Source organism: Microbacterium pullorum (assembly GCF_014836535.1).
Taxonomy (GTDB): domain Bacteria; phylum Actinomycetota; class Actinomycetes; order Actinomycetales; family Microbacteriaceae; genus Microbacterium; species Microbacterium pullorum.
In genome coordinates, this window is sequence record NZ_JACSQP010000004.1 from 247,715 (window position 1) to 304,882 (window position 57,168).

Sequence of the window (57,168 nt, forward strand, 5' to 3'; positions counted from 1 at the left end):
GGGGGGGGGGGGGGGCCCCGGGGGCCCCCCCCCCCACCTCCTTCCACCGTCATGGCATATGCCGAGCCTCCAGGGATTGGGTGCGCAGTCCGCGCAGTGAATAGACTTCAGATCACGCGTGAGGAGAGTCGATGAAGATTGTCGTGCTGGTCAAGGAGGTCCCCGACACCTACGGCGACCGCAAGCTGAACCTCGAGACGGGGCTCGCCGACCGGGATGCCGGTGAACGCGTGCTCGACGAGATCGGGGAGCGGTCGTTGGAGGTGGCGCTGAGCTACGCCGACGCGAATGCGGGAACCGAGGTCGTCGTGCTGTCGATGGCGCCGGAGGCGTCGGCGGCGACGATCCGCAAGGGCCTCGCGATGGGTGCAGCCTCCGCCGTGCAGGTCGTCGACGATGCTCTCGTCGGTGCCGACTTGGGCCTCACGGCCGAAGTGCTGGCCGCCGCGGTCAAGCGCACCGGGTTCGACCTGGTGATCACCGGCAACCAGTCCACCGACGGGTCCGGCGGTGTCATCGGCGCGATGATCGCCGAGCACGTCGGCGTGCCGCACGCGACCGCGCTGTCGGCCGTGGAGATCGGCGAGACGCAGGTCTCGGGAACCCGCGCGACCGATGCCGGCAACGCCCGCGTGACCGCGCCCCTGCCGGCGGTGATCTCGATCACCGAGGCACTGCCCGACGCACGGTTCCCGAACTTCAAGGGCATCATGGCGGCGAAGAAGAAGCCGTTCGAGACGCTGTCGCTCAGCGACCTCGGGGTGGATGCCGGTGTGGAGACCACCGCTCGGTCGATCATGACCGCCGTGAGCGAGAAACCGCCGCGTTCGGCGGGAGTGAAGATCGTCGACGAGGGAGACGCGGGCGAGAAGCTCGCGGCCTACCTCATCGAGAACCGGCTGGCGTGAGGGAATCGGCGACATGACTGACTTTGCAGCAGATTCGATCCTCGTCCACCTGGACGTGCTCCCCAGCGGTGAGCTCGCCAAGTCGGCCGCGGGCCTCGTCGGCGCAGCCGCGTCGATCGGCACGCCGGTCGCGCTCATCGTCGCGCCGGCCGAGAAGCACGAAGCGCTGGCATCCGCCGCCGCGGCGCTGGGGGCACCCACGGTGCTGGTAGCAGATCTCGGCGCAGGTGACACGGCGCTGACGGTGCCGTTCGTCGACGCGCTCGTCGCGGCATGCGACCTGGTGCAGCCCGACGCGGTGCTGGTGTCCAACTCCATCGAGGGTCGCGACATCGCCGGGCGCTTCGCGGCCCGCACCAAGCGGGCGCTCTCGGTGGATGCCGTGGGCGTCGCCCGCGACGACGAAGGCGTGATCGCGCAGCACTCCGTGTATGGCGGCGCGTACAACGTCAGCTCGGCCCCGACCTTCGGCGCGTACGTCGTCACGGTGCGTCAGGGCGCGATCGACGCGCGCGCCGAGGCCGTCGCAAGCCCTGTCGTGACGCGGCTGGACGTGACGCCGTCGGGTGCCCCCGCGGCGACCATCGACTCGTTCGAAGAGGCGGTCGTGGCATCGTCGCGCCCCGAACTGCGCGGCGCAGGCAAGGTCGTCGCGGGTGGTCGGGGACTGGCCTCGGCGGAAAAGTTCGCGCTCGTCGAGCAGCTCGCCGACACGCTCGGCGCGGCGATCGGCGCCTCGCGCGCCGCCGTCGATGCCGGTTACGTGCCGTACTCGTACCAGGTCGGGCAGACCGGCGTCTCGGTGTCGCCGCAGTTGTATGTCGCTCTGGGTATCTCGGGCGCGATCCAGCACAAGGCGGGCATGCAGACGGCCAAGACCATCGTCGCGATCAACAAGGACGGCGATGCGCCGATCTTCGAGATCGCCGACTTCGGCGTGGTCGGCGACCTGTTCACCGTCGTGCCGCAGCTGATCGCGGCCCTCGAAGCGAAGAAGGCGTAGCGACCGATGGCGACTTACGGGCGTACGGTGCGTCGCGGTCTGCCGCGGGTGACCGGCGGCGATCCGTGGCCTCCCGCGGGCGCCGCGCCCGCGGACGCCGTGCCCGCGGCCGCCGCTGAGCCCGCCGTGCCCGCGGAGGGAGCTGCTCCGGTGTCGCAAATGGCGGGTGCCGAGGCGCCAGGCCGTGCGGACGTGACACTCGAGCAGCCCGGGGAAGCGCGCGCGCTGCGCCGGGGCCTCCCGCGGGTGCCCGGCGGCGAGCCGTGGCCGCCCGCCGGTACCGCGGCCGCGGCCGCACCCGCGCCCGCGCCCGCGGCCAGCGCTGCTCCGGTGTCAGATGTGGCGGGTGGCGCCGACGCAGACCGTGCGGAAGCGACACTCGAGCAGCCCGCGGCGCGGGCGGCGTCGGCGGGTGACGGGGAGGGGGTCGCGCTCAGGCGCGGACTGCCCCGCACCGTGGGTGGCGATCCGTGGCCGCCGGAAGGCGTGGCCCATCCGGCCGCCGCGGCGACAGCGGATGCCGCGACGACCACGCCCGCGACGACCACGGATTCCGCCGCAAGCGCGCCCCCGGCCTCCGGCACGGCTGCCGCGCCCGATCCGGCCGCGACGTCCTCCGCGTCGCCCGCGACGACAGCCCCCGCGACGACGACGGATGCCGCGACGACAGCCCCCGCGACGACAACCACCACGGCGACAGCCACCACCGCGGCCGCAACGACCACCACGACGGAAGCCACCCCCGCCCGCACCCCGCGCCCGCCGCTCACGGTGCCGCGTACGGTGTGGCCGGGAGCCGCGGCATCCCGTCGCCCGGCGCCGAAACCGGAGCCCACCCGCATCGGACCCTTCACACGCGGCCAGTGGGCCGGCGTCGTGGTCGTCGGCGGCGGTGGCCTGCTCGTGGCGGCCGCGCTCGCAGTGTTCTTCGTGCGGTGGTTCCTCAGCCTGGACTTCATGCAGGACTTCCTCGTCACCTATCCGGGCGAGTACCACCTGCCCGAGGGCGCGCCGGTCGGCTTCCCCGCCTGGCTCGGGTGGCAGCACTTCTTCAACGCGTTCTTCATGGTACTGATCATCCGCACCGGTCTGCAGGTGCGCACCGAGAAGCGTCCCGCCGTGTTCTGGACGCCACGCGGCGACAAGAAGGGCAAGACGAGCCTCACGATCTGGCTGCACCAGTCCCTCGACATCCTGTGGATGGTCAACGGCCTGCTGTTCCTGGTGCTGCTGTTCGTGAGCGGTCAGTGGATGCGCATCGTGCCCACCAGCTGGGAGGTCTTCCCCAACGCACTGTCGGCCGCCCTGCAGTACGTGTCGCTGGACTGGCCGACCGAGAACGGCTGGGTCAACTACAACGCCCTGCAGCAGCTGGCGTACTTCTCGACCGTGTTCATCGCCGCCCCGCTGGCGATCATCACCGGATACCGCATGAGCGGCCTGTGGCCCAAGAAGAACGCCCGCCTGAACGCGGCGTACCCCCTCGAGTGGGCGCGCAAGGTGCACTTCCCGGTGATGCTCTTCTTCGTGGCGTTCATCATCGTGCACGTCGCGCTCGTGTTCGCCACCGGGGCGCTGCGCAACCTGAACCACATGTACGCCGCGCAAGGCTCGGTCGACGGCGTCGCGTACGCCGACAACTGGACCGGCTTCTGGATCTTCATCGCGTCGATCGTCGTCATCGCCGGCGGGTGGATCGCCGCCCGTCCGCTCGTGGTCGCTCCGATCGCACGCCTGTTCGGCACGGTCAGCGGCCGGTTGTCGTGACGGATGCCGCGGCGCGCTGGACCCGCCTGGTCACGCGCGTCCTGGCACCCAACGCCGGGCCGATGACGCTCGACGGCACCAACTCCCTCGTGATCGGCGCGCCGGGCGCGGGCGGGGTCGTCGTCGTGGACCCGGGCCCTGCGGATGCCGCGCACCTGCGGGCGCTGCAGCAGTTCGGCCCCGTGGAGCTGATCCTGCTCACCCACCACCACCACGACCACACCGAGGCTGCCCCGCGTTTCGCTGCACTCACCGGCGCGCCCGTGCGTGCGTACGACGCGGCACTGTGCCTCGACGCGCCACCGTTGGTCGATGGGGAACGCATCGAGGCGGCGGGCACCGTCGTCGAGGTCGTCGCGACCCCCGGGCACACCGCCGACTCGGTGTCGCTGCACCTGGTGACGGATGCCGCGGCCGATCCCGCGGCATCCGCCACCGGCAGCATGCTCACCGGCGACACGATCCTCGGGCGTGGCACGACCATCATCGCGGCCCCCGACGGTTCGCTCGCCGATTACCTCGCCTCCCTCGACCGACTGCGAGGCTACGGGGCGATCCCGGTGCTACCTGCGCACGGCCCGATGCTGCCCGACCTCGCCGCGGTCAGCTGCAGTTACGCCGCGCACCGTCGCACGCGCCTCGATGAGGTGCGCGCGGCGCTCACGACGCTCGGCGCATCGGCCTCGACCGATGCCGATCTCGTCGCCGCCGTCACCGACGCGGTCTACGGCAGTGTCGATCCCGCGGTGCGCTTCGCCGCCGAGGCATCCGTGCGCGCGCAGCTGGTGTACCTGCGCGACGACACCGCCGCCTGACCCGCGCCGTCCCGGCTGACCCGCGCCGTCCCGCCGCGTCCGAAATGCGGGGATCTGCCGAAACGCGGACCGATGCCGCCCAGGCGTCCGCATCCGGGCAGATCTCCGCATCTCGGCACGGGGGCGAGCGGATGCCGCTGCGCGCTCCCCGCTGCGCCACCGGCACCGGCGCCCGCGCCAGCCGCCCCCCCATCCGCTCCCGAAGCGCCCGGACTACACTGTTCGCACCGCTCACACCACCTCGGCCACAAGCCTGAACAGGATGGAACGACGATGACGTCGATGCTGACCGATCCGCCCGCACTCGAAGACGATGAAAGGGCAGCGATCCTCGCCGCTGTGCGGGAATTCACCGCCGCCGAGCTCGCGCCCCATGCCCTCGAACGCGACGCCCACGAGATCTTCCCCCGCGAAACTCTGCAGCGGGCGGGGGAGCTGGGGCTCGGGGGCATCTGCGTGCGCGACGACGTCGGCGGTGCGGGGCTCGCGCGCACCGACGCGGCCGCCATCTACGAGGCGCTCGCCGAAGGCGACACCGCGGTCGCCGCCTACATCTCGATCCACAACATGGTCGCCGGCATCATCGACGTCTACGGCACCGAGGCCCAGCGCGCCGCATGGCTGCCCCGCCTCCTGTCGCTCGAGGAGGTCGGCGCGTACTGCCTCACCGAGCCCGGCGTGGGGTCGGATGCCGCAGCCCTCGCCACCACGGCCGTCGCCGATGCCGACGGGTACGTCCTGTCGGGCGTGAAGCAGTTCATCTCGGGCGCGGGCGAAGCCGCGGTGTACGTGGTCATGGCCCGCACCGGCGACCCGGCCGACCCCGCCACCGCCGGCCCCCGCGGCATCTCGGCCTTCCTCGTGCCCGCCGACGCCCCCGGGCTCTCGTTCGGCGCCCTGGAACACAAGATGGGCTGGCGCGCACAGCCCACCCGGCAGGTGGTGCTCGACGGCGTGCGGGTGCCGGCATCCGCCCTCATCGGGGAGCTCGGCGAAGGCTTCCGCATCGCGATGGCCGCGCTCGACGGCGGTCGCCTCGGCATCGCCGCGTGCTCGCTCGGCGGTGCGCAGTGGGCGCTGGATCGGGCCGTGCGCTATGTGCAGGAGCGTCACGCCTTCGGCGAGGCGCTCGCCGAGAAGCAGTCCATCGTGTTCACCCTCGCCGACATGGCCACCGAGCTGCAGGCCGCCCGCGGTCTTGTCGAGCGGGCGGCCCACGCCCTCGACGCCCGGGCCGACGACGCCGCCGTGCAGTGCGCGATGGCCAAGCGCTACGCCACCGATGCGGGGTTCCGCGTGGCCAACGACGCCCTGCAGCTGCACGGCGGCTACGGCTACCTGAGCGAGTACGGGCTCGAGAAGGTGGTGCGCGACCTGCGCGTGCACCAGATCCTCGAGGGGACGAACGAGATCATGCGCGTCATCGTGGGCCGCGACGTGCTGCGTCGTGGGCGCGTGGCACGATGAACGCATGACCGCATACGAGACACTCATCGTCGAGACCCGTGGCCGTGTCGGCTGGATCACCCTGCACCGACCCGACGCGCTCAACGCATTGAACTCCCGGCTCACAGACGAACTCGGCGCGGCGGTGGCCGCGTTCGACACCGACGAGAACATCGGATGCATCGTGCTCACCGGATCGGAGCGTGCCTTCGCCGCCGGCGCCGACATCAAGGAGATGGCCGACAAGTCGTCGCACGAGATGACGATGCACAACCCCTTCGCTGGCCTCGAGACCGTCTCGCGGGCGCGCACGCCGATCATCGCCGCGGTGGCCGGCTTCGCCCTCGGCGGCGGGTGCGAGCTGGCGATGATGTGCGACGTCATCCTCGCCGCCGACACCGCCCGCTTCGGTCAGCCCGAGATCAACCTGGGCGTCATCCCCGGCCTCGGCGGCACACAGCGGCTGACGCGCGCGATCGGCGCGTACAAGGCCGCTGAGCTGGTGCTGACCGGGCGCATGATGGATGCCGCCGAGGCGGAGAAGGCAGGGCTCGTGTCGCGGGTGGTTGCGGTATCCGACCTGCTCGACGAGGCGGCGAAGACCGCCGAGACGATCGCGTCGAAGTCGCTGCCGGTGGTCTACGCCGCCAAGGATGCGCTGCGTGCGGCGCAGGAGACGAGCCTCGCCGAGGGGCTGCGGCTGGAGAACCGCATCTTCACGTCGCTGTTCGCGCTCGAGGATCAGAAGGAGGGCATGGCCGCGTTCCGCGAGAAGCGCTCGCCGCGGTTCGGCCACCACTGAGTCCGCGCGCGCCACCGTCGACGGCCGTCGCCCACCGCGAGCTGTTCGCGAGCGTCACCCTGCTGTCGGCACCGCGGCGGTCCCGTCCGGTGCCGTGCGGCATCCGGTCGTCAGGAGATCTTGCGCCGGTAGATGCTCATCGCCACCGTGAAGGCCACGACGAGCATGCCGAGGCACCACGCCAGCGCGGTCCAGATGTCGGTGCCGACCGGCTGCCCGGCGAAGAGGGCGCGGATGCTGTTCACGATCGACGTGACCGGCTGGTTCTCGGCGAACCAGCGCACGGGGCCCGGCATGGTCTCGGTCGGCACGAAGGCCGAGCTGATGAACGGCAGGAAGATCAGCGGGTACGAGAACGCACTTGCGCCGTCGACGGTCTTGGCCGCCAGCCCGGCGATCACCGCGATCCAGGTGAGCGCCAGGGTGAACAGCAGCAGCATGCCGGTCACCGCGAGCCACTCCAGCACGCCGGCGCCGGTGCGGAATCCCAGGATCAGAGCGACCCCGATGACGATCGCCAGCGACACCGCGTTGGCCACCATCGACGTCAGCACGTGCGCCCAGAGCACGCCGGAGCGGGCGATGGGCATGGACTGGAATCGTTCGAAGATGCCGCTCTGCATGTCGAGGAACAGTCGGTACGCCGTGTAGGCGATGCCAGAGGCGATCGTGATCAGCAGGATGCCGGGGAGCATGTAGTCGATGTAGGACTCATCGCCGATGTCGATCGCGCCGCCGAAGACGTACACGAACATCAGCATGAGGGCGATCGGGGTGACCGCGGTGGTCAGGATCGTGTCGGGGCTGCGCAGGATGTGCCGCAGCGACCGACCGGTCAGCGTGGTCGTGTCGCTGAGGACGTGGGCGGTCATGACGGTTCCTCACGGGTCGGCGCTGCGGCGGTGTCGTCGGCGCTGCGGCTGTCACCGGTGCCGCCGACGATCGCGAGGAAGACCTCTTCGAGGGTCGGCTGCTTCTCGACGTACTCGACCTGTGCCGGCGGCAGCAGCCGCTTCAGTTCGGCCAGTGTGCCGCCGGCGATGATGCGTCCCTGGTGCAGGATGGCGATGCGGTCGGCGAGGTGTTCGGCCTCCTCGAGGTGCTGCGTGGTCAACAGCACCGTGGTGCCGCCGTGCGCGAGTTCGCGCACCGCCTGCCACACCTCGAGCCGGGCTTCAGGGTCCAGACCCGTGGTCGGTTCGTCGAGGAAGATCACCGGTGGGTCGCCGATGAGACTCATCGAGATGTCGAGACGGCGACGCATGCCCCCGGAGTAGGTGCCGGCACGTCGCCCCCCGGCATCGGCGAGCGCGAACCGAGCCAGCAGCGCGTCCGCGATGGTGTCGGGGTGCTCCAGATGCCGCAGTTTCGCGACCAGCACGAGGTTCTCCCGACCAGTGAGCACCTCGTCGACGGCGGCGAACTGCCCGGTGACGCTGATCGCCTCCCGCACCCGTGCGGCTTGCCGGGCGACGTCGGCGCCGTTGACCGTCGCCGTCCCGGCATCCGCTCTGAGAAGTGTCGAGAGGATGCGCACGACGGTGGTCTTTCCGGCGCCGTTGGAGCCGAGGAGGGCGAAGATGCTCCCCCGCGCCACATCGAAGTCGACGCCGCGCAGCACCTGCAGATCGCCGAACGACTTCGCCAGTCCCGCCACGCGGATGGCCGGAGCCGTCGCGGTGGTCATGCGCCCGTTCCCGACGCGGGGTCCGGGCCGGTCGCGGCATCCGTCACGGTCGCGGCGTCGTCGATCGCCTTGATCAGGCGTGCGCGCTCCTTGTTGATCCACTGCCCCGCGGTGTAGTTGCGCAGGAAGTCCTCGGCGAACTCCACCGGGTCATCGCCGACGATCTCGCGAATCGGCGTGCCGTCGGACGCGCTCTGCTCGAACATATCGGCGAGGTCGCCGAGCATCGCGAGCATGATGTCGCCCTGCGAGAGCGTGCCGTAGTAGATCAGGTAGCGCTCCAGCGCGGTGGCGGCTTCGCGGTATCCGTCGGGGAGACTGTCGCGGCGCGCCCTGTACTGCTTGTACTGCTTCTTCTCTTCGAACGGTCCGGTGACCTTTTCAATCCATCCTGCGACCATGCTCACTTACCCCCTCGGTGGAGCTGTTCCAGCCGTTCTGCCAGGAAGCTCCACGTCCTCCAGAACTCCTCGAGCTGTTCGTGTCCCTGCGCGTTGAGCGAGTACACCTTGCGGGGCGGCCCCTTCTCGGACGCAACCTTCTCCACGTCGACGAGGCCGCGCTGTTCGATGCGCACCAGCAGGGCGTACACCGTGCCTTCGGCGATGTCGGCGAACCCCTGCTCGCGCAGCCGGGTGGTGATCTCGTACCCGTATGCCGGACGCAGCGCGAGGATCGCCAGAACAACTCCCTCGAGCGTGCCCTTGAGCATCTCGGTCAGCTGCTTGCCCATCGTCACCTCTACTACCCAGTGTCACTGACTACCGGTACTCAGTATCACTCGGTAGCGGAGGATGCGCAAGGGCGGCGTTGATGCCGCCGTCGCCCGCCCCGGGTTCGGGGCGCGTATCGGGTGGGTGAACTGCCTCCAAGCCCGGGTTCGGGGCGCGTATCGGGCACCGAACGGCATCCAGCCCGGGTTCGGGGCGCGTATCGGGTGGTGAACTGCCTCCAGCCCTGGTTCGGGGCGCGTATCGGGTGTGCGGTGGGGGATGCCGCGCGTCAGCGCGCGTCGAGTCCGGCGGCGTAGCCGCGGGCGTAGGCCTCATCGGCGCCCAGGTGGAAGAAATCCCGCTCCGCGGGGCGCACGATCGAGCGGGCTCCCGGAAGATCGAGCGAGCCGACGAGGTCGGCGCGGCCGCGCACGACGGCGACGGGACGCCGTGAGGCCTTGCCCTTGACGAGGTCGCCGGTGGCGGCCAACTCATCCGCGACGCACGGCATGGTCACCACGAGGGGGCGACCCTCGGCATCGGTCTGGCCGCGCAGGTCCGCCATCACGACGACGCCGCCGGCGCCGATCGCGTGGTCGGTCTGACCTTCGCGCCAGGCGCGACCCAGGGTGTCCGAGACGATGACGCCCACCTGCACGCCGAGTAGCCCACGCAGACCTGCGGCGATCGCGCGGGCGGAGGCATCGGGATCGACCGGCAGCAGCAGCACCGTGCCGTGCGGGGTGTTGGAGGCATCCACCCCCGCCGCCGCCGAGACGATGCCCAGGCGGTTCTCGACGATGCGGGTCACATGACCGGATGCCGCGGTGCGCGTGGCGACCACGCGCACGGTCTCGGCGGTGATCGCGTCTTCGCGGTCGTCGGCGCGGATCATGCGGCCTTCGGCCTTGGACACGATCTTCGACGTGACCACGAGGATGTCGCCGTCGGCGAGTGTGTCGCCCGCGGCACGCGCGATCAGTGCGACGAGGTCATCGCCGGCCGCGATCTCGGGGATGCCGTCGAGCGCCCAGGCCTGCAGCACGACGTTCAGCGGACGAAGCGGACTTCGGTCAGCGTTTCGCCGAGGAAGGGCTCGGTGTGCGCAGCGCCGTCGAGCGTGAACCCGTTGCGCTGGTAGAACCGGTGCGCGCGGGGGTTGGCTTCGGCGACCCAGAGGTACGCCTCTTCGTCGGGGTGGATGGCGGCATCGAAGAGCCGCTGACCGACGCCGGTGCCCTGGTAGCGGGCGAGCAGGTAGATGAAGTACAGCTCGCGGGCGCGCGGGGCGTCGCGGTCGCGGGCCGGGCCCGAACCGACGAAGCCGACGATCTCCCCGTCGTCGAGGGCGGCGTGCATGCGGAAATCTGGGCCCTGCTGGGCCCAGTGCGTCCACAGTTCCGCCAGGCGCCGGGGCGAGACCTTCTCGAGGGCAGCCTTGCTGATGAGGTGGTCGTAGGTTTCGTGCCAGCATGCGGCGTGCACGCGGCCGAGGGCCTCGGCGTCCACATCCCGCACCGGACGGACGACGATGTCGGTCTGGGTCTCGCGTTCCATGCCGTGACTCTACGCGCGGCGCGCGTGGCGGCGAAATCGGTACCGACGGGGTTGCGCGGCGCCGGCGGGTGGTGCCCGCGGTGCGGGGGCCGGTTGTGCGGATCCTCAACGCGATTGCCCGAACGGTGGTCGATCCCGCTAGCATCACGCCTCGTGAACGTGTGGTGGCGGACTCTTCTGACGATCCTGCGGGCAAAGGTGCTGCTGCGGCGCAGCGGGCCGCTCGCACCGACCGCGGTCGGGCGCGTGCGGCTGCGCACCCTGCCCACCGACATCGACCTGCTCGGCCACATGAACAACGGACGCTACGCGTCGCTGTTCGACCTCGGGCGGTTCGACCTGCTCATCCGCACCGGCATGTGGGACCTCGTCAACGAGCAGGGCTGGTACGCGGTCGTCGCCAGCGAGACGATCTCGTTCCGCAAATCGCTCGAGCTGTGGCAGCGCTTCACCGTGGAATCACGTCTGCACGGACACGACGACAAAGCCGTCTACATGGTGCACCGCGCAGTCGTCGACGGCGAGATCTACGCCGAGATGCTGGTGCGAGCACGATTCCTCAAGCGCGGCGGGGGCCTCGTGCCGATGGAGGAGTTGTTCTCAGCCCTGCACCGCCCGGATGATCTCCCGTCGCTCGAGCCCTGGATCACCGAGTGGGCGGCGGCGTCTGCGCTGCCGTCGACACGCGCGGCCGCGCCGAGCATCTGGAGAGGGTGACCGACGCCGCGGCATCCGGTCCTGCGCCGTCCAATGCATCGGCGGCGGCCCCTTCGGTCGCGTCGTCAGGATCGGCGCTCTCCGGCTCCGCCGGGTCGGAGGGCTCGGTGCTGCTGCCGGCTGCCTCGGACGCCGGCGCGTCGTCCGACGTCTCGTCGCCCGCGGGCAGCGTGTCTCCCGCCGGCGGCACGGACTCGTCGGCCGACGGTCCCGTCTCGTCCTCCGGCGTCGAGGAATACTGCGTATGCCCGATGAGACGCGCGGTGATCGACACGCTGTGGGTGCCGTGCAGGAGCGTCGTCTGTCCGGAGGTGAGGGTATAGAGGTCCGGATTGGTCACATCCTGAACCACGGTGAACCCGTATCCGCCGGCGGGGTTGGGCTCCCACTGCAGTGAGTTCGGTATGCCGCCGGCCGCGATCATCGCCGCCCGAGCCTCCGAGAGGTCCAGGGTCACCTGCCAGCCGTACGCGAACGGATACTCCGCCCGATCCACGAGGCCGGTCACCGTCAGCGTCAGGGCTGCCTCAGTCGCAGTCCACTCGCCCGCCGCGGTGACGGTCGTCGTGTACCAGGACGGGTCGGCCGGCGGCGGTACTTGGTTGGTCCAGGTGCACACCGTGATCGTGACGATCTCGCCCGGGGCAAGTGCTGTGTCGCCGCGCGCGATCACGACGGTGTCGTCGTCCGGTGAGGCGCTGAAACTCACGCCGCCGGTCGTCGTCCAGAAGTTGGTGGGGCCGAGGCCCCAGAACGGCGCGGTGGTGGTTGAGATCTGGATGCTCCAGGGGGCGGGCTCGGATGATGTCGTGGTGACCGTGAGGTCGACGCAGATCTGCCCCGAGCCGCACTCTGGCAGGTCCCATTCCGGGTCGGACACGATGAGGGTGTTCTCACCCGGCGTGAACGGGCCCTCGGCTGCGGGCGGGGGAGTCGCCGCCCAATCGCCGGCGGTCACTTCGGCCGTGGCGTGCACCTCGTCGCGCCAGGTGGCCGAGGTGTGGTGAACGAGGTTCGCGCTCAGCAGGCCCAGCGAGAGCAGCGGGGCGATGACCAGCACCCATACGGAACGCAGACGCCGCATCATCGGAGGGTGGGGTTGCTCGCGACCGGTTCGGGAGGGAGCGGGGAGTGGGTCGGATCGGCCGCGTCTTGCGACGTGGCACGCGCGTGGGTCGCGCTGCGCACCGGGAACAGCGCGAGCGCGGCGAAAAGCAACAGCCCTCCGAGTATCGGGAGCGTGGCCTGGGGCTGTCGCAGCGCCGTGACGTAGCGGCCGGCGCCGGGGATCACGAGCGCCGGCTGCAAGACCGAGGCGTCGGCGTCGACAGCATAGGTCTCGGGGTCCACAGTGTCATTGGCGTCGCCCTTCATCTCGAACGTGTAGCCGTCGTCGGTGGCGGTCACCGCGGTGACACGGTGGGTGACGAGGGTCTCTTCCAGCGCACTTGGCAGGGTCGCCACCTCGCCGACGGCGACCTCGGACGCGGGCGTGGGCACGGCGAGGATGAGGTCCCCGGTCTTGATCGCAGGCGTCATCGAGCCCGACGCCACCACGAGCGGCTGCACGGCACCGAACTCATGGGCGACCCAGAGCCCGGCGCAGGCGACGCCGACGATCGCGAGCGCGCCGACCGCGATGCGGCCCAGCAGATTCGTCGCACGCGCTGCGAGTGAGCGCGATCTCACGAAGACCTCCCTCCGAATCCGAATGTGACTCTCAAAGCACGTGCGTGCGCGCGGGCGGACGTGCGTTCGCGCACGCGCACGCACACGCACGATTGGGGACGGCAGTGCGCGGTCGCGCACTGCGGCATCAGCCCTGCGTACCGGTGACCTTCAGCGTGATGGTGCCCTCCGCGCCACGCAGCGTGTCGGGCATCTCGCCCGGGGTGACCGTCACGTCGATCTCGGTGTACGCGCCCGGCTCGAGGGTGGTCTGCCCGGGCTCGGCCGCCACCTCGACGGTGGAGTCCTCGGTGAACAGGTCGCCGGTGGTCGTCGTCGTCACGTCGATGGTGGTCGGAACGCTGGAGTCGTTCTTGACGTAGACCGTCGTCGTCACCGGTTCGCCGCCCGGAAGCAGCTCAGCGAACCCCGACGAGTCGATCGGGATTTCCAGAGCTTCTCCCTCGGTCGCATACTCGTCCCAGGGGCCGCTGCTGCTCAGGCTTCCCTGCAGGTTGAACGTGGCCGCCTGTGCGCCGGCGGAGAACCACACCTGGTCGGTCCACGCGGCCGTGGTGAGACCAGCGCCGATTCCCAGGAAAGCGAGCGTCGCCACGGCGAGACGCCTGCGGTCGCGGCGGCGGTCTTCAGTGTGAGAGTTGTTTGTCAACGGTGCTCCTTTCGGGTCGATCAGCACCTCTCCATGATAAATCCGTGGTCTGACCACGCGGAAACCTCCCAGCGGGGACAAACCTCGATTTCAGCGCCTTCACAGGCATGCCTGCGACACACGACGCGATGCCGCAAGCCGCCGTTCCGACCTGCGGCGCACCTAGGCTGGGCGCATGTCGCAGACCCACGAGGACGGGCAGCTTTCGGACACCCACCCCCTGGCCGAGCCGGCGATCGATCTCGCCCAGCGCTGGGTGCGCGAAGCCGCCGCTGCCACCGACGTCGACCCCGCCGCCGCGCGCCTTGCCGGAGTACTCAAGGACCCGCAGGGGCTCCCGTTCACGATCGGTTTCGTCGACGGTGTGATGCGCCCCGAGAGCCTGTCGGCAGCGGCATCCCAGTTGGGCCGAATCGCCCCGCTGGTTCCCCGGTTCCTGCCGTGGTACCTGCGCTCCGCCGTGCGCGTGGGCGGCGCCGTCGCCCCTGCCGTGCCCTCACCCGTCGTGCCGATCGCGCGCCGGGTGCTGCGCGAGATGGTGGGGCACCTGATCGCCGATGCCCGTCCCGACAAGCTCGGCAAGGCGATCGCACGCATCCGCGAGTCGGGTGCCCGGCTCAACCTCAACCTGCTCGGCGAGGCCGTGCTCGGCGATACCGAGGCGCTCCACCGCCGCGACGGCATCCACGACCTCATCCGCCGCGACGACGTCGACTACGTCTCGGTGAAGGTCTCGGCGATCACCCCGCGCATCTCGCTGTGGGCGTTCGATCAGACGGTCGATGCCGTGGTCGAGCGACTCTTGCCGCTGTATCTGTCTGCGGCATCCGACGGCACCTTCATCAACCTCGACATGGAGGAGTACCGCGACCTCGACCTCACCATCGCGGTGTTCACGCGCCTGCTCGAAGACCCGCGCCTGGCGGGCCTCGAGGCCGGCATCGTGCTGCAGGCCTACCTGCCCGACGCCCTGCCTGCGCTGCAGGAGCTGTCGGCGTGGGCGCGCGCCCGCGTCGCCGAGGGCGGCGCCCGCATCAAGATCCGCCTCGTGAAGGGGGCGAACCTCGCGATGGAGCGGGTGGATGCCACGATGCACGACTGGCCGCTCGCGACCTACGACACCAAGGTCGACACCGACGCGAACTACCTGCGGTGCCTCGACTGGGCACTGCGCCCCGAGCGCACCGCGGCGGTGCGCATCGGCGTCGCCGGCCACAACCTGTTCGACATCGCGTACGCGTGGCTGCTGGCGGGTGAGCGCGGCGTGCAGGACGACATCGACGTCGAGATGCTGCTCGGCATGGCGCAGGCGCAGGTGCAGGCCGTCGCGCGCGAGGTCGGCCCCGTGCTGCTGTACGTGCCGGTGGTGCGCCCTGACGAGTTCGACGTGGCCATCAGCTACCTCGTGCGCCGGCTGGAGGAGAACGCCTCGAGCGAGAACTTCCTCTCCGCCGCCTTCGATCTGGATGCCGATCCGGCGCTGTTCGAGCGTGAGAGGGAGCGGTTCGTCGCGTCGCTCGAGCGCGCCGCCGACCCGACGCTCGACGTCGGACCGCACCGGGTGCAGGACCGGGCGGCGCCCGCGCCGGGGCAGGCTCGCAGCATTCTGCGGGAGTCGCCGGCCGATGACGACGCGGGGGAGGCCGGGCTGACCCAGGCCGTGCTCGGCATCGCCCGCTCCGGCGGTTCGGATGACACGGTGCCGATGGGCCCGCCAGGTGGCGATGCCGTGCGCTTCGGCGGCGCGGAATTCGTCGAGACGGCCGTCTTCGCCCCCCGCGAGACCCGCCGCGCGCTCGGCGCCCCCGGCTTTCACAACGCCCCCGACACCGACCCGGCCGTGCCCGCGAATCGCGCGTGGGGCGATAATGTCTTCGCGCGTATCGAGGTGAGTGCAGCGGGCGATGCCACGATCGACGCCGCCCGCGTGAGCGACGCCGGTGATCTCGAACGCATCGTCGCGACCGTCACCGCAGCCGCCGGCGCCTGGGGTGCGCGCCCCGCCGCCGACCGCGCGGTCGTGCTCATGGCCGCCGGTCGGGCGCTCGAGGCCCGCAGGGCGGAATTGATCGAGGTCGCGGCCTCTGAGACGGCCAAGGTGCTCGCCGACGCCGACGTCGAGGTGAGCGAGGCCGTGGACTTCGCCCACTACTACGCCGCCACGGCGCGCGAACTCGACCGCGTGAGCGGTGCCGTGTTCGAGCCGTCGCGGCTGACCGTGGTCGCCCCGCCCTGGAACTTCCCCATCGCGATCCCGGCCGGTGGTGTGCTCGCCGCGCTCGCCGCGGGGTCGGGCGTCGTGCTCAAGCCGGCGCCGCAGGCACGCCGGTGCGCCGCCGTGATCGTCGAGGCGCTGTGGGAGGCCGGGGTGCCCCGCGACGTGCTCGCCCTCGTCGACCTCGACGAAGGCGAGCTGGGGGAGCGGCTCATCGCCCACCCGGCGGTCGACCGCGTGATCCTCACCGGCTCGTGGGACACCGCGGCGCTCTTCCGCTCGTGGCGGCCTTCGCTGCCGCTGCTGGCCGAGACGAGCGGCAAGAACGCGATGATCGTCACCCCCAGCGCCGACCTCGACCTCGCCGTCGCCGACCTCGTGCGCAGCGCCTTCGGGCATGCCGGCCAGAAATGCTCGGCCGCGTCGCTGGCGATCCTGGTCGGCCCGGTCGGACGCTCGCAGCGCTTCGCCCGGCAGCTGGTGGATGCCACGCGCTCGCTGCGGGTGGGCGTGCCCACCGATCCTCGGGCCGAGGTGGGTCCGCTGGTCGAAGCGCCCGCCGGCAAGCTCGACTGGGCACTGCACACGCTCGAAGACGGCGAGAAGTGGCTCGTCGAACCACGCCGCCTCGACGACGTCGATGCGCAGTACGCCGGGCGACTGTGGACCCCCGGCATCCGCGTGGGAGTGCAGGCCGGGTCGCGCACGCACCTGGAGGAGTTCTTCGGGCCGGTGCTCGGCATCATGCACGCGACCTCCCTCGCCGAGGCGATCGAGCTGCAGAACGCCGTCGCGTACGGGTTGACGGCGGGGCTGTGCACCCAGAACCCCGACGACCTCGCGCTGTGGCTCTCGCGTGTCGAGGCGGGCAACCTCTACGTCAACCGCGGCATCACCGGGGCGATCGTGCAGCGTCAGCCCTTCGGCGGCTGGAAGCGGTCGTCGGTGGGCGCGGGCGCGAAAGCGGGCGGTCCCAACTACCTCGTCGGGCTGGGTTCCTGGCGCGCCTCGACGGGCGGGGCGTCGTCGTCGACGCTGCACCTGCGCGGGCTCGACTCGCGCATCACGGCGATCATCGAAGCGGCCCAGCCGACCCTCGACTACGAGGGGTTCGACTGGCTGCGCCGCGGCGCCCTCTCGGACGCCATCGTGTGGGACCGCGAGTTCGGGGCGGTGCGAGACGTGTCGCAGCTGGGCGTGGAGCGCAACCTCTTCCGCTACCGCCCCGCCGAGCCGGTCGCGGTGCGGGCCAGCGCGGATGCCACCTGGCAGACCGTGCTGCGGGTGGTCGTCGCCGGCATCCGCGCGGGCGCGCCGTTCACCCTCAGCGCTCCGGTGGGCCTGCCCGCCGCGGTGCGCCGCGCGCTCGGCGACGCGGACGTGTCGGTGCACGTCGAATCCGACGAGCAGTGGCTGCAGCGCATCGTGGGCGCCGGCGACGACGCGGCATCCGCAGACCTCGGCATGACCGCCGAGCGTCCCTCCCGCGCCCGACTGGTCGGGCCCCGCGAGTCGGTGGCATCACTTCACCGTGCGCTGGCGGAGGCGACCGGCGGCGACCCCGACCTGGCGGTCTACGACAACGAGGTGACCACCGCCGGACGGCTCGAGCTGCTGCCGTTCCTGCGCGAGCAGTCGATCACCATCACCGCGCACCGCTTCGGCAACCCCGACCCGTGGAGCGAAGCGGTCATCTGAGCGCGCATCGGGACGCACGGGCATCCGTCATGTCACAATGGTCCCGGCGTGTCCGGATCGACCTTTCCCCGCGGCTGACGAACCATGGGTCGAAGGTCCACCGGGCCAGAGGACGGCGTCCGCCGCATTTCGCGAAGGAGCATGATGTCCACGCACCCCACCCTTGCCGAGTCCCGGCCGACGCCCGAGCCGGCGACCCCGCAGCGCATCGCTCAGCACCGGCGGTACCTCATGTGCCGGCCGGAGCATTTCACCGTCAGCTACCGCATCAACCCGTGGATGGAGCCCGACCGGCCCACCGACACCGCCAAGGCGGTGCAGCAGTGGCAGGACCTGTACGACACCTACGTGCGCCTCGGCCACGACGTCGAACTGATCGACCCGGTGGAGGGCCTGCCCGACATGGTCTACACCGCCAACGGCGGCTTCCTCATCGACGGCCGCGCGCTGGGCGTGCGCTTCCGCGTGCCCGAGCGGCGCGGTGAGGAGCGGCCGTTCATGCAGTGGTTCGCCGACCACGGGTTCGAGGTCATCGAACCCGTCGAAGTGCAGGAGGGCGAAGGCGACTTCCTGCTCGTGGGAGACACGATCCTCGCCGGCACCGGGTTCCGCTCGGTCGGCGACAGCCACCGCGAGGTGGCGGAGGTGTTCGGTCGCGAGGTCGTGAGCCTGCGCCTGGTCGACCCGCGTTTCTACCACCTCGACACCGCGATCGCCGTGCTCGACCCGGTCGAGGGCCCGGATGGTGTGGAACGCGCCAACATCGCCTACCTCCCCACCGCGTTCGACGAGGCCTCGCGAGCCGTGCTCACCGAGCGCTACCCCGAGGCGATCCTGGTCGATGATGCCGACGGCGCCGTCTTCGGGCTCAACACCGCCAGCGACGGCCGCAACGTCATCGTCTCGCCGCGCGCGGTGGGATTCATCGCGCAGCTGCGCGAGCGCGGCTACGTCCCCGTGACCGTCGATCTGTCCGAGCTGCTGCTCGGCGGCGGCGGCATCAAATGCTGCACCCTCGAACTGAGAGGCTGACATGACCACCGGTCCGCAGAACCTCGACACCGGGGCGCTCCGCGTCATCGCCGCCGAAGAGCAGCACGTCGCGCACAATTACCACCCGCTCCCCGTCGTCGTCGCGACCGGCGAGGGAGTGTGGGTCACCGACGTCGAGGGCAAGCGCTACCTCGACCTGCTGTCGGCCTACTCGGCGATGAACTTCGGCCACCGGCATCCCGACCTCGTCGCCGCCGCCACCGAGCAGCTCGGCCGCATCACCCTCACCAGCCGCGCCTTTCACAACGACCGGCTCGGCCCCTTCGCCGCGGCGCTGGCGGAGCTCTGCGGCAAAGACCTCGTGCTGCCGATGAACACCGGCGCCGAAGCGGTCGAGACCGGCATCAAGGTCGCCCGCGCCTGGGCGTACCGCGTGAAGGGTGTGCCGGCGGATGCCGCGACGATCGTCGTGGCGAACGGCAACTTCCACGGCCGCACCACCACGATCGTGGGCTTCAGCGACGACCCGACCGCGCGCGACGACTTCGGGCCCTACGCGCCGGGGTTCGTCACGGTGCCGTTCGGGGATGCCGCCGCGATCGAGGCCGCCATCGACGACACCACCGCGGCGGTACTCGTCGAGCCGATCCAGGGCGAGGCCGGCGTCATCGTGCCGCCGGAGGGCTACCTCGCCGCGGTGCGGGAGATCTGCACGCGGCGCGGGGTGCTGTTCATCGCCGACGAGATCCAGTCGGGGCTGGGCCGGGTCGGCACGACCTTCGCGTGCGACCGCGAGGGCGTCGTGCCCGACGTGTATCTGCTCGGCAAGGCGCTCGGCGGCGGCATCGTGCCGCTGTCGGCGGTCGTCGCCGACGCCGACGTGCTCGGGGTCATCCGCCCCGGCGAGCACGGCTCGACCTTCGGCGGCAACCCGCTCGCGGCGGCGGTGGGTCTGCGCGTGGTCGAGATGCTCGCCACGGGCCGCCTGCAGACCCGCGCGCAGGCACTGGGGGAGCACCTCGACCAGAAGCTGCGCGAGCTCATCGGCCACGGCGTCACCGCGGTGCGCACCGCCGGGCTCTGGGCCGGCGTCGACATCGATCCCGCCCGCGGCACCGGCCGCGAGATCGCGGAACGGCTGCTCGCCCGCGGCGTGCTCGTGAAGGACACCCACGGGCAGACCATCCGCATCGCGCCGCCGCTCGTGGTGCGCGCGACCGAGCTGGATTGGGCCGTGGAGCAGCTGCGCGTCGTCCTCGGCTGACCCGGCATCCGTCACGGATCCGCCCGGCATCCGTTCCGAATCCGCCCGGCATCCGTTCCGAAAACAGGAGATCTCGCGCACACAGGACGAACGGCGCCGAACCGTCCTGTCGCAGTGATTCCTCCTGTTGTGGGGAGGTGCCGGAGCGAAGCATGCCGCGCCCCGCTGTCAAGTGTCCACCGCCGAAACACCGCGGCAATGCGCCGCGGTTAGGGTGAAGGCATGGGTGACCTGTTCGACGGCTACGGCTCCACACTGGCGCCCCGCAAGACGCCTTCGGGCGTACCCGCTTTCGACGAGATGTTCGGGCATCCCGACCATCCTGGAGCCCCCGCGCCGTCGCGCCGCGCCTACCGTGAGCTCTACCAGGCGCTGGCCCAGATGACGCAGGAAGAGCTGCGCGGTCGCACCGATTCGCTGGCCAGTTCTTACCTCGCCCAGGGCGTCACCTTCGACTTCGCCGGCGAGGAGCGGCCGTTCCCGCTCGACGCGGTGCCGCGCATCATCGACTACGACGAGTGGTCGCGCATCGAGGCGGGGGTCAAGCAGCGCGTTCTCGCGCTGGAGGCCTTCCTCGACGACACCTATGGGCACCAGCACTGCGTGCGCGACGGCGTGCTGCCGGCGGGTCTCATCGCCTCGTCGCAGTACTTCTACCGTCAGGCCGCCGGCATCCACACCGCCAACGGCGTGCGCATCCAGGTGTCGGGCATCGACCTCATCCGCGACGAGCACGGCGAGATGCGCGTGCTCGAGGACAACGTGCGGGTGCCGTCGGGGGTCAGCTACGTCATCTCCAACCGCCGGGTCATGGCGCAGACGCTCCCCGAACTGTTCCTGTCGATGCGGGTGCGGCCCGTCGGCGACTACCCCAACAAGCTGCTCGCGGCGCTGCGCGCCTCGGCTCCTTCGGGGGTGGAGGACCCCAACGTGGTCGTGCTCACCCCGGGCGTCTACAACTCCGCCTACTTCGAGCACACGCTGCTCGCCCGGCTCATGGGCGTCGAGCTCGTCGAGGGTCGCGACCTGCTGTGCGTGGGCGGCAAGGTGTTCATGCGCACCACCCGCGGTCCGCAGCGCGTCGACGTCATCTACCGGCGGGTCGACGACGACTACCTCGACCCGCTGCAGTTCCGCGCCGATTCCATGCTCGGCGCCCCCGGCCTCATGCTCGCCGCGCGCCTGGGCAACGTCACGATCGCCAACGCCGTCGGCAACGGTGTCGCCGACGACAAGCTGCTGTACACCTACGTCCCCGACCTCATCCGCTACTACCTCGCCCAGGAGCCCATCCTCAAGAACGTCGACACGTGGCGGCTCGAGGACCCGGCGGCGCTGGAGGAGGTGCTCGACCGGCTGGATGAACTCGTGGTCAAGCCCGTCGACGGCTCCGGCGGCAAAGGGCTGGTCGTGGGACCGGATGCCTCACCCGCCGAACTCGACAAGCTGCGCACACAGCTGCGCGCCGATCCCCGCGGCTGGATCGCGCAGCCGGTGGTCATGCTCTCCACCATCCCGACCCTCGTCGAAGACGGGATGCGGCCGCGGCACGCGGACCTGCGCCCGTTCGCCGTCAACGACGGCGACGACGTGTGGGTGCTGCCGGGCGGCCTCACCCGCGTCGCGCTGCCCGAAGGGCAGCTCGTGGTCAATTCCAGCCAGGGCGGCGGCTCGAAGGACACCTGGATCGTCGGTGGCGCCGCCCCCGGACGCGTCGAGTACGGGCAGGGCCAGGGGCTGTCAGGGCTCGTGGCCGATCAGGCATCGCCGACCGAGGCCATCCCGATCATCTACGACGGGCAGCCGCAGCCGGCCCACTCGCCGCAGGACCGTCCCCGCTCCAACCGCGAGCAGCAGGAACAGCAGCAGCAGACCCGCGAGGAGGGGACCGATGCTCTCGAGGATCGCTGAGAGTCTCTTCTGGATCGGACGCTACATCGAGCGCGCCGACGGCACCGCCCGCATCCTCGACGTGCACCTGCAGTTGCTGCTGGAGGACCCGTGGATCGACGAGGATACCGCCTGCCGGTCACTGCTGAGCGTCATGGGGTCGGCCACCCCCGACTCCCTCGACAAGGTGGAGCGGCAGGACGTGCTGGCACGCCTCGCGGTGGACCGCAGTGATCCGTCGAGCATCGCGTACTCGCTGCAGGCGGCGAGGGAGAACGCCCGCCGCGCCCGCGAGATCGTCTCCACCGAACTGTGGGAGACCCTCAACACGACCAACTCGCGCATGCCGCGTCGGCTGCAGTCCGAGAAGGTGCACGAGTTCTTCCAGTGGGTCAGGGAGAGATCGGCGCTCGCCGTCGGCATCGTCGACTCCTCGACCAGCCGCGACGAGGCATGGCAGTTCTTCACCCTCGGCCGCAGCATCGAACGCACCGACATGACGGCGCGCCTGCTCGCGACGCGGTCGCTGACCGAGGCATCCGGGCCGTCGTGGACGACCATCCTTCGCTCGTGCGGCGCGTACGAGGCGTACGTGCGCACCTACCGAGGCATGCCCAGCTCCCGCAACGCCGCCGAGTTCCTGCTGCTGGACCGGCTGTTCCCGCGGTCGATCATCTACTCGATCCAGCGCGCCGAAGAGTGCATGGCGTCGATCGATCCACGGGCCGACCGGGTGGGGCACTCCAACGCGGTGGCGCGGGCGCTCGGGCGCATCCGCAACGACCTCGAGTACAGCCCGATCGGCGACATCCTGGGGGAGCTTCCCGAACACATGGAACGCGTGCAGACCGTGACGCGCGAAGCGTCGGAGGCGATCCGCCACCGGTTCTTCCCCACGCAGGCCGAACCCAGCTGGGTGGGGGAGATCTCATGATGCGGCTGCGGATCGAGCACGCCACCGGCTTCACCTACCCCGGCGACGTCTCGGCGTCGTACAACGAGGCGCGGATGCTGCCGGTGTCGACCGAGAACCAGTTCGTGCTCAGCTCGTCGCTCGACATCGAGCCGTCGTCGAGCGTCAACCAGTACGTGGACTACTTCGGCACGCGGGTGGCCTCGTTCGATGTGCTGTCGGGTCACACCGCGCTGAGCATCACGGCGCGCTCGCTCGTGGAGGTGCGGCCCCGGCCGCAGGATCACCCCGCGATCTCGTGGGAGGCTCTCGCCGCCGAGGCGCAGCGGGCCGTGTCGATCGTCGAGATGCTCGCGCAGTCACCGCGCACCGCCCCGCACCCCGAGGTCGTCGACCTCGCCCGCACGATCGCCGCCCGCCACGACAGCCCCGCCGCCGCGGCGCACGCGATCGCGGTCGCGATCGGCGAGGCCATGACGTACATGTACGGTGTCACCGGTGTGCAGTCGACCGCCGCCGAGTCATGGGAGGCGCGCACCGGGGTGTGCCAGGACCTCGCCCACATCACGATCGGGGCCCTGCGGGAGGTGGGGATTGCGGCGCGGTACGTCTCGGGCTACCTGCACCCCGACCCCGAAGCCGAGGTGGGCGTGGCCGTCACCGGTGAATCGCACGCATGGGTGGAGTGGTTCGCGGGCGACTGGCAGGGGTTCGACCCCACGAACAACATCGAGATCGGCGAGCGGCACGTGCTCGTGGGTCGTGGCCGCGATTACAACGACGTCCCGCCGCTGCGCGGCGTCTACGCCGGCACCTTCGCGAGCGACCTGCACGTTCAGGTGACGATCACCCGCGAGGCCTGACACTGCCGCCCCGGTGAGGGGGAGTCAGCGCGGCGTGGTCGACGCGCGCACGATGAGCTCGGGCGGGAACACCGTCTGACGAGGGATGCTGGCGGGGTCGTCCGCCTCCTCCAGCACGATGCGCAGGGCGGTGCGCCCGATCATGCGGCTGGGCTGGCGGATCGACGACAGCGGCACGGCAGCCGCCGCGGCGAACGGGATGTCGTCGAACCCGATGATGGCGATGTCGTCGGGCACGTCTGCGCGTCCGTCGACGACGAGCGACTGCAAGAGCCCGAGGGCGACGAGGTCGTTGGCGGCGAAGAGGGCGTCGGGCCACTCGTGGCGCGGCCGCGCCAGCAGGCGGGCTCCCGCCCGGGCGCCCTCGTCCACCGTCATCGCGTCCGTCGCCACGACCTCGAGACCCACCGGCGCGCCGGCGTTCTCGGCCGCGGCCCGCGCGCCGGCGAGCCGGTCGGTCACCTGGCGGATGTCGAACGGCCCGCCGACGAACGCGATGCGCCGCCGCCCCGTCTCGATGAGGTGCTCGACGGCCAGCCGGCCCCCCGCGATGGAATCCACCGACACCGACGAGAACCGGCCGTCGCCGCTGAAGCGGTCGACCAGAACCGCTGCGATGCCGCTGGCCCGCAGCCGCTGCAGCCGCGCGGTGACATCGCCGTAGGGCGCGATGAGCAGCCCTCGCACCTGCTGCTCGTGGAACAGGTCGATGTAGAGCCGCTCGCGCGAGACGTCCTCGTCGGTGTTTCCGTAGAGGATCGCGATGCCGTGGCGGGTCGCCTCGTCTTCGGCGCCCCGCACGACGTCGGTGTAGAACGGATTCTGGCCGTCGAGAACGACGAACCCGACCGTCGTCGAGACCCCGGCCCGGAGCTTGCGTGCCGCGTCGTTGCGCACGTAGCCCAGTTCATCGATGGCTTGCGTGACCCGTTCCACCGAGTCGGCCGACACCTCGTCGGGGCGGTTCAGCACGTTCGAGACGGTGCCGACCGAGACGCCCGCGCGCTGCGCGACGTCGCGGATACTGACCGGCATGGCACCTCCATTGTGTCGTCGGATCACGATTCGATCACTGTGGCTGTGAGACTTGACCGCTCGTGGGCGGCATCCATAGAGTAGCCGTGAACGGGACCTGAATCGATTCAGGTCATTGAATCACATTCCCGAATGTGCACCCTCGAAGAGGAGGAATCGACGTGGCTTTCGATGCCGATACGCCCGGTCAACCACACGCGCTCGAACTGAGACGCGTCGTGAAGTCGTTCGGACCGGTGGTGGCGCTGCGTTCGGGCAGCCTCACGCTCGACCGAGGATCGATCCACGCGCTCATCGGCGAGAACGGCGCCGGCAAGTCCACGCTCGTGAAGATCATCGCCGGGCTCTACCGCCGGGACGCGGGCGAACTGCTGCTGGCGGGCGAGTCGGTGGACTTCACCAGCACGGCGCAGTCCAAAGCCGCCGGCATCGCGGTGATCTACCAGGAGCCGACCCTCTTCCCCGATCTGTCGGTGACGGAGAACATCTTCATGGGCCGCCAGCCCACCCACCGCTTCGGCCGCATCGACCGCAAGGCGATGCGCACCGAGGCGATGGAGATCTTCGGCCGGCTCGGCGTCGCACTCGACCCCGACCGGGTGACCGAGGGCCTCTCGATCGCCGATCAGCAGATCATCGAGATCGCCAAGGCCATCTCGTTGGATGCCCGTGTGCTGATCATGGACGAGCCGACCGCCGCGCTGTCGGGCGTGGAAGTGGAGCGACTGTTCGCGGTCGCCCGGAGCCTGCGCGACGAGGGCCGCGCCCTGCTGTTCATCTCCCACCGCTTCGACGAGGTGTTCGCGCTGTGCGACACCGTCACCGTGATGCGCGACGGGTCATATGTCGACACCACTCCCATCGCCGAGACCACGGTCGATGACCTCGTGCGCCAGATGGTGGGGCGCGACGTCACCGAGATGTTCCCCAAGCAGCCCGCCGCCATCGGCGATGTGGTGCTGCAGGTGGACGGTCTCACCCGCACCGGCGTCTTCCGCGACATCTCGTTCACGCTGCGGCGCGGCGAGATCGTGGGGCTCGCCGGTCTCGTCGGGGCCGGCCGCAGCGAAGTGGCACGTGCCGTGTTCGGCGTCGACACCTACGAATCGGGCCGCGTCGTGCTCGACGGCGCCGTGCTGCGCAAGGGCGACCCGCGCGCGGCCACCGCCCGCGGCATCGCGCTCGTTCCCGAGGACCGCCGCAAGCAGGGCCTCGTGCTCGACGACGGTGTCGCCCGCAACGTCACGCTCACGATCCGCTCCAAGCTCGCCAGGTTCGGACTCATCTGGAACGGGCTCGAGAACGAGGCGGCGAGGGTCTGGGCCAGCCGTCTCGAGGTGAAGACGGCCGCATTGGATGCCGCGGTCGGCACCCTCTCGGGTGGCAACCAGCAGAAGGTCGTGCTCGGCAAATGGCTCGCCACCGAGCCCATCGTGCTGATCGTCGACGAGCCCACCCGCGGCATCGACGTGGGCACCAAGGCCGAGGTGCACCGCCTCCTGAGCGAACTGGCCCAGCAGGGCATCGCGATCCTCATGATCTCGTCCGAACTCCCGGAGGTACTGGGCATGGCCGACCGCGTGCTGGTGATGCGCGAAGGGCGACTGACCGCGGAGCTCCCGCGCGCGGAAGCCACCCCCGAAGCGGTCATGTTCGCCGCGACCGCCCCCGCAGAGGCCGCAGCATGAGCACCACGCTGGCTCCCGTGCAGCCGGGCACGAGCGGCGCGTCGCGCATCGTGCGGCGCATCGCCACCGCGCGTGAGACCGGCATCGCCGTCGCTCTCGTGCTGGTGATCGTGGCCGCGACCGCGGCGAACCCGACATTCCTGTTCTCCTCCGACGGATTCCGCGACCTGCTGCTGACGCCGTCGCTGCTGCTCCTGGTCGCCGTCGGCCAGGCGTTCGTCATCATCACCCGCAGCGTCGACCTCTCGGTCGGCTCGGTCGTGGGCCTCACCGCCTACCTGACCGGTCGGCTGTTCATCGACGTCCCCGGCATTCCCCTCATCGCCGTCTTCCTCGGCGGGGTCCTCCTCGGGGGTCTGCTCGGCGCCGTCAACGGCGTGCTCGTGGCCTGGGCGAAGGTGCCGGCGCTGGTGATCACGCTCGGCACGATGTACATCTACCGTGGCATCAACGTCGCGTGGACCGGCAGCGACCGCGTCAACGCCTCCGACCTGCCGCGCGACTTCCGTGGGCTCGGCACGGAGCTGCTCCTCGGCATCCCGATCCTCACGATCATCGCGCTGGTGGTGCTGGTGGCGGCGGCCTGGTATCTGCGCAACATCCGCGGCGGCCGGGAGCTCTACGCCATCGGCTCCGATCCGGATGCCGCGCACCTCTACGGCCTGCGCGTCAGCCGCCGCATCATCACGGCGTTCGTCGTGTCGGGCGCCCTCGCGGGCCTGGCCGGGGTGCTGTACGCCGCGCGGTACGGCACCGTGAGCTCGGCGGCCGGTTTCGGCTGGGAGCTGCAGGCGATCGGCGCCGCCGTGATCGGCGGGGTCGCGATCTCCGGTGGCGTCGGCACCGTCTGGGGTGCGGCCATCGGCGCGTTCCTGCTGCTGACGATCAACCGGGCCCTGCCGATCCTCGGCATCGACGACTTCTGGCAGCGGGCCGTCGTCGGCGTGCTGATCCTCGGGTCGATCGTGCTCGACCGCGTGCTCGCGGTGCGCCAGCATCGACGACTCATCGCCCAACGGGAGGTCGACCGATGACCGTCGTGACCGATACCGCCACCGCGCGGGTCTACCAGGCGCACGCGCGCCCCGCGTGGCGTCGGCTGCTGCTGACACGCGAGACGGCGATCATCGCCTTGCTCATCATCGTGATCGTGGTGGCGATGGCATCGGTGCGCAACTTCGACAGCCCGCTCACGGTCACCTATCTGCTGCGCGACATCGCGCCGATCCTGCTGATCGCGCTGCCGATGACGCTCATCATCATCACCGAGGAGATCGACCTGTCGGTCGCCAGCATCGTGGGGCTCTCGAGCGTCATGACCGGCATCCTGGTGCAGGCGGGGCTCCCCTTCCCGCTCGCGGCGGTGCTCGCCGTCGTCGTCGGCGCGGTCGCGGGGGCGTTCAACGGCTTCCTCGTGACGGTCGTGGGTCTCCCGTCGCTCGCGGTGACGATCGGCACGCTGGCGCTGTTCCGCGGCATCGCGGTGGGGCTGCTCGGCACGACCGCGATCACCGGGTTCCCCGAGGAATGGACCGACCTCGCCAAGGCCAACATCCCCGGTACACCGGTGCCGATGATCATGATCGTGTTCGTCGTGCTCGCCATCGTGTTCGCCGTGCTGCTGCACTTCACGCCGTTCGGCCGGTCGCTGTACGCGATCGGACTCAACAAAGAGGCCGCCCACTTCTCGGGCGTCGACGTCGGGCGGGCGAAGTTCACGCTCTTCGTGCTGTCGGGCGCGGTCTCCGGCTTCGCCGGGGTCTACTTCACGCTGCTGTACTCCAACGCCCGCGGCGACAACGCCATGGGATTGGAGCTGCAGGTGATCGCCGCCGTGCTGCTGGGCGGCGTCTCGATCTTCGGCGGCCGCGGCGCGCTGCACGGTGTGATCGCCGGTGTGCTGCTGATCGGCACGCTCGGCAGCGCCCTGCGCCTGGCGGGCATCACGAGCGACATCATCAACGTCATCACGGGAGTGCTGCTGGTGCTCTCGGTGGTGTCGGCAAGCCTTCTGGCCTGGCTGCATCAGCGCAGATCCGCGGCCGTCGGAAGACGAAGGGGAAGACGCAGCGCCGAACGCGGCGCTGCCGGTGACGAAACCCACAACCATGCGAGCACCTCGCACCAAGGAAGGAAGAACACATGATGGGAATGAAGCGGAACCGGCGCGCAGGCGCCGCGGTCGCGCTCGCCCTGGGCGTCGCGCTCGTCGCCACCGGCTGCGCCGGCGCAGGCGACGGGGGCGGGAGCGGTTCGGGCGGTTCGGGCGATGCGGAACTGTCGATCCAGTTCTTGCCGAAGAACCTCGGCAACCCGTACTTCGACACCTCGAACGCCGGTGGCGCCGAGGCCATCGAGGAGTTCGGCGGGACGTACGAGGAAGTCGGTCCCACCGAGGCGAGCCCGACCTCGCAGGTCAGCTACATCCAGACCGCCGCCCAGCAGGGTGTCGGCGGTCTCGTGCTGTCGGCGAACGACCCCGGGGCGATCTGCGACGCGCTCGACGAAGCGCGCAGCGCCGGAGTGAAGGTGGTCACCTTCGACTCCGACACCAACCCCGAGTGCCGTGACCTGTTCATCAACCAGGCCACCGCCGAGGGCATCGCGCAGGTGCAGGTCGACCTCATCGCCGAGCAGATCGGCGACGCCGGTCAGGTCGCGGTGCTGTCGGCAGCGGCCAACGCGACGAACCAGAACGCCTGGATCGAACTGATGCAGGAGGAGTTCGCCGCGAATCACCCCGACATCGAGGTCGTCGAGGTCGTCTACGGCGACGACGACGACCAGACCTCGTTCGACAAGACGGCGGCGCTGCTGCAGACGTACCCGGAGCTGAAGGGCATCATCTCGCCGACCACCGTGGGCATCGCCGCGGCGGCACGTTATCTGTCGACGTCGGAGTACAAGGGCACGGTGGCTCTCACCGGCCTCGGCACGCCGAACCAGATGCGCGAGTACGTCGAAGACGGCACCGTCACGGCGTTCGCGCTGTGGAACCCGGCCGACCTCGGCTACCTCGCGGCGTGGGCCGCGCAGGCGCTCATCACGGGTGAGATCACCGGTGAAGAGGGCGACACGTTCGAAGCCGGCAGGCTCGGCTCGTACGAAGTCGGCGCCGACGGCACCGTGCTGCTGGGCGACCCGTACGTGTTCGACGCCGAGAACATCGGCGACTTCGACTTCTGAGTCGGTGCCGCACAGGGCCCGGCGGGGGAGTTCCCCCGCCGGGTCCTGTCGCGTCGGGCCGGCGGGCACCTGCACGTGCACCGTTGCGGTGCCCGTCAGACCCCGGTGACGACCGCGTTGTCGAGCCCGTCGGCATCCACCCCGCGCCGCTGCACGATGTTCGTCAGCAGCACGTAGGCGACTCCTGCGGTGGGGTGCACCCAGAACTCGGTGCCCGCCCACCCGCCGTGGCCGTAGACGTCGCGATCGATGAGGCCCGGTGCGCGGGTGCGCAGGTTCCAGGTGAAGCCCCAGTCCTGACCGCGTTCGGCGGGATACGGCTCGAGGCGCGGGATCGCCCCCGTCAGCGACCGACGCATCATGGCCAGCGTCGCCGGCTGCACGATCTCCCCGGCATCGCGCAGCAGCGCGGCGCCCACGGCCAGCAGGTCCGCCGCCGTGCCGATCAAGCCCGCACCGGGGTTGCGCTGCGCGGTGAAGGCATCGGCGTCGAAGCCGAGATCCGCCCCGTCGACGATGGCGTGGGGGTTCGCTTCCTCGTCGAGGGTGATCCCGGTGGCCCCGAGCGGGTCGGCCCATTGTGCGACCCCGGCCTCCCACGTGGCGCCGGTCGCCGCATCGAGCAGCGCTGCGACGCCTTCGAACGCGATGGTCGAGTACCGCGACGCCGCCCCGGCGGCGAAGTCACGCCCCGGCTGGGTCAGCGCCTCGCGCAGCGGAGTGCGGCTGTCGAGCGCGGGCTCCGGGATGCCGGAGGTGTGGCTCACCAGGTGCTCGAGCCGCACGACGTCCTCGCGACCGGCGCCGAACTGCGGCACGGCCGTCGACAGCGGCGTCTGGGGCGACAGCAGCCCGCGCTCGACGGCGCGCGCCGCCGTCAGCCCCATGAGCACCTTCGTGATCGAGAACAGCCGATACGGATCGCTCCCGCGTGCCGGGCGGGGGCCGGTCGAGCCGAAGGCGTCGAGCGCGACGATCCCCTCGGCCGTGGCGATGCCGAGGACGGCGGAGGGGAGACGCTCCGCCTCGACGTGCCCGCGCACCCAGTCGAATGCCGCACCGTAACCGGTCATCTGGTCTCCTCGAATACTCAGTCGGCGCGGGGGGTGTAGCGAGTCGGGCGGTGCGTGCGCGCCACCAGGTCCCGCAACGACTCCAGCGAGCCTCCCACGAAACCGGCGGCCCGTGCCTGCACCAAGAGGTTCCCCAGCGCCGTCGCCTCGACGGGGCCGGCGAGCACCGGCAGGCCGGCGCGGTCGGCGGTGCGCTGGCACAGCAGCCGGTTGAGCGATCCGCCGCCGACGATGTGGATCGTCTTCACATCCACGCCGCCGATCCCACCCGCCTGGCGGGCGGTGTCGGCGAACGCCTGCGCGAGCGACTCGACGATCGAGCGGGCGTACTCGGGACGCGTGCGGGGCGCGGCGACGCCGTGCTCGGCGCACCACGCGTCGATGCGCGCGGGCATGTCGCCCGGCGGCATGAAGCGCGGGTCGTCGACGTCGAAGACGGGGACCGAGGCGGCATCCACCTCGGACGCCGAATCCAGCAGCGTCGGCAGATCGATCGGGTGCCCCTGACGCTCCCAGCCGCGCACCGTCTCGCTCAGCACCCACAGACCCATGACGTTGCGCAGCAGGCGGGTGCGGCCATCGACGCCGCCTTCGTTGGTGAAGTTCGCCGCGAGGGCTTCGCCGGTGAGCACCGGGCGCTCGACCTCCACGCCCACCAGTCCCCACGTGCCGCACGAGATGTACGCGGCCGACTCGGCGTGCATCGGCACCGCCACGACCGCCGAGGCGGTGTCGTGCGAGCCGACGGCGGTCACTCCCGCCGACGCGCCGGCGCCGAGCGAGGCCGCGACCTCCGGCAGCAGCGCGCCCAGGCCCTCGCCGGGGGCGATGAGGGCGGGGAAGATGCCGCGGGGCAGCCCGAGCGACGCGATGAGCTCGTCGTCCCATGTCGCATCGCCGCCGCGCACCAGTCCGGTCGTGGAGGCGTTGGTGAGCTCGGCGCGGGCCTGGCCGGTGAGCCAGAAGCCGATGAGGTCGGGCACGAGCAGCGCGGTGTCGGCGAAAGCGAGCAGATCGGCCGACTCCGCACCCAGCTGGTACAGCGTGTTGAACGGCAGGAACTGCAGTCCGTTGCGGGTGTACAGCTCGGCGTGCGGCAGACACTCGTGCACCGCAGTGACCCCCCGCTCGGTGCGGGCGTCGCGGTAGTGGAACGGGGTGCCCACCAGCCGGCCGTCGCGCAGCAGCCCGTAGTCGACCGCCCACGAATCCACGCCGATGCTGGCGATCGCGGGGGCGACGCGGAACGCTTCGCGCAGCCCTGTGAGCGCCGCGCCGTACAGGCCCAGCAGGTTCCAGTGCAGACCGTCGGGGGTGGCGACGGGATCGTTGGCGAACCGGCCGACCGTGGTCGCCTCGAGCGTGTCGGGCCCGACGTGACCGATGATCACGCGCCCGCTCGTGGCGCCGAGGTCGACCGCCGCGACGGCGCCCGACCCCGACTGCACGGCGGCGGTCATCGCAGGAAGGCGGCGGCGACGCCGGAGTCGACCGGGATGTGCAGACCCGTCGTGCGGGACAGCTCGGGGCCGGTGAGCACGTACACCGCGTCGGCGACGTTCTCGGGGACGACCTCGCGCTTGAGGATCGTGCGGTTTGCGTAGAACTGGCCGAGGTCCTGCTCGTCGACGCCGTAGGTCGCGGCGCGGTTGGCGCCCCAGCCCGACGCGAAGATGCCGGAGCCGCGCACGACGCCGTCGGGGTTGATGCCGTTGACGCGGATGCCGTGCTCGCCGAGCTCCACCGCGAGCAGGCGCACCTGGTGGGCCTGATCGGCCTTGGTCGCCGAGTACGCGATGTTGTTGGGGCCGGCGAAGACGGAGTTCTTCGACGAGATGTAGATCACGTCGCCGCCCATCTTCTGCTCGATGAGGGCCTTGGCCGCCGCCTTCGCGACGAGGAACGAGCCCTTCGCCATGACGTCGTGCTGCAGGTCCCAGTCCTTCTCCGTGGTCTCCAGCAGCGGCTTCGACAGCGACAGCCCGGCGTTGTTGACGACGAGGTCGATGCCGCCGAACGCCAGCAGGGTGGCGTCGATCGCGGCCTGCACGCCCGCGGCATCCGCCACGTTCGCGGCGAGACCGATCGCGACGTCGGTGTTGCCGAGCTCGGCGGCGGCCGCCTGCGCCTTCTCGAGGTCGAGGTCGGCGACGACGACGCACGCGCCCTCGGCGGCCAGGCGGGTGGCGATGGCCTTGCCGATGCCCGAGGCCGCGCCCGTCACGAACGCGATGCGTCCCTGGTGGGTCTTGGGCTTGGGCATGCGCTGCAGCTTCGCCTCTTCCAGCGCCCAGTACTCGATGCGGAACTTCTCGGCATCCGAGATGGGGCTGTAGGTCGACAGCGCCTCGGCGCCGCGCATCACGTTGATCGCGTTGACGTAGAACTCACCCGCCACGCGGGCGGTCTGCTTGTTCGCGCCGTAGCTGAACATGCCCACGCCCGGGATGAGGACGATGAGCGGGTCGGCGCCGCGGATCGCCGGCGACGAGGCGTCGGCGTGGGCGTCGTAGTAGGCCTGGTAATCGGCGCGGTACTCGGCGTGCAGCTCCTGCAGGCGCGCGATCTGCTCGTCGACCGAGGCGGATGCCGGCAGGTCGAGGATGAGCGGCTTGACCTTGGTGCGCAGGAAATGATCGGGGCAGCTGGTGCCGAGGGCCGCGAGGCTCGGGGCCTTCTCGGAGGCGAGGAAGTCCAGCACCGCGGTGCTGTCGGTGTAGTGGCCGACCATCGGCTTGTCGGTCGAGGCCATGCCGCGGATCGTCGGGGCCAGCGCCGCGGCGCGGGCGTGACGCTCGGCCTCGGGGAGGGCCTCGAAGCCGGCACGCACGCCGCCGAACGGGTCGGCCTTGCCGTGTTCGGCGATGTACGCCGCGGCGGTGTCGATGATCCACAGCGAATTGCGCTCGGACTCCTCCGAGGTGTCGCCCCACGCGGTGATGCCGTGACCGCCGAGGATGCAGCCGATCGCCTGCGGGTTCTGCGCCTTGATCGCGGCGATGTCCAGGCCCAGCTGGAAGCCGGGGCGGCGCCACGGCACCCACACGACGGTGTCGCCGAAGATCTCGGTGGTGAGCTTCTCGCCGTCGGCGGCGGTCGCGATGGCGATGCCGGAGTCGGGGTGCAGGTGGTCGACGTGTGCGGCATCCACGAGGCCGTGCATCGCGGTGTCGATCGACGGGGCAGCGCCACCCTTGCCGTGCAGGCAGTAGTCGAAGGCCGCGACCATCTCGTCCTCGCGCTCGACGCCCGGGTAGACGTTCACCAGCGCGCGCATGCGGTCCAGGCGCAGCACTGCGAGGCCCTTCTCGGTGAGGGTGCCGAGGTCGCCGCCGGAGCCCTTGACCCAGAGCAGCTCGACGGGCTCGCCGGTGACCGGGTCGGTCTCGGTGCCCTTGGCGGAAGTGTTGCCGCCGGCGTAGTTGGTGTTCTTGGGGTCCGCTCCGAGGCGGTTGCTGCGTGCGATGAGGTCGGCTGCGGCGGGGTTGGTCATGAGGTGGTCACCTGTTCCAGTGGTCGTTCGATTGTGACGAGAGGGGGCGGGGTCCGCCGGTCGGCGACGGACCCCGCCGGGGGGTCAGATGGTGCTGGTCTCGCGGTCGGGGGAGACTTCGCGGGGCAGCGGCGCGCCGTAACGCTCGAGCTCGATCTCCTCGAGCGTCTTGCCCTCGGTCTTCGGGGCCCAGATCGTGCCGATCAGCAGCGCCGCCACGAGCAGGCCGATGATGAGCAGGCCGAGCTGGCCGAGCCCGATGCTGCTGAGAAGCACCGGGAAGACGAGGCTGAGCAGACCCACCATCACGCGAGCGAGCATGAACAGCATGCCCTGGGCGCTGGCACGGTAGCGGGTGGCGAACAGCTCCGCCGTCCACAGGCCGTAGAACGCCTGCGCACCGAGACCAGCCGAGATGCCCCACGCCACGGCGAAGAACAGCAGCGAGAACACTCCGGGAGGGGCGAACACCAGCACGACCCAGGCGATGACGCCCAGCAGCGCACCGCCGAAGTACAGCCAGCGGCGGCTGACGCGGTCGCCGTAGCGCATGAACCCGAAGTAGGTGGCGAGGGCGGTGAGGCTCCACACCAGCACCTGCAGGAGGTTCTGGGCGGCGGGGTCCACGAGACCCGCCGCGGCGTACACGCGCGGCTGGAAGATGCCCGCCTGGCCGGCGACGGTGTTCCACAGGCCGTAGACGCCGATGAGGAACGCCAGCGCCCCGAAGTTGCGACGGTCGGTCAACAGGCCCTTCATGCCCGAGAACAGCGACACCTTCTCGCCTGCGGCCACACCGGCATCACGCTGGTCCTTCCAGCGCTTGGACTCGGGGAGCCCTCGGCGCACCCACCACGTGACCGCCGCGATGACGAAGAGGTGGAAGAAGATCAGGCGCGAGCCGACGATGCCCAGCGGCAGCACGAGGACGGCCAGCAGGAAGCCGACGGCGGGGCCGATCGACCAGGCCAGCTGCGCCGTTCCCACGTGCGCCGCGCGGTGCTCGCTGGGAGCCTCTTCTGCGATGTAGGTCCAGGATGCCGGGACGCCCGCACCCACGGCGATGCCCATGAGCACGACGCCGACCAGCAGCACGGCGAAGTTCGGGGAGAACGTCACCATGAGCGTTCCGACCATGAAGACGATCAGGTCGTAGGTGTAGATGAACTTGCGGCCGAGGCGGTCGCAGAGCGGCCCGCCGATGGCGGCACCGATCGCGGCGCCGAAAGCGTTGGCGCTGAGGGCGGCGACCAGGCCCACGGCCGCGTCGTCGAAGCCGAACTCCTGCTGCCAGAGGGTCAGGCTCGTGGCCAGCGCGATGATGGCGCCCGCCTCGATGTAGTTCGACATGGCGACCGCGATCGTGGCCTTCCAGGCCGTCAGCGGGCGACGGGTGGTGCGGGGGGAACTCATCGCCTATGCCCCCCATCCGGCCTGGGTGCCGCCGACACGCTCGGACTCGATCTTCTCCTGGTAGCCGGAGGCGGCGAAAGCGGCCATCGGGTCGGCGGGAAGGCCCCGCGACTCGCGCCACTCGGCCAGCGCCGGGCGCACGTCGGTGTAGAAGGCGTCCATGAACACGGCCTGGGCACCGAGCACGTCGTTGGCCGACTGCGCCGCCGCGAGGGCGTCGTGGTCGAGCAGCAGGGCGCGCGCGGTCATCTCCTGCACGTTCAGCACGGAGCGGATCTGGCCGGGGATCTTCGCTTCGATGTTGTGGCACTGGTCGAGCATGAAGGCCACGTCGGGGTTGTTGAGGCCGCCGCCGCGGATGACTTCGTACAGGATGCGGAACAGCTGGAACGGGTCGGCCGCGCCCACGATGAGGTCGTCGTCGGCGTAGAAGCGCGAGTTGAAGTCGAACGAGCCGAGCTTGCCCAGGCGCAGCAGCTGCATGACGATGAACTCGATGTTGGTGCCGGGGGCGTGGTGGCCGGTGTCCAGGCACACCATCGCCTGCTCGCCGAGGGCGGCGACCTGCACATAGGAGGTGCCCCAGTCGGGAACGTCGGTGTGGTAGAACGACGGCTCGAAGAACTTGTACTCCAGCACGATGCGCTGCTCGCCGGTCAGGCGGGCGTAGATCTGCTGCAGCGAGTCCTGCAGGCGGTCCTGGCGGGCGCGCATGTCGGTCTGGCCGGGGTAGTTCGAGCCCTCGGCGAGCCAGATCTTCAGGTCGCGGGAGCCGGTGGCATCCATGATGTCGATGCACTCGAGGTGGTGGGCGATCGCCTTGCGGCGGATCGCCTCGTTCTCGTGGGTGAGGGCGCCGAACTTGTAGTCCTCGTCCTGGAACGTGTTGGAGTTGATGGTGCCGAGCTTCACGCCGAGGTCTTCGGCGTAGCTGCGCAGCGCGGCGTAGTCGTCGACCTTGTCCCACGGGATGTGCAGCGCCACCGACGGGGCGAGACCGGTGAACTTGTTGACCTGTGCGGCATCGGCGATCTTCTCGCGCGGATCACGGGGGGTGCCCTCGGTGGTCCACACCCGGAAGCGGGTGCCGGAGTTTCCGAACGCCCAGCTGGGCAGTTCGATGCCCTGCTGTGCCAGCGTGCTCTGGATGTCGGGGGAGAGGGTGCTCATCAGTGGGTGCTCTCTGTCGTAGCGGCGGCCGCGCCGGACGCGACCAGTTGGGTGTGGAGGTTGAAGACTTCGGTGAGGGGGGTCGCGGCCTGGTCGGGGCGGCCATCGAGGCCGTCGAAGAACGGGGCCATCTGGGCCTCCCAACGAGTGGCGACCTCGGACGCGGCGAGGTACGCCTGGGCGGCCTCGTCGTCGTCGGTCTCGTAGTAACCGGTGAGGAGTCCGCCTTCGCCGAGAAACAGCGAGTAGTTGCGGCGGCCCGAGGCGGCGATCTCGGCGAGCATCTCCGGCCAGACGGGACTGTGTCGACGGATGTATTCGTCGAGAAGTTCGGGTTTGACGCGTAGCTGGAAGCAGACGCGTTGCGTCGGGCTCGTCATTGAGGTCTCCTGATTCGGTCGGAGTGAATCGTTTCAACAGCGTAACCCACGCCCGCGGCGTCCCGCAACGGGTACGTGGCTGTTTCGAGACGGCGCCGCGTCAGCCGCGCAGCGCGAGGGCGAAGGGGAGCACCGCCGTCGCGCCGGCCCGGCGCAGCTCGCGTGCGGCGATCGTCAGCGTCCATCTGCTGTCGACGAGGTCGTCGACCAGCAGGACCGGCGCGGCGGGAACATCGAGACCGGCGGCGCTGAAGCGACCCCAGACGCCGGCGAGCCGGAAGGCGCTGTTGCCTCCCGGTGCGCCGGTCGGACCGCCCTCGACGAGATCGAGGGTGCCCAGAAACGGCATGCGGCCGATCTCGGCGATGCCGCGGGCCAGCGTACCGACGAGCTGCGGCCTGGATCGTGACGGCATCGCGACCACGGCGACCGGACGCTCGGCCCAGCCCCAATCGGCCAGCACACGCACGCAGGCGGCCGCCACGTTCGGCGGCACCGGCGCATCGGCGGCGCCGGCCGCGAACATCTCGCGCAGCGTCCCACCCCACCCGAGGTCGGTGAGCCGCGCGAGCGCCCGTCCCTCGTCCGACTGCTCGTCGGCGGGGATGCGACCACGCACCGGCACGCCGAGCGAGTCGCCACCGGTGGGCCACTGCCGACGGGGTTCGATCGGCACACCGACCCGGTCGAGTGCGGCGGAGGCCGCCTGGGTCGCGTCGTCTCCGATCGAGAGCGGAAACCATGCCCCGGCGCAGTTGTCGCAGCGACCGCAGGGTGTCGCGGTGTCGTCGTCGAGGGCGCGCTGCAGGAACTCCATGCGGCATGCGCCGGTCTGCTCGTAGTCGATCATGTGCTGCTGCTCGGCGAGGCGCTCGGCGGCGATACGGCGGTAGCGGTCTTCGTCGTACGTCCACGGCCGGCCGGTCGCGATCCAGCCGCCCTTCGTGCGGGCCACCGCGCCGTCGACATCGAGCACCTTCAGCAGCAGCTCCAGCGGAGTGCGCCGGATGTCGACCAGGGCTTCGAGCGCCGGCGTCGACAGTGGCCCACCCGAGGCGGAGAGGGCCGAGAGCACGCGCTCGGCCCGCTCTCTGTCGGGCATGGATGCCGTGGCGAAATAGTGCCAGATCTCGCGGTCTTCGGCGCCGGGGAGCAGGAGCACGTCGGCAGACGCCGTGGCACGCCCCGCGCGCCCGACCTGCTGGTAGTACGACACCGGCGACGACGGTGCCCCCAGGTGCACGACGAAGCCGAGGTCGGGCTTGTCGAGTCCCATGCCGAGGGCGCTCGTGGCGACGAGCGCCTTGACCCGGTTCTGCTTCAGGAGTGTCTCGGCTTCCTCGCGCTCGTCGGGATCGGTCTGTCCGGTGTAGGCGCGCACGTCGTAACCGCGGTCGCGCAGCAGCCGGGCGGTGTCGTTCGCGGCCGCGACGGTGAGCGTGTAGATGATGCCCGATCCCGGGAGATCGGCGAGGTGGCTGATCAGCCACGCGAGGCGGCTCGGGGCGTCTGGAAGCCGCAGCACGCCGAGTCGCAGTGACGTGCGGGCGAGGGGGCCGCGGATGACGAGGACCTCGGGCGAGCCCGTGGCCTGGTCGAGGGTGCCCAGCTGCTCCGCGACATCGGCCACCACACGGCTGTTGGCCGTCGCCGTCGTCGCCAGCACGGGCACGCCGGCGGGGATGCGGGCGATGAGGTCGCGCAGGCGTCGGTAGTCCGGGCGGAAGTCGTGCCCCCAGTCGCTGATGCAGTGCGCCTCATCGACCACGAGCAGGCCGATCCTCGGGACCAGTTGCGGCAGCTGCTCCTCACGGAACGACGGGTTGTTCAGGCGTTCGGGCGACACCAGCAGCACGTCGACCTCGCCGCGGTCGAGCTGTGCGAGCACGTCGTGCCACTCGTGCGCATTCGTGGAGTTGATCGCGACGGCCCGCACGCCCGCACGCCGTGCTGCGGCGATCTGGTCGCGCATGAGGGCGAGCAGCGGCGAGACCAGCACCGTCGGCCCCGCGCCGCGCCGGCGCAGGAGCAGCGTCGCCACGAAGTACACCGCGGACTTGCCCCACCCGGTGCGCTGCACCACGAGGGCGCGGCGGCCCCCGTCGACGAGTGCCTCGATCGCCTCGAACTGGCCGTCGTGGAACTCGGCGTCGTCACGGCCGACGAGGGCGTGGAGCACGTCGAGCGCCTGAGCCCGAACCGTCGAAGTCATGGGCTCCACCCTGCCTCATGCCACCGACGCCGTGGGCCCCCGCCCCCGCGCCGGCCGCGCCGCAGCCCCCGCCCGGCCGCGGAGTCGGTAGCCTGGGGCGACGAACGAGGGGGCGCCGATGGTCGTCAGCATCAGGGATGTCGCGGCGGCGGCATCCGTCTCTGTCGGCACCGTGTCCAACGTGCTGAACCGGCCGTCGAAGGTGGCCCCGGCCACCGTCGAGCGCGTGCAGCGGGCGATCGACGAGCTCGGGTTCGTGCGCAACGACGCCGCCCGGCAGCTGCGCGTGGGGCGCAGCCGCAGCATCGGCCTGGTCGTGCTGGATGCCGGCAACCCCTTCTTCGCCGACGTCGCCCGCGGCGCCGAGGCGCGCGCCGACGAAGCGGACATGGCCGTTCTGCTCGGCAACGCCGACGAAGACGCGCAGCGGGAGACGCGCTACCTCGACCTGTTCCTGGAGCAGCGGGTCAACGGCGTGCTCATCACCCCGGCCGACGACGACACCCGTCGCCTGGCGCGACTGCGCGACGCGGGCACGCCGGTGATCCTCGTCGACCGCGAGGTGCCCGGCTCCGGGTTCTCCTCGGTTTCGGTCGATGACGTCGAGGGCGGGTTCCTCGCGGCATCCCACCTGCTGGCCGCCGGCAGACGCCGCGTGATGTTCCTCGGGGGGCCGCGGTCGATCCGACAGGTCGCGGATCGACTCGAGGGGGCGCGGCGGGCGGTCGACGCCGTCGACGGCGCCACCCTGCAGGTCGTCGAGATGCCCGCCTTGACGGTGCTGCACGGCCGCGCCGCGGGGCTGGAGGTGCTCGAGCGGGCGACCGGCGAGCGACCCGATGCGATCTTCGCCGCGAACGACCTGCTCGCCGTCGGCGCGATCCAGGCGCTGTCGATCCTGTCGGGCGTGCGCATCCCCGACGACATCGCGCTGATCGGCTATGACGACATCGACTTCGCCGCCTCGACGATCGTGCCACTGAGCTCCATCCGCCAGCCGGCCACCCTCATCGGGTACACGGCGGTCGATCTGCTGCTGTCCGAGCTCGACGATCCGCACGGCGACCACGAGCGCAACGTGCGATTCCAGCCCGAGCTCGTCGTGCGCGAATCCACGAGCGGCTGACACCCCGAGCGGCTGACACCCTCACCACGACCCCTGCGAAAGGCACGCCATGCGACAGACCAGTCTCGGCTCCACCGGCCTCACGGTCGGCCCGCTCACCCTGGGCACCTCGGCACTCGGCCGGGGGACGACGCCCGGTTCGCCCGAAGAAGCCGAGGCGGTCGCGGCGGCCGAGGCGCTGCTCACCGGCCCCGTCCCGCTCATCGACACCTCCAACAACTACGGCGACGGTCGCTCCGAGGCGGTGCTCGGCCTCGCGCTGGCGGCGGTCGGGTCGCGTGCGACGGCGGCCATCGCGACCAAGGTCGACCGTGACCCGCAGACCGGTGCCTTCGATCGCGATCGCGTGCTGCGCTCGTACGATGAGAGCCTCGACCGACTCGGGCTCGACCGTGTCGGCATCCTGCACTTCCACGATCCCTACAGCGTCACGTTCGCCGAAGCGACCGCTCCGGGAGGCGCGGTGTCGGCGCTGGTGGAGCTGCGCGATGCCGGTGCGGTGGATGCCATCGGCATCGCCGCCGGACCCATCCCGATGATGACGCAGTACGTCGAGACCGGACTGTTCGATGTCGTGCTCTCGCACAACCGCTACACGCTGGTCGACCGCACCGCCGAGCCGCTGTTCGCCGCCGCGCGCCGCCGGGGGATGGGGGTGTTCAACGCGGCACCTTTCGGTGCCGGCATTCTCGCGAAGGGGTCGGCGTCTCGGGCGTCGTACGGCTACACCGAGGCATCGCCGCAGCTCATCGAGTGGATCGCGCGCGCCGAGCAGGTGTGCGCGGACCACGGGGTGACGCTGGCCGCCGCGGCGCTGCACTTCTCGCTGCGCTCGGAGCTCGTGGATTCGACGATCGTGGGCATCGCCTCGGTGCCGCGGCTCGAGCAGCTGAGGCACCTGCACGCCGCGGCGGTGCCCGAAGAGCTCTGGCCCGACCTGGAAGCCTTGGGCCCGGCACCCAGCCCGCTCACCGACGGGGCCGACGGGTGAGCCCCGCCATCGGGGTCATGCTGCCTCGCGACCTCGAGCCGACGCGCGTGCGGGAGTTCGTCCAGCGCGCCGAGAAGCTGGGCTTCGACGAGCTGTGGATCGTCGAAGACCTCGGGTTCCGCGGCGGCATCGCGCAGGCGGCGGTCGTGCTGGCGTGGACCGAGCGGATCCGCGTGGGGATCGGCATCGTCCCCGCCGGGGCCCGCAACGCCGCATTCGCGGCGATGGAGCTGGCGACGCTCACCCAGCTGTTCCCCGGTCGGGTGCATGCCGGGATCGGACACGGGATGCCGGGCTGGATGCGGCAGATCGGTGCGTGGCCGGACCGTCCCCTGCGGGCGCTCGAGCAGCACGTGACAACCGTGCGCGCGCTGCTCGGCGGCGGGGTGCTCGACAGCGGCGTGCGCCTGGATGCCAGCGCCGTGCCGGCCGACCCCCCGCCGCTGCTGCTGGGGGTGCGGGGACCGAAGTCGCTGGCGCTGTCAGGTCGCATCGCCGACGGCACGGTGCTGGCGGAGCCCGTGACGCCGGAGTACGCGCGGGCGGCGCTCGGGCAGATCGCGGCATCCGATCACCGGCTCGTGGCCTACAACGTCGGCGTGGTCGATGCCGACCCGGCGGTTGCCGTCGCGGCGGCGCGGCCGGCGCTCGCGGCCATCGGCGAACCGGACTGGGCGCCGCACATCGCACCGCTGCCGTTCGCGGCGGAGTTCGCGGCCCTGCGGGCGCGGTGCGTCGATGGGGCGGAGTTCGCCCGGGCGATGCCCGCGGAGTGGGTGCGCCAACTCGCGCTCGCAGGCACGGCCGCGCGGGTGCGGGTCCGCATCGACGAGCTGGCCGCCGCCGGAGTGCACAGCAGCGTGTTCATCCCCGTCGGCGATCCCGTCACCGCTCTGGACTCGCTCGCCACCGTGCTCTAGCGTCGCCGCCGACGGTCGATAGGTTGTCAGCACCCCGCACGGTGCGGGAAGCGGAGGAGTGGTGAGCTTGGCACGCAACTGGGCAGGCACCCACACCTACCGCGCACCACGCCTCGCGGTGGCCGAGAGCATCGACGACGTGCGGCGCCTCGTCGCGGCGGGCGGCCGGGTGCACGCCCTCGGCACGCGCCACTCGTTCACCGACCTGCCCGACACCGACGGCACCCTCATCGACATCACCCGCATCGATCCCGCGTTCGAGCTCGACGAACGGGCGCAGACGGTCACCGTGGGCGCGGGCACGCGCTACGGCGAGCTCGCCCTGTGGCTCGAGGAGCGCGGCTGGGCGCTGCGCAACATGGGTTCGCTCCCGCACATCAACGTCGGCGGGGCCATCGCCACCGGCACCCACGGCTCGGGCGACCGCAACGGCGTGCTGTCGGGAGCGGTGACGGCGCTGCGGTACGTCGGCGCCGACGGCGACCTGCACGATGTGCGCCGCGGCGACGCCGACTTCCCGGCGCTCGTGGTGGGGCTCGGCGCCTACGGCATCACGGTGTCGGTCACCCTCGAGATCCAGCCCACCTTCCGGGTGCGGCAGGACATCTACACCGGCATCACCTGGGACGCGGCGCTCGCCGGCTACGACGCGCTCACGTCTGCCGGCTACAGCGTCTCGATCTTCACCCGCTGGGACGCCGAGTCGATCGGGTACGCCTGGGTGAAGACGCGACTGCATGCCGATGACGACCCGGTCAGCGACACCCTGCTCGACGGCGCGCGTCAGCTCGGCGCGCAATCACCGCTCGCCGGCATGACCAACGTCACCGAACTCGCCGGCGTCCCCGGTCCCTGGCTGCTGCGCCTGCCGCACTTCCGCCTCGACATGCAGCCGTCATTCGGCGACGAGATCCAGAGCGAGTACTTCGTCGACCGGGCGGATGCCGCGGCGGCGCTGGCGGCCGTGAAGCAGCTGGGCGACGGCATCCGTCCGCATCTCATCGTGAGCGAGCTGCGCACTGCGGCTGCCGACGAACTGTGGCTGAGCCCCGCCTACCGCCGCGACGCGGTCGCCATCCACTTCACGTGGCACAACCATCCCGATGACGTCGCGGCCCTGCTGCCGCCGATCGAGGCGGCGCTCGCGCCCTTCGGCGCCCGCCCGCACTGGGGCAAGGCGCACCGGTTCGACCGAGTCGCCCTCGACCGGGTGCACCCGCGGCTGGCCGATGCCCGCGCCGTCTACGAGCGGCTCGACCCGCAGGGCCGCTTCGTCAACGACCACCTGGTGCGCGTCGGGGTGCGCGAGCCGCGTTGAGCGGCGCCGCCGCCGCGCTCAGCCCGGGATGCGCTCCCGCTCTTCGCGGGCCGCGCGCTCTTCGCGTGCCGCGCGTGCTTCCCGGGCTTCACGGGCATCCCGTGCTTCGCGCGCCAGGCGCGCATCGCGTGCGCGGTCGTCGGGCAGACGGATGGGCGTCGTTCCGGCGATCTCGTCGGAGAACGCCTCCGGCGGCACGACCGCGACGGGCCGTGTCTCGCCGACGGTGAGGCGGAACCGGCGCGACTCGGTGCGCGTGACCCGACCGGATGCCAGCAGCCAGATGGCACCCACGGCGAACGCCGCGAAGGCGGCGACGGCGCCGAGCAGGATCGCCGTGCGCGGGCCGTAGGTGTCGGCCACCCAGCCGACGATGGGGGCGCCCAGTGGCGTGCCTCCCATGAGGATCGCCATGTACAGCGCCAGCACCCGCCCGCGCAGCGCCGGGTCGGTCGTCGTCTGCACGTAGCCGTTCGCGGTGGTGAGGGTCGTCACCACGGCGAAGCCGGTGAGCATGAGCGTGAGGGCATACAGCCAGTAGTTCGGCATGAAGGCCGACACGGTCGCTGCGATGGCGAACAGCAGCGTGCCGAGGATGACCATGCGGATGCGTGCGCGGTCACGCCGCGCGGCCATGAGCGCGCCGATGAGGGAGCCGACCGCGAGGATCGAGCTGAGGAGGCCGTAGCCGTCGGCACCCTGACCGAACTCCAGCGCCATCGTCGAGGCGAAGATGGGGAAGTTCATGCCGAAGGCGCCGAGCAGGAAGACCATCGCGAAGGCGACCATGAGGTCGGGACGCTTGCCGACGTAGCGGAATCCGTCGGCCAGTCGAGAAGCGCCCGGCGCGTGCGCGCGGGGGATGAGCTGGTCGGTGCGGATCAGCATGAGCGCGACGATCATCGCCAGGAAGGTGACCGCGTTGACCATGAAGACCCAGCCGGTGCCGACGGCGACGATGACCACACCCGCCACGGCCGGGCCGATCATGCGGGCGCCGTTGAACGACGCGGCGTTGAGGGCGACGGCGTTGGAGGCGTTCTCGCGCGAGACGAGGTCGGAGACGAAGGCCTGCCGTGACGGGTTGTCGAAGGCGGAGATGAGCCCCAGCACGATGGCGAACACGAACATCAGCTGGAGCGTCATGGCGTCGTTCAGAAGCAGCATGCCGATGACGAGACCCACCGCGAGCAGCGAGCTCTGGGTGACCATCAGGAGCTTCCGCCGATCGAAGCGGTCGGCGACCCATCCGGTGACGCCCACCAGCAGCAGCGGCGGGGCGAACTGCAGCGCCATCGTGATACCCATGGCGCCGGCGTCGTTGTCGGTCAACTGGGTGAGCACGACCCAGCTGAGCGCCGTCGCCTGCATCCACGCGCCGATGTTCGACACCAGTGCGCCGATGAACCAGACGCGGTAGTTGAAGACGGAGAAGGAGCGGAACATGGCGCTCATCGTGCGGCCACCTCTCGCATGACCTCGGCAGCCTGGGCGAGTACGGCGCGCTCGGCATCCGTCAGTGATGCCAGCGCCCCCTCGAGCCACGAGTCGCGGCGCCGGGTGGTCTCTTCCACCACGGCGCGACCCTCGTCGGTGAGTGCGATGTTGACCTTGCGGCGGTCGACGGCGTCGGGGGTGCGGGTGATGTAGCCCGATTCCTCCAGGCAGTTCACGGTGCGGTTCATCGACGGTGCCGACACGCGCTCGCGGTCGGCGAGTTCGCCGGGCGTGTGGCCGCCGTGCACGGTGAGGGCGGCGAGCACGGCGAACTGGGCGTCGCTCATGGCATCGACGGCACGCTGGGCGCGCAGACGTCGGGCGAGGCGGAAGGTCGCCATGCGCAGGTCGGATGCCGCGGTGGCGAGATCGGGGGACGAAGCGGGGGAGTCTGCTGCAGTCATACGGCTCATTAGCGTAGCTCATTAGTCTTGCTAAGTAAAGCGGCGCTCCCCCCGGCGACCCTAGACTCGTCGGCATGCCCGAGTTCATCGACGCACACGGCATCGCGATCGTGTACGACGTGCATGCCGCCCGCTCCGAACCGCGCGGCATCGTGCAGGTGCTGCACGGTGTCGGCGAACACGCCGGCCGCTACGGCGCCCTCATCGAGACGCTTACCGGCGCCGGCTACATCGTGTACGCCGACGACCATCGCGGCCACGGGCGCACCGGCATGCGTCAGCACGGTGGCGATGCCTCCCGACTCGGCCGGCTCGGCACGGGCGGCCTGCGGGCGGCGAAGGACGCCGTGTGGCAGCTGACCGAGATCATCCACGACCAGGAGGACTCCGGGCTGCCGTTGGTGCTTTTCGGCCACTCGTGGGGATCGTTCCTGGCACAGATGCTCGTCGACGAGCATCCGTTCGCCTATGACGCGCTGGTGCTGTCGGGCTCGGCGCTGCGGTGGCCGGGGTCGATGAACCCGGGTGACCTCAACGCGCCCTGGAAGAGCGCGGAGGCACGGGGTACCGAGTGGCTGTCATCGGATGCCGCCGCCGGCCAGGCGTTCCTCGACGATCCGCTGACGACGTCGGTGCCGCTGCTGAAGCTGTTCGGGCCGGTCGACGCGCTGCGCCTCTACGGCCGGCCGCGGCGCACCCCGGGCGTCGACCTGCCGGTGCTGCTGCAGGTCGGCCGCGATGACACCGTCGGCGGGCCGCGCAGCGTGCACCGCCTGGCCGAGGCGTACCGCACGCGGTCGGGCTTCACCGACGTGACGACGCTGGTGTACCCCGACGCCCGCCACGAGATCTACAACGAGGTGGAGCAGGAGCAGGTGCGCGCCGACCTGCTGGCCTGGCTCGACGCCCGCTTCCCCCCGCGCCCCGCCGACGCCGCCTGACCCCGCCCCGCCCGCCCCGCCCCGCCCGCCGACGGTGAGACGAATTCCGACGGCCGAGACCGCGGGTGCTACCCAGGGTCTCGGCCGTCAGTATTCGTCTCAGCGAGGGGGTGACGCCGGGGCGTCGCCGGTCGCGAGCGGCGCGGGTCAGCCGTGCGCGCGGCGCGAGCCGCGGCCACGGCCGGTGCCGGAGTTGGCGCGGATGTCCGCGACAGTGCTGCCGGTGGTGGGGCGCGAGGGGCGCTGGGCGGGGCGAGCGGATGCCGGTGCTGCGCCGGCCGCCGAGCGGGCGCCGCCGCCGGAACGGCCGGAGCCGCCACGCGCGGCCTGGGCCTCGCCGGTACGGCCGGAGCCGTCGCGACCGGAGCCGCCGCCGCGACGCGAGCCGCCGCCGTTGCCGGAACCGCCCGAGCGTCCACCGCCGGAGCGCTGTCCGCCACCGCCACCGTTGCCGCCACCGCGCTGCGGGGTCGAGACCACCGGGGCGGGGGTGACGTGTGCGGCCGGCTCGCCGACGAGCACCGACACCTCGGAGCCGCCTGCGGCGACGGGCTCGAGAGCGGCGGACACCTGTGCCTTGCGCAGCAGGTCCTTCACTTCGCTCCGCTGTGCGTGCAGGGCCACCGTCACGACGACGCCCTCGGCGCCGGCGCGGGCGGTACGGCCCGAACGGTGCAGGTACGCCTTGTGCTCCATGGGCGGGTCGACGTGCACGACCAGCTCGACGTCGTCGACGTGCACACCGCGGGCTGCGACGTCGGTCGCGACGAGCACGCGCACGCCGCCCTTGGCGGTGTCGGCGCCGAACGAGGCGAGGTTGCGGTCACGGGCACCCTGTGACAGGTTGCCGTGCAGGTCGACGGCGGGGATGCCGGAGGCCGTCAGCTGCTTGGCGAGCTTCTTGGCCTGGTGCTTGGTGCGGGTGAAGAGGATGCGGCGGCCCTGGCCGGAGGCGAGGTGGCGCACGAGCGCGGTCTTCTCGTCGGTGCCGGGCACGACGAACACGCGGTGGGTCATGACGCCCTGCGGAACGCTGGACTCGTCGACCTCGTGACGCACCTCGTCGCGCAGGAACTTGCGCACCAGGGTGTCGACGCCGCGGTCCAGCGTCGCGCTGAACAGCATGCGCTGGCCGCCGGAGGGGGTGGCGGTGAGGATGCGGGTGACGCCGGGGAGGAACCCCAGGTCGGCCATGTGGTCGGCCTCGTCGAGCACGACGATCTCCACCGCGCTCAGGTCGACGACCTTCTGCTTCATGAGGTCTTCGAGGCGGCCGGGGCACGCCACGACGATGTCGACGCCGCGGGACAGCGCCTGCTCCTGCGGGCGCTGGCTGACGCCGCCGAAGATCGTGGTCACGGTGAGGCCCACGGCATCCGCCAGGGGCGAGATGGTCGCGGCGATCTGGGTCGCGAGCTCACGGGTCGGGGCGAGCACCAGGCCGCGGGGGCGGCCGGAGCGGCGTCCGGATGCCGCGGCGCCGGACAGGCGGGCGACCATGGGCAGCGCGAACGCGATGGTCTTGCCGCTGCCGGTGCGGCCGCGGCCGAGCACGTCGCGGCCGGCGAGGGAGTCGGGGAGGGTGTCGCGCTGAATGGCGAACGCCTCGGTCTTGCCGTCGGCTTCGAGGACGGCAGCGAGCTTCTCGGGCACGCCGAGGGAAAGGAAAGTAGACATGTGTGCTTTCGGGCAGGCACACGCAGATCGACAGAGGATCGCGGTGCGGGGAGGCGACGGCGCGGATTCGCGCATCGGTTCGCCGTTCGAAAAGATGCCGCGATCGGGATCGGGGAGTCGTGACGACGACGTAGTGGCACTGAGGCCACCTGACCACCCTACCAGCGCGGCGCCGTAGGCTTGACCCATGCACGGTGAGTACAAGGTTCCTGGCGGCAAACTGGTCGTCGTCGACCTCGAGGTCGACGAAGGGCTGATCACCGATTTCCACCTGGCTGGAGACTTCTTCCTCGAGCCCGACGACGCCCTCGCCGACATCGACGCGGCCGTCACCGGGCTGCCGGTCGAATCCGACGTCGCCACCATCGCCGCCGCCGTACGCGCGGCGTTGCCCGAGGGCGCCCAGCTGCTGGGCTTCACCCCTGAGTCGGTCGGCACTGCGGTGCGCCGGGCGCTGGTGACCGCCCCGGGGTGGCGCGAGTTCGACTGGGAGATCGTGCACGACCGCCCGCTCTCACCGAACATGAACCTCGCCCTCGACGAGGTGCTGACCGCCCGGGTCGGCGACGGCCGCCGCAACCCCACGATGCGCATCTGGACGTGGGACGCCTCGGCCGTCGTGATCGGCTCGTTCCAGTCGTACCGCAACGAGGTCGACCCCGAGGGCGCCGCCCGTCACGGCTTCGAGGTCGTGCGCCGCATCTCCGGCGGCGGGGCCATGCTCATCTCGGCGGAGTGGATCATCACGTATTCGCTCTACGTGCCGGCATCCCTCGTCGCCGGCATGACGTTCGCCGACTCCTACGCGTTCCTCGACGACTGGGCGCTGCAGGCGCTGCGCTCGCTCGGCATCGACGCGACCTACAAGCCGCTCAACGACATCTCCTCCCCGGAGGGGAAGATCGGCGGCGCCGCGCAGAAGCGCCTGGCCAACGGCGGGGTGCTGCACCACGCGAGCCTGAGCTACGACATGGACGGCCAGGTGCTCACCGAGGTGCTGCGCATCGGCCGCGAGAAGCTCAGCGACAAGGGCACGACCTCCGCCGCCAAGCGCGTCGACCCGCTGCGCAGCCAGACCGGGCTGCCGCGCGAGGAGATCATCGAGCGGTTCAAGAGCACCTTCGCCACGCTCTACGGGGCGACCGAGGGGCAGATCACCGAAGACGAGTACGCCGAGGCAGAGGCCCTGGTGCAGTCGAAGTTCGCCACCGACGCGTGGCTGCACCGCGTTCCGTGAGCGGCGAACCCGGCGACGAACCCGGACGCGTCGAGATCCATCACGGTGACAACCTCGCCGTCGCGCGCACCCTCGCGGCGGGCTCCTTCACCCTCATCTACCTCGACCCGCCGTTCAACACCGGCCGCACGCGGGAGCGTGCCGTCGAGTCGGCTGTCAGAATTCCGGCTGACGGCGACACGCCGGCCGCCGACGGCGCGGCACCGCCGCTGCGCCTGAATTCCGACGGCGATCCGGTGAAGACCGGCTTCCGCGGGCGCGAGTACGCGCGGCTGCGCGGCGACCTCAGCCGCTACGACGACCGGTTCGAGGACTACTGGGACTTCCTCGAGCCGCGCCTGGCCGAGGCGTGGCGGCTGCTCGCCGACGACGGCACCCTGTACCTGCACCTGGACTACCGTGAGGCGCACTACGCCAAGGTGCTCATGGACGCCCTCGTCGGCCGCGAGCGTTTTCTCAACGAGCTGATCTGGGCCTACGACTACGGCGCGAAGAGCCGCCGCCGCTGGCCCACCAAGCACGACACGATCCTGGTGTATGTCAAGGATCCGCGCGGCTACCACTTCGACTCCACGGCGGTGGACCGCGAGCCCTACATGGCCCCGGGCCTGGTCACCCCCGAGAAGGCGGCGCGCGGCAAGCTCCCCACCGATGTCTGGTGGCACACGATCGTGCCGACGTCGGGGCGCGAGAAGACCGGCTACCCGACACAGAAGCCCGAGGGCATCCTCCGGCGCATCGTGCAGGCCTCCAGTCGCCCCGGCGACCGCGTGCTCGATCTCTTCGCCGGCAGCGGCACGACCGGCGCCGTCGCCTCCGCCCTCGGGCGGGACGCGGTGCTCGTGGATGCCAATCCCGAGGCGATCGGCATCATGTGCGCCCGGATGCCGCATGCCGTCGTCCACCCCGGATGAGTATCGCCTGAGCCCTGGTCATCTCTAGGCTGACGTCCATGCGATTCGGACTCTTCATCCCCCAGGGCTGGCGCTTCGATCTGGTCGGCATCGACCCGGCGGAGCACTGGGCCACCATGCGCACCCTCGCCCAGCAGGCCGACGCCGGCCCCTGGGAGTCGCTGTGGGTGTACGACCATTTCCACACCACGCCCGTCGCGAGCGAGGAAGCCACCCACGAGGCGTGGACGCTGATGTCCGCGTTCGCGGCATCGACCGACCGCATCCGGCTCGGCCAGATGTGCACGTGCATGAGCTACCGCAACCCCGCCTACCTCGCCAAGGTCGCCGCGACCGTCGACGCGATCTCGGGCGGGCGCACCGAGATGGGCATCGGCGGCGGCTGGTACGAACACGAGTGGCGCGCATACGGCTACGGCTTCCCGCCGATCGCCGAGCGTCTCGGGCGCCTGCGCGAAGGCGTGGAGATCATGCACCAGGCGTGGACGACGGGGTCGGCGACCCTCGAGGGCCGGTATTACACCGCCGACGGGGCGATCGTGCGCCCGCTCCCGCTGCAACGGGGCGGCATTCCGCTGTGGATCGCCGGCGGCGGCGAGAAGGTGACCCTGAAGATCGCGGCGACCTACGCGTCATACACGAACTTCGCCGGGTCGATCGAGGAGTTCACCCACAAGTCCGAGGTGCTGCGCGGCCACTGCGACGCCCTCGGCCGCGACTTCGGCGACATCACCCGCTCGTCGAACTTCAACACCGTCATCGCCGACACCGAGGCGGAGGTCGCCGACCGCGTCGCGGCGGTCGTCGCGCGCCTCGCGCCGTTCGTCGGGGCGGAGCGGGCCGCGCACATCGAGCAGGACTACCGCGAGTCCCCGGCCGTGGGCACGCCCGAGCAGGTCGCCGAGCGGCTCGCCGCCCGGGCGGCGGCGGGCCTCGGCTACGCGATCCACTACTTCCCCGAGGCGGCCTACGACCGTTCGGGCATCGAGCTGTTCGAGCGCGAGGTGGTCCCGGCGCTCAGCTGACCGGCGCCCGCGCGCCGGCGTGGCCGGTGACATATGGTGTCGCCATGACACCGCAGTCACGCCCGTCGGCATCCGATCTCACCATCCAGGAGTCCGCGTCGCTCACCAGCGGCGCGGACTTCTGGACCACCAAGGCCGTCCCGCGCGTCGGCATCCCCTCGATCATGCTGACCGATGGGCCGCACGGTCTGCGCAAGCAGGTGGGCGCCACCGACCACCTGGGTCTCGGGGCGAGCGTGCCGGCGACGTGCTTCCCGCCCGCCGTCGCGCTCGGGTCGTCGTTCGATGAGGACCTGGTGGAGCGCGTCGGCGCGGCCCTCGGGCTCGAGGCGGCCATCGAAGACGTCGCCGTGGTGCTCGGCCCCGGCATCAACATCAAGCGCTCGCCGCTGTGCGGACGCAACTTCGAGTACTACTCCGAGGACCCGCTGGTGTCGGGGGTGCTCGGGGCGGCGGCGGTGCGCGGCATCCAGTCCCGCGGCGTCGGGGCGTCGCTGAAGCACTTCGCGGCGAACAACCAGGAGACCGACCGGCTGCGGGTGAGTGCCGACGTCGATCCGCGGCCGTTGCGGGAGATCTACCTGCGCGGGTTCCACCGGGTCGTCACCGAGGCACGGCCCTGGACGGTGATGTGTTCGTACAACCGCATCAACGGGGTGTACGCCTCGGAGGACCCGTGGCTGCTCACCCGGGTGCTGCGCGACGAGTGGGGGTTCGAGGGTCTCGTCGTGTCGGACTGGGGTGCGGTCGAGGACCGCGTGGCCGGGGTCGTGGCGGGCCTGGACCTCGAGATGCCGGCCAGCGGCGGACGCACCGACGCGCAGCTGGTCGCGGCCGTCGAGGACGGCACGCTCGACGAGGCGGCGGTCCGCCTCGCCGCCTCGCGGGTGATCGACCTCGTCGAGCGGGCCGACCGCAGGCCCGCGGCTCCCGGCCCGCTCGACGTCGACGCGCACCACGCCCTCGCCCGCGAGGCGGCAGGCCGCTCGATCGTGCTGCTGAAGAACGACGGTGCGGTGCTGCCGCTGCCCCGCGACGCGTCGCTCGCCGTCATCGGGGCGTTCGCGGCCGAGCCTCGCTACCAGGGCGCGGGGTCGTCACTCATCAACCCGACGCGGCTCGACACCGCCCTGGAGGAGATCCTCGCGCTCGCCGAGGGTGACGTCGTCTACGCGGCGGGCTTCACGCTCGACGGCGGTGACGAGGACGACACCCCGGATGCCGCAGCCCTCGTGGCCGAAGCGGTCGAGGCCGCGGCGGCCGCCGACACGGCCGTCGTGTTCCTCGGGCTCCCCGCCGCCACGGAGTCGGAGGGCTTCGACCGCGACCACATCGATCTGCCCGCCGACCAGTCGGCGCTGCTCGCCGCCGTCGTCGAGGCCAACCCGCGCACCGTCGTCGTGCTCTCCCACGGCGGCGTCGTGGCGCTGCCCTTCCGCGACGACGTCCCCGCGATCGTCGAGGGCTGGCTGCTCGGCCAGGCGGGCGGCGGGGCGACCGCCGACGTACTGTTCGGCGTGGTCAACCCCTCGGCCAAGCTCACCGAGACCATTCCGCTGCGGCTGGAGGACACCGCCGCCTTCGGCAACTTTCCGGGGGAGTTCGGCCACGTCCGCTACGGCGAGGGCATTCTCGTCGGCTACCGCTGGTTCGACGCCCGCTCATTGCCGGTGGCGTACCCGTTCGGTCATGGCCTGTCCTACACCTCGTTCGCGTACGGGCCGCCCGCGGCATCCGTCGACGGTGAGGCGCTGCGGGTCACGGTGACCGTCACCAACACCGGCGGGCGTGCCGGGCGGGAGGTCGTGCAGCTGTACACGGCCGTGCCGGCCTCGACGGTGCCGCGTGCGCCGCGCGAACTGCGCGCCTTCGCCGGCGTGACGCTGGAAGCGGGCGAGTCCCGCGAGGTCGAGCTCACCGTGCCCCTGGGCGACCTCGCCCACTGGGACCTGCGCCGCGACCGGTGGATCGTCGAAGGCGGTGAGTACCGCGTCGATGTCGCCGCCTCCAGCCGCGATGTGCGCGGCAGCGTCACCGTGACCGTCGTCGGCGACGAGGTGGTGCTGCCGCTGACGATGGCGTCGTCGGTGGCCGATCTGCTGTCCCACCCCGTCGTCGGCCCCATCGTGCAGGAGGCGATGGCGGGGTTGCTGGACGGGGCGGGCGCGGGGGCGGCCATGCCGGACGACGCCCTGCAGAAGATGATGGGGTCGTTCCCGATCGGCCGGCTCGCCGGCTTTCCCGGTCTGCCGGTCACGTTCGAGCAGATCGAGCAGCTCGTGGCCATGGCCGGCGCGGCGGACGAGGCCGACGGCTGACACCGCCGGAAAGAGTGGGCCCCGGGGACGCAGACGCGCTCCCGGGGCCCTGTCGGCGCCCGTTCGGGTCAGGCGGCCGACCATCCTCCGTCGCTGGCGAGGGTGACGCCGTTGACGTTCACGCCGTCATCGCTCAGCAGGAAGGTGATGGATGCCGCGAGGGCGTCGGCCTCGACGGGGTCGGGGAGGACCGCCATGGCGGTGCGCACGCGCTGCGCACCCAGCGGCGAGGCGAACCTCGCCTCGATGTTGGTGATCGTCGCGCCCGGGGCCACCGCGTTGCAGCGGATGCCGCTGGGCCCGTACATGAACGCGGTCGACTTGGTGAGCCCGACCACGGCGTGCTTCGACGCGGTGTAGGCGGCACCGGCGGCCGAGCCGCGCAGGGCCGCCTCGGAGGCGGTGTTGACGATCGAGCCGCCGCCCTGGGCGAGCATGGTGGGGATGACGGCGCGCGTGAGCTTCATGGTGCCGGTGAGGTTGATCGCGATGACCCGGTCCCAGACGGCGTCGGTGAGTTCGCCGACCGGCGTCATGTCATCCATGATGCCGGCGATGTTCGCGAGCCCGTCGATCGTGTCGCCGGCCGCCTCGATGATGCGGGCGATGCCGGCGTCGTCGGTGATGTCCGCGACGATCGGGGTGATGTCCAAGCCCGGGTGCTCGGCGACGAACTCGTCCAGGCCCTCCTGGCTGACATCGACGGCGACGACGCGGCCGCCCTCACGCGCGACCCGCGACGCGGTGGCGCGACCGATGCCGGAGCCGGCGCCGGTGACGATGTGGGTCTGACCGGTGAAACGGCCCTGGTCGAGGCGTTCGGTCCACTCGCGCAGCGGCACGGCCGACGCGGCGTCGGTCTGGGGCTCCGCCGTCTCTGCAGCGGCGACGGGCGCTCCTTCGGGCACTTCGCCGGCGGCGGCACGGCGGACGAGCTCGTCGAGCATCTCCTGGGTGAACGAGCCGCGGCTCAGCTTGATGAGGCGCTTGATCGCGAGGCGTTTGACCGGCTTGAACACCTCCGGGGTCTGGCCGCCCTGAGCGAGCATGTCGGCGAGGATGGCGTGGCCTGCCGGATCGGCGAGCCAGTCGGCGATGGCGGAATCTCCGGAGAGCGGTGCAGTGGCCATGGTCTTTCCCTTCTACCGGACAAGTATGTCCGGTATTAACGTATACCCGTGGACATTGAAGGGGAAGTGCCTCGCAAGGCCAACCGCGGGCCCGCCGCCGGACCCGAGAACCGCCGCGCGCTGCTGCGGGCCGCCCGCGAGGTGTTCACCGAGTCGGGCCTGTCGGCGCCGTTCTCCGCGGTGGCCAAGCGCGCCGGCGTCGGGCAGGGGAGCCTGTACCGCCACTTCCCCGACCGCACGGCGCTGGCGGCGGCCATCTTCGAGGAGAACGTCGCGGAGATCGAGGTGTTCCTGGCGCCCGAGGAGCGCACCCTCGACGACCTCTTCGACGTCATCTCCGACCAGGCCGTCGTCTCCACCGCGCTCATCGACCTGACGGTCGGCAACCGTCACGATCCCGCCGTGATCGCCCTCGGCGCGCGCTTCCGCGAGGTGGTCGAGCGGCTCCTCGCCCGGGAGCGGGCCGCGGGTCGCGTCGGCGCGCACGTCGACGCCGCCGACATCATGCTGGCGGCGGGGATGCTCGCGGGCGAGCTGTCGCGCATCGATGAAGCCGAGCGGGCCGAGACGTCGGCGCGGGCGCGGCGGCAGTTCCGGCGCGCGTTCGCTGCGTGAGCCGCCGAGTGCCCGGTGCCGCTGCAGCGGCGTGCCCGCTCAGGCGTGCAGGAACGCCAGCAGCGCCTCGTTGACCTCGTCGCCGTGGGTCCACAGCAGCCCGTGCGGCGCGCCGTCGATCTCGACGTAGGTGGCATCGGGCAGCAGTTCGCGCAAGCGCCGCGCGGTGGCATCGATGGGCAGGATGTTGTCGGCGGTGCCGTGCACGATGAGCGCGGGCACGCCGATGTGCGGGATGTCGGCGCGGAAATCGGTGGCCCAGGTGAGCGGGGCCGCGGCGACGGCGGTGTTGCCTGCCTGGTTGGCCACCGCGATGCTCGCATCGACCGCCTCCTGCGAGATGCGGTCGCCGAGCAGATCGTCGAGGTTGTAGAAGTCGCGGAAGAACCCGGCCATGAAGCCATAGCGGTCGGCGCGTACCGCGTCTGCGGTCTCGCGGAAGAACTGCGCCGGTGCCGCGCCGTCGGGGTTGTCGTCGGTGATCGCCAGGAACGGCTCGAGCGAGCCGAGGAAGGCGGCCCGCGAGATGCGGGCAGCGCCGTAGCGCGAGAGGTAGCGCGCCACTTCGCCCGTGCCCATCGAGAAGCCGACGAGCGTGGCATCCTCGAGGTCGAGCTCTTCCATCAGCGCGTGCAGGTCGGCAGCGAAGGTGTCGTAGTCGTAGCCGGAACCCGCCTTGCTCGACGCGCCGAAGCCGCGGCGGTCGTACGCGATGACGCGAAAGCCGGCATCCAGCAGCGCCGCCTGCTGCTTGCCCCAGGACTCGCCGTTGAGCGGAAAGCCGTGGATCAGCACGACCGGGCGGCCGGTGCCCTGGTCGGTGTAGTAGAGGTCGATGTCGGCAGAGTTCTCGGTCGCCACGGTGATGTACGCCACGGTGTCTCCTCACGCCGCGGGGGACGGATGCCGCGGCTCACGACCGACGTTAGAACGCATCGTTCCCCGCACGCCAGGGGTTGCGGGGAACGATGCGGTCCGGACAGTACGTGGCTCAGGCGTCGCGGGCGGGGCCTGCCGACGGCGACACGGTGAAGATGTGCGGCGCGGTGAACCCGGCGGCGTCGAATGCCCGGGTCACAGCCTCGGTCACCTGCGCCACCCGGTCGTGCTCCACGAGGGCGATCGCGGAGCCGCCGAAGCCGCCACCGGTCATGCGGGCACCGAGGGCGCCGGCGGCGACGGCCGCCTCGACGGCGGTGTCGAGCTCGGGCACCGAGATCTCGAAGTCGTCGCGCATGGAGGCGTGCGAGGCGTCGAGGAGGCCGCCGATCGCGCGAGGCCCGTCGGTGCGGAGGGCCTCGACGGTGTCGAGCACGCGCTGGTTCTCGGTCACGACGTGGCGCACCCGCCGGAAGGTGACATCGTCCATCAGCTCCTGGGCGCGGTCGAGATCGGCCACCGAGACGTCGCGCAGCGACGGCACGCCCATGATCGCGGCGCCCTGCTCGCACGACGCGCGGCGCTCGCCGTAGCCGCCCGTGGAGTGGGCGTGCTTGACGCGCGTGTCGATCACGACGAGCTCGAGTCCCGCGGGTGCGAAACCGAGGTCGACGACCTGGGCTTCGAGCGTGCGGCAATCGAGGAAGATGGCGGCGTCGGGCTGCCCCAGCGTCGACGCCATCTGGTCCATGATGCCGGTGGGTGCGCCCACCGCCTCGTTCTCGGCGCGGCGGCCGACCTGGGCGAGCGTCGCCCCGTCGAGGGAGAGGTCCCACGCGGCGGACAGCGCGGCGGCCGTGGCGCCCTCGAGCGCGGCCGACGACGACAGGCCGGCGCCGACGGGGACGTCGGAGGCGAAGGCGAGGTCGACGCCGGT

At 71.1% G+C, this 57,168-nt stretch carries 50 protein-coding genes (1 of these 50 running past the window's edge); 27 read left to right on the forward strand and 23 right to left on the reverse strand.

What is annotated here, in order from left to right; genetic code table 11:
- Positions 1-131 precede the first annotated feature (131 nt).
- The 6 genes from H9651_RS08140 to H9651_RS08165 all read left to right on the forward strand — a co-directional run bounded on the left by H9651_RS08140 (position 132) and on the right by H9651_RS08165 (position 6,741).
- Positions 132-908 (forward strand): electron transfer flavoprotein subunit beta/FixA family protein, encoded by a 777-nt coding sequence (locus tag H9651_RS08140; RefSeq protein ID WP_191718791.1) that lies wholly within the window; start codon positions 132-134, stop codon positions 906-908.
- A gap of 13 nt (positions 909-921) precedes the next feature.
- Positions 922-1,911 carry an electron transfer flavoprotein subunit alpha/FixB family protein gene (locus H9651_RS08145; RefSeq protein ID WP_191718792.1) on the forward strand — a complete coding sequence of 330 codons (990 nt, stop codon included), beginning with the start codon at positions 922-924 and terminating at the stop codon, positions 1,909-1,911.
- 6 nt (positions 1,912-1,917) lie between these two features.
- Positions 1,918-3,678, forward strand: a complete 1,761-nt coding sequence (locus tag H9651_RS08150) for a cytochrome b/b6 domain-containing protein (RefSeq protein WP_191718793.1) — start codon at positions 1,918-1,920, stop codon at positions 3,676-3,678.
- Positions 3,675-4,493, forward strand: a complete 819-nt coding sequence (locus H9651_RS08155) for an MBL fold metallo-hydrolase (protein WP_318244808.1) — start codon at positions 3,675-3,677, stop codon at positions 4,491-4,493. Before H9651_RS08150 ends, H9651_RS08155 begins: the two co-directional genes overlap by 4 nt.
- Positions 4,494-4,766: 273 nt before the next feature.
- Positions 4,767-5,960, forward strand: coding sequence for an acyl-CoA dehydrogenase family protein (locus H9651_RS08160; RefSeq protein ID WP_225216515.1), 1,194 nt, complete (start codon positions 4,767-4,769; stop codon positions 5,958-5,960).
- Between the two features lie 4 nt (positions 5,961-5,964).
- Complete coding sequence (locus H9651_RS08165) at positions 5,965-6,741, forward strand: enoyl-CoA hydratase-related protein (RefSeq protein ID WP_191718794.1); 777 nt, start codon at positions 5,965-5,967, stop codon at positions 6,739-6,741.
- Positions 6,742-6,851: 110 nt separating this feature from the next.
- On the opposite strand, the gene H9651_RS08170 is transcribed toward H9651_RS08165, so the two are convergent.
- From H9651_RS08170 to H9651_RS08195, 6 genes are all read right to left on the reverse strand, one after another.
- A complete protein-coding gene (locus tag H9651_RS08170) occupies positions 6,852-7,613 on the reverse strand; it encodes an ABC transporter permease (RefSeq protein WP_191718795.1) in 762 nt (253 codons plus the stop codon).
- Entirely contained in the window at positions 7,610-8,428 is an 819-nt protein-coding gene (locus H9651_RS08175; protein ID WP_191718796.1) for an ABC transporter ATP-binding protein, read from the reverse strand. The genes H9651_RS08170 and H9651_RS08175 overlap by 4 nt, the downstream gene beginning before the upstream one ends.
- Positions 8,425-8,829, reverse strand: a complete 405-nt coding sequence (locus tag H9651_RS08180; protein ID WP_191718968.1) for a DUF1048 domain-containing protein — start codon at positions 8,827-8,829, stop codon at positions 8,425-8,427. Before H9651_RS08180 ends, H9651_RS08175 begins: the two co-directional genes overlap by 4 nt.
- Positions 8,830-8,831: 2 nt before the next feature.
- Entirely contained in the window at positions 8,832-9,161 is a 330-nt protein-coding gene (locus tag H9651_RS08185; protein WP_191718797.1) for a PadR family transcriptional regulator, read from the reverse strand.
- Positions 9,162-9,430: 269 nt separating this feature from the next.
- Positions 9,431-10,186: a coenzyme F420-0:L-glutamate ligase gene (cofE, locus tag H9651_RS08190; protein WP_318244809.1), complete on the reverse strand. Its 756-nt coding sequence runs from the start codon at positions 10,184-10,186 to the stop codon at positions 9,431-9,433.
- A 5-nt stretch (positions 10,187-10,191) separates the two neighbouring features.
- Positions 10,192-10,698 (reverse strand): GNAT family N-acetyltransferase, encoded by a 507-nt coding sequence (locus H9651_RS08195; protein ID WP_191718798.1) that lies wholly within the window; start codon positions 10,696-10,698, stop codon positions 10,192-10,194.
- Between the two features lie 153 nt (positions 10,699-10,851).
- Here H9651_RS08195 and H9651_RS08200 point away from each other — a divergent pair, with 153 nt between their 5' ends.
- A complete protein-coding gene (locus tag H9651_RS08200) occupies positions 10,852-11,415 on the forward strand; it encodes an acyl-CoA thioesterase (protein WP_191718799.1) in 564 nt (187 codons plus the stop codon).
- On the opposite strand, the gene H9651_RS08205 is transcribed toward H9651_RS08200, so the two are convergent.
- The 3 genes from H9651_RS08205 to H9651_RS08215 all read right to left on the reverse strand — a co-directional run bounded on the left by H9651_RS08205 (position 11,345) and on the right by H9651_RS08215 (position 13,753).
- A complete protein-coding gene (locus H9651_RS08205; protein ID WP_191718800.1) occupies positions 11,345-12,499 on the reverse strand; it encodes a hypothetical protein in 1,155 nt (384 codons plus the stop codon). The two genes, H9651_RS08200 and H9651_RS08205, sit on opposite strands and share 71 nt — an antisense overlap.
- The gene (locus tag H9651_RS08210) at positions 12,499-13,104 is read right to left on the reverse strand and encodes a signal peptidase I (RefSeq protein WP_191718801.1); all 606 of its coding nucleotides are present in this window, start codon (positions 13,102-13,104) and stop codon (positions 12,499-12,501) included. The genes H9651_RS08205 and H9651_RS08210 overlap by 1 nt, the downstream gene beginning before the upstream one ends.
- Before the next feature lie 127 nt (positions 13,105-13,231).
- Positions 13,232-13,753 (reverse strand): hypothetical protein, encoded by a 522-nt coding sequence (locus tag H9651_RS08215; RefSeq protein ID WP_191718802.1) that lies wholly within the window; start codon positions 13,751-13,753, stop codon positions 13,232-13,234.
- Between the two features lie 175 nt (positions 13,754-13,928).
- Here H9651_RS08215 and H9651_RS08220 point away from each other — a divergent pair, with 175 nt between their 5' ends.
- The 6 genes from H9651_RS08220 (at position 13,929) to H9651_RS08245 (ending at position 23,589) form a co-directional block, all read left to right on the forward strand.
- Positions 13,929-17,666, forward strand: a complete 3,738-nt coding sequence (locus H9651_RS08220) for a bifunctional proline dehydrogenase/L-glutamate gamma-semialdehyde dehydrogenase (protein WP_191718803.1) — start codon at positions 13,929-13,931, stop codon at positions 17,664-17,666.
- Between the two features lie 144 nt (positions 17,667-17,810).
- The gene (gene ddaH / locus H9651_RS08225) at positions 17,811-18,698 is read left to right on the forward strand and encodes a dimethylargininase (protein ID WP_191718804.1); all 888 of its coding nucleotides are present in this window, start codon (positions 17,811-17,813) and stop codon (positions 18,696-18,698) included.
- A 1-nt stretch (position 18,699) separates the two neighbouring features.
- The gene (rocD, locus tag H9651_RS08230) at positions 18,700-19,923 is read left to right on the forward strand and encodes an ornithine--oxo-acid transaminase (RefSeq protein WP_191718805.1); all 1,224 of its coding nucleotides are present in this window, start codon (positions 18,700-18,702) and stop codon (positions 19,921-19,923) included.
- Between the two features lie 222 nt (positions 19,924-20,145).
- Entirely contained in the window at positions 20,146-21,834 is a 1,689-nt protein-coding gene (locus tag H9651_RS08235; protein ID WP_191718806.1) for a circularly permuted type 2 ATP-grasp protein, read from the forward strand.
- Positions 21,815-22,747: an alpha-E domain-containing protein gene (locus H9651_RS08240; protein ID WP_191718807.1), complete on the forward strand. Its 933-nt coding sequence runs from the start codon at positions 21,815-21,817 to the stop codon at positions 22,745-22,747. The genes H9651_RS08235 and H9651_RS08240 overlap by 20 nt, the downstream gene beginning before the upstream one ends.
- Entirely contained in the window at positions 22,744-23,589 is an 846-nt protein-coding gene (locus H9651_RS08245; protein WP_191718808.1) for a transglutaminase family protein, read from the forward strand. Before H9651_RS08240 ends, H9651_RS08245 begins: the two co-directional genes overlap by 4 nt.
- 24 nt (positions 23,590-23,613) lie before the next feature.
- Here the strand turns inward: H9651_RS08245 and H9651_RS08250 are convergent, their stop codons facing one another.
- On the reverse strand, positions 23,614-24,624 hold the full coding sequence (locus H9651_RS08250) for a LacI family DNA-binding transcriptional regulator (RefSeq protein ID WP_191718809.1): 1,011 nt from the start codon (positions 24,622-24,624) through the stop codon (positions 23,614-23,616).
- Positions 24,625-24,785: 161 nt separating this feature from the next.
- Between H9651_RS08250 and H9651_RS08255 the strand changes: the two genes are divergently transcribed.
- Genes H9651_RS08255 through rhaS form a run of 4 tightly spaced genes read left to right on the forward strand, consistent with a single transcriptional unit; the run spans position 24,786 to position 29,498 of the window.
- Complete coding sequence (locus H9651_RS08255) at positions 24,786-26,312, forward strand: sugar ABC transporter ATP-binding protein (protein WP_191718810.1); 1,527 nt, start codon at positions 24,786-24,788, stop codon at positions 26,310-26,312.
- A complete protein-coding gene (locus tag H9651_RS08260; protein WP_191718811.1) occupies positions 26,309-27,346 on the forward strand; it encodes an ABC transporter permease in 1,038 nt (345 codons plus the stop codon). Before H9651_RS08255 ends, H9651_RS08260 begins: the two co-directional genes overlap by 4 nt.
- Entirely contained in the window at positions 27,343-28,458 is a 1,116-nt protein-coding gene (locus H9651_RS08265) for an ABC transporter permease (protein ID WP_191718812.1), read from the forward strand. Before H9651_RS08260 ends, H9651_RS08265 begins: the two co-directional genes overlap by 4 nt.
- Positions 28,455-29,498 carry a rhamnose ABC transporter substrate-binding protein gene (gene rhaS, locus H9651_RS08270; RefSeq protein WP_191718813.1) on the forward strand — a complete coding sequence of 348 codons (1,044 nt, stop codon included), beginning with the start codon at positions 28,455-28,457 and terminating at the stop codon, positions 29,496-29,498. The genes H9651_RS08265 and rhaS overlap by 4 nt, the downstream gene beginning before the upstream one ends.
- A 95-nt stretch (positions 29,499-29,593) precedes the next feature.
- Here rhaS and H9651_RS08275 read toward each other — a convergent pair whose 3' ends face one another.
- The 7 genes from H9651_RS08275 to H9651_RS08305 form a co-directional block, all read right to left on the reverse strand.
- Entirely contained in the window at positions 29,594-30,571 is a 978-nt protein-coding gene (locus H9651_RS08275; RefSeq protein ID WP_191718814.1) for a serine hydrolase domain-containing protein, read from the reverse strand.
- Positions 30,572-30,588: 17 nt separating this feature from the next.
- A complete protein-coding gene (locus H9651_RS08280; RefSeq protein ID WP_191718815.1) occupies positions 30,589-32,031 on the reverse strand; it encodes a rhamnulokinase in 1,443 nt (480 codons plus the stop codon).
- On the reverse strand, positions 32,028-34,064 hold the full coding sequence (locus H9651_RS08285) for a bifunctional aldolase/short-chain dehydrogenase (protein ID WP_191718816.1): 2,037 nt from the start codon (positions 34,062-34,064) through the stop codon (positions 32,028-32,030). Before H9651_RS08285 ends, H9651_RS08280 begins: the two co-directional genes overlap by 4 nt.
- Positions 34,065-34,148: 84 nt before the next feature.
- Positions 34,149-35,477: an MFS transporter gene (locus tag H9651_RS08290; protein ID WP_225216516.1), complete on the reverse strand. Its 1,329-nt coding sequence runs from the start codon at positions 35,475-35,477 to the stop codon at positions 34,149-34,151.
- Positions 35,478-35,480: 3 nt separating this feature from the next.
- A complete protein-coding gene (gene rhaI / locus H9651_RS08295) occupies positions 35,481-36,647 on the reverse strand; it encodes an L-rhamnose isomerase (protein ID WP_191718817.1) in 1,167 nt (388 codons plus the stop codon).
- The gene (locus H9651_RS08300; protein ID WP_191718818.1) at positions 36,647-37,027 is read right to left on the reverse strand and encodes an L-rhamnose mutarotase; all 381 of its coding nucleotides are present in this window, start codon (positions 37,025-37,027) and stop codon (positions 36,647-36,649) included. The genes rhaI and H9651_RS08300 overlap by 1 nt, the downstream gene beginning before the upstream one ends.
- A gap of 100 nt (positions 37,028-37,127) precedes the next feature.
- On the reverse strand, positions 37,128-39,239 hold the full coding sequence (locus H9651_RS08305) for a RecQ family ATP-dependent DNA helicase (RefSeq protein ID WP_191718819.1): 2,112 nt from the start codon (positions 39,237-39,239) through the stop codon (positions 37,128-37,130).
- 118 nt (positions 39,240-39,357) lie between these two features.
- Here H9651_RS08305 and H9651_RS08310 point away from each other — a divergent pair, with 118 nt between their 5' ends.
- From H9651_RS08310 to H9651_RS08325, 4 genes are all read left to right on the forward strand, one after another.
- A complete protein-coding gene (locus tag H9651_RS08310; RefSeq protein ID WP_191718820.1) occupies positions 39,358-40,365 on the forward strand; it encodes a LacI family DNA-binding transcriptional regulator in 1,008 nt (335 codons plus the stop codon).
- A 49-nt stretch (positions 40,366-40,414) separates the two neighbouring features.
- Positions 40,415-41,356 carry an aldo/keto reductase gene (locus H9651_RS08315; protein WP_191718821.1) on the forward strand — a complete coding sequence of 314 codons (942 nt, stop codon included), beginning with the start codon at positions 40,415-40,417 and terminating at the stop codon, positions 41,354-41,356.
- A complete protein-coding gene (locus tag H9651_RS08320) occupies positions 41,353-42,276 on the forward strand; it encodes an LLM class flavin-dependent oxidoreductase (RefSeq protein ID WP_318244810.1) in 924 nt (307 codons plus the stop codon). The genes H9651_RS08315 and H9651_RS08320 overlap by 4 nt, the downstream gene beginning before the upstream one ends.
- 67 nt (positions 42,277-42,343) lie before the next feature.
- Positions 42,344-43,594, forward strand: a complete 1,251-nt coding sequence (locus H9651_RS08325; RefSeq protein WP_191718822.1) for an FAD-binding protein — start codon at positions 42,344-42,346, stop codon at positions 43,592-43,594.
- Between the two features lie 18 nt (positions 43,595-43,612).
- Here the strand turns inward: H9651_RS08325 and H9651_RS08330 are convergent, their stop codons facing one another.
- The gene (locus H9651_RS08330; RefSeq protein ID WP_225216517.1) at positions 43,613-45,049 is read right to left on the reverse strand and encodes an MFS transporter; all 1,437 of its coding nucleotides are present in this window, start codon (positions 45,047-45,049) and stop codon (positions 43,613-43,615) included.
- Positions 45,046-45,495 carry a MarR family winged helix-turn-helix transcriptional regulator gene (locus H9651_RS08335; RefSeq protein ID WP_404803005.1) on the reverse strand — a complete coding sequence of 150 codons (450 nt, stop codon included), beginning with the start codon at positions 45,493-45,495 and terminating at the stop codon, positions 45,046-45,048. Before H9651_RS08335 ends, H9651_RS08330 begins: the two co-directional genes overlap by 4 nt.
- Positions 45,496-45,569: 74 nt before the next feature.
- On the opposite strand from H9651_RS08335, the gene H9651_RS08340 reads away from it, so the two are divergent.
- Positions 45,570-46,436, forward strand: coding sequence for an alpha/beta hydrolase (locus H9651_RS08340; RefSeq protein ID WP_191718824.1), 867 nt, complete (start codon positions 45,570-45,572; stop codon positions 46,434-46,436).
- A gap of 147 nt (positions 46,437-46,583) precedes the next feature.
- Here the strand turns inward: H9651_RS08340 and H9651_RS08345 are convergent, their stop codons facing one another.
- The gene (locus tag H9651_RS08345; protein WP_191718825.1) at positions 46,584-48,113 is read right to left on the reverse strand and encodes a DEAD/DEAH box helicase; all 1,530 of its coding nucleotides are present in this window, start codon (positions 48,111-48,113) and stop codon (positions 46,584-46,586) included.
- A gap of 187 nt (positions 48,114-48,300) precedes the next feature.
- Here H9651_RS08345 and H9651_RS08350 point away from each other — a divergent pair, with 187 nt between their 5' ends.
- The 4 genes from H9651_RS08350 to H9651_RS08365 are packed head-to-tail and all read left to right on the forward strand — an operon-like array spanning position 48,301 to position 53,607.
- Positions 48,301-49,350, forward strand: a complete 1,050-nt coding sequence (locus tag H9651_RS08350) for a lipoate--protein ligase family protein (protein ID WP_191718826.1) — start codon at positions 48,301-48,303, stop codon at positions 49,348-49,350.
- On the forward strand, positions 49,347-50,264 hold the full coding sequence (locus H9651_RS08355) for a DNA-methyltransferase (protein WP_191718973.1): 918 nt from the start codon (positions 49,347-49,349) through the stop codon (positions 50,262-50,264). Before H9651_RS08350 ends, H9651_RS08355 begins: the two co-directional genes overlap by 4 nt.
- Positions 50,265-50,302: 38 nt before the next feature.
- A complete protein-coding gene (locus H9651_RS08360; protein WP_191718827.1) occupies positions 50,303-51,289 on the forward strand; it encodes an LLM class F420-dependent oxidoreductase in 987 nt (328 codons plus the stop codon).
- Positions 51,290-51,333: 44 nt separating this feature from the next.
- Positions 51,334-53,607: a glycoside hydrolase family 3 C-terminal domain-containing protein gene (locus H9651_RS08365; protein WP_191718828.1), complete on the forward strand. Its 2,274-nt coding sequence runs from the start codon at positions 51,334-51,336 to the stop codon at positions 53,605-53,607.
- Positions 53,608-53,675: 68 nt separating this feature from the next.
- On the opposite strand, the gene H9651_RS08370 is transcribed toward H9651_RS08365, so the two are convergent.
- Complete coding sequence (locus H9651_RS08370) at positions 53,676-54,737, reverse strand: SDR family NAD(P)-dependent oxidoreductase (RefSeq protein WP_191718829.1); 1,062 nt, start codon at positions 54,735-54,737, stop codon at positions 53,676-53,678.
- 48 nt (positions 54,738-54,785) lie between these two features.
- Between H9651_RS08370 and H9651_RS08375 the strand changes: the two genes are divergently transcribed.
- Positions 54,786-55,352 (forward strand): helix-turn-helix domain-containing protein, encoded by a 567-nt coding sequence (locus H9651_RS08375; RefSeq protein WP_318244812.1) that lies wholly within the window; start codon positions 54,786-54,788, stop codon positions 55,350-55,352.
- 39 nt (positions 55,353-55,391) lie between these two features.
- Here the strand turns inward: H9651_RS08375 and H9651_RS08380 are convergent, their stop codons facing one another.
- Complete coding sequence (locus H9651_RS08380; protein WP_191718830.1) at positions 55,392-56,228, reverse strand: alpha/beta fold hydrolase; 837 nt, start codon at positions 56,226-56,228, stop codon at positions 55,392-55,394.
- A 115-nt stretch (positions 56,229-56,343) separates the two neighbouring features.
- Positions 56,344-57,168, reverse strand: the 3' portion of a protein-coding gene (gene galK, locus H9651_RS08385) for a galactokinase (RefSeq protein ID WP_191718831.1). Its footprint extends 375 nt past the window's final position; the window shows 825 of its 1,200 coding nt (coding positions 376-1,200); the start codon falls outside the window, past its right edge; the stop codon is at positions 56,344-56,346.

Excerpts from the sequence above, each read along its gene's own strand:
- H9651_RS08185 (WP_191718797.1), bottom strand. The coding sequence starts at position 9,161 with ATGGGCAAGCAGCTGACCGAGATGCTCAAGGGCACGCTCGAGGGAGTT.
- H9651_RS08265 (WP_191718812.1), top strand. The coding sequence starts at position 27,343 with ATGACCGTCGTGACCGATACCGCCACCGCGCGGGTCTACCAGGCGCAC.
- H9651_RS08195 (WP_191718798.1), bottom strand. The coding sequence starts at position 10,698 with ATGGAACGCGAGACCCAGACCGACATCGTCGTCCGTCCGGTGCGGGAT.
- H9651_RS08370 (WP_191718829.1), bottom strand. The coding sequence starts at position 54,737 with ATGGCCACTGCACCGCTCTCCGGAGATTCCGCCATCGCCGACTGGCTC.
- H9651_RS08280 (WP_191718815.1), bottom strand. The coding sequence starts at position 32,031 with ATGACCGCCGCCGTGCAGTCGGGGTCGGGCGCCGTCGCGGCGGTCGAC.
- H9651_RS08240 (WP_191718807.1), top strand. The coding sequence starts at position 21,815 with ATGCTCTCGAGGATCGCTGAGAGTCTCTTCTGGATCGGACGCTACATC.
- H9651_RS08305 (WP_191718819.1), bottom strand. The coding sequence starts at position 39,239 with ATGACTTCGACGGTTCGGGCTCAGGCGCTCGACGTGCTCCACGCCCTC.
- ddaH (WP_191718804.1), top strand. The coding sequence starts at position 17,811 with ATGTCCACGCACCCCACCCTTGCCGAGTCCCGGCCGACGCCCGAGCCG.
- H9651_RS08315 (WP_191718821.1), top strand. The coding sequence starts at position 40,415 with ATGCGACAGACCAGTCTCGGCTCCACCGGCCTCACGGTCGGCCCGCTC.
- H9651_RS08205 (WP_191718800.1), bottom strand. The coding sequence starts at position 12,499 with ATGCGGCGTCTGCGTTCCGTATGGGTGCTGGTCATCGCCCCGCTGCTC.
- rocD (WP_191718805.1), top strand. The coding sequence starts at position 18,700 with ATGACCACCGGTCCGCAGAACCTCGACACCGGGGCGCTCCGCGTCATC.
- H9651_RS08175 (WP_191718796.1), bottom strand. The coding sequence starts at position 8,428 with ATGACCACCGCGACGGCTCCGGCCATCCGCGTGGCGGGACTGGCGAAG.
- H9651_RS08310 (WP_191718820.1), top strand. The coding sequence starts at position 39,358 with ATGGTCGTCAGCATCAGGGATGTCGCGGCGGCGGCATCCGTCTCTGTC.
- H9651_RS08220 (WP_191718803.1), top strand. The coding sequence starts at position 13,929 with ATGTCGCAGACCCACGAGGACGGGCAGCTTTCGGACACCCACCCCCTG.
- H9651_RS08180 (WP_191718968.1), bottom strand. The coding sequence starts at position 8,829 with ATGGTCGCAGGATGGATTGAAAAGGTCACCGGACCGTTCGAAGAGAAG.
- H9651_RS08365 (WP_191718828.1), top strand. The coding sequence starts at position 51,334 with ATGACACCGCAGTCACGCCCGTCGGCATCCGATCTCACCATCCAGGAG.
- H9651_RS08300 (WP_191718818.1), bottom strand. The coding sequence starts at position 37,027 with ATGACGAGCCCGACGCAACGCGTCTGCTTCCAGCTACGCGTCAAACCC.
- H9651_RS08250 (WP_191718809.1), bottom strand. The coding sequence starts at position 24,624 with ATGCCGGTCAGTATCCGCGACGTCGCGCAGCGCGCGGGCGTCTCGGTC.
- H9651_RS08245 (WP_191718808.1), top strand. The coding sequence starts at position 22,744 with ATGATGCGGCTGCGGATCGAGCACGCCACCGGCTTCACCTACCCCGGC.
- H9651_RS08260 (WP_191718811.1), top strand. The coding sequence starts at position 26,309 with ATGAGCACCACGCTGGCTCCCGTGCAGCCGGGCACGAGCGGCGCGTCG.
- H9651_RS08170 (WP_191718795.1), bottom strand. The coding sequence starts at position 7,613 with ATGACCGCCCACGTCCTCAGCGACACGACCACGCTGACCGGTCGGTCG.
- H9651_RS08360 (WP_191718827.1), top strand. The coding sequence starts at position 50,303 with ATGCGATTCGGACTCTTCATCCCCCAGGGCTGGCGCTTCGATCTGGTC.
- H9651_RS08285 (WP_191718816.1), bottom strand. The coding sequence starts at position 34,064 with ATGACCAACCCCGCCGCAGCCGACCTCATCGCACGCAGCAACCGCCTC.
- H9651_RS08335 (WP_404803005.1), bottom strand. The coding sequence starts at position 45,495 with ATGACTGCAGCAGACTCCCCCGCTTCGTCCCCCGATCTCGCCACCGCG.
- H9651_RS08345 (WP_191718825.1), bottom strand. The coding sequence starts at position 48,113 with ATGTCTACTTTCCTTTCCCTCGGCGTGCCCGAGAAGCTCGCTGCCGTC.
- H9651_RS08275 (WP_191718814.1), bottom strand. The coding sequence starts at position 30,571 with ATGACCGGTTACGGTGCGGCATTCGACTGGGTGCGCGGGCACGTCGAG.
- H9651_RS08235 (WP_191718806.1), top strand. The coding sequence starts at position 20,146 with ATGGGTGACCTGTTCGACGGCTACGGCTCCACACTGGCGCCCCGCAAG.
- H9651_RS08330 (WP_225216517.1), bottom strand. The coding sequence starts at position 45,049 with ATGAGCGCCATGTTCCGCTCCTTCTCCGTCTTCAACTACCGCGTCTGG.
- rhaI (WP_191718817.1), bottom strand. The coding sequence starts at position 36,647 with ATGAGCACCCTCTCCCCCGACATCCAGAGCACGCTGGCACAGCAGGGC.
- H9651_RS08145 (WP_191718792.1), top strand. The coding sequence starts at position 922 with ATGACTGACTTTGCAGCAGATTCGATCCTCGTCCACCTGGACGTGCTC.
- H9651_RS08165 (WP_191718794.1), top strand. The coding sequence starts at position 5,965 with ATGACCGCATACGAGACACTCATCGTCGAGACCCGTGGCCGTGTCGGC.
- H9651_RS08160 (WP_225216515.1), top strand. The coding sequence starts at position 4,767 with ATGACGTCGATGCTGACCGATCCGCCCGCACTCGAAGACGATGAAAGG.
- H9651_RS08140 (WP_191718791.1), top strand. The coding sequence starts at position 132 with ATGAAGATTGTCGTGCTGGTCAAGGAGGTCCCCGACACCTACGGCGAC.
- rhaS (WP_191718813.1), top strand. The coding sequence starts at position 28,455 with ATGATGGGAATGAAGCGGAACCGGCGCGCAGGCGCCGCGGTCGCGCTC.
- H9651_RS08350 (WP_191718826.1), top strand. The coding sequence starts at position 48,301 with ATGCACGGTGAGTACAAGGTTCCTGGCGGCAAACTGGTCGTCGTCGAC.
- H9651_RS08340 (WP_191718824.1), top strand. The coding sequence starts at position 45,570 with ATGCCCGAGTTCATCGACGCACACGGCATCGCGATCGTGTACGACGTG.
- H9651_RS08290 (WP_225216516.1), bottom strand. The coding sequence starts at position 35,477 with ATGAGTTCCCCCCGCACCACCCGTCGCCCGCTGACGGCCTGGAAGGCC.
- H9651_RS08150 (WP_191718793.1), top strand. The coding sequence starts at position 1,918 with ATGGCGACTTACGGGCGTACGGTGCGTCGCGGTCTGCCGCGGGTGACC.